Raw genomic sequence first — 57,671 nt, 5'->3', positions numbered from 1 at the left:
GAGAATAAAACCATGCAATCAAACCTTACTTCAGAACAACAAAAAGAAACAACTCCTGGTAAAATTAAAGACCGAATTAACGGAAATTCATCCATTCGTTTAGCTTTTGAAATCATGCAGGAAAATCGCTCTTGGTCAAATAATACTCTTTCGTCCTATAGCAATAACATTTCAAGCTTGGAAGCCTTTATGCTGAAAAATCAGATTGAACCGATTATCGAAAACATTGACTTTGAAATGGTTCAACAGTGGGTCAAATATTTACGAGAGGAAAAAAAGGAAAAATCCAAAACCATTAAGCAGCGAATTGCTTGTATGTCTTCATTTTTACATTCTTTAAATCTATGGGTGTATTCGGAGCGAACCCCTTTCTAGCCATCCATGTGCCCGCAACAGATGTTGGGCATCATTCTCGAGTGTTAAGCTTAGTAGAAGTATTTGAAATTTATTCAGCATTGAAGACAGTACCAGAACTGAAGCAACTGAAAATACCCCTTCTTCTAAATATGATGTCGGGCTTTAGAAATGTCACATTGTCTAAGCTAACCGTTGATTCCATTTCAGAGGTGGAGAAAGGCATTAAATACGGGGAGATACTAGATGAAGAGGGAGAAGCGGATGGTAATGAGTTAAATACCTCCAAATACAAAACAGGATTTATTCCCTTACCCCCAGTTCTTTTTAACAGTATCAAACGATACATAGAAATGATGCATTTAAAAGGGAACGATAGTTTGTTATATGGGGCTCAAGGAAAACCACTGGCGAATAAACAGTTAAATCATTTGGTAAAGAAATTATGCGATACGCTGCGTTGGGAGGGGGAAAAGCAAATTACTCCTTATGCATTTCGATACACCCTTTCAACGATTTTTGGAATCATCGGTGTTTCTGATGATGCCATTCGGTTTATGCTGGGTCATAATCCTGTTATGACAAAAGGGAATCTTCCAAGATATGTGTGGATGGAGGAGGAATACAAAGAGGAACTTCGAATTGCCCAGCTCCTCTTGGAAGAAGTGTTAGAAACGCTCTTAATGCTTCAAGAACATCACCTCATGAATGTTGACATTGAAAAGATTTTTAAAGAATTAAAATATATATTTCCACAAGCTCTGCGATTTGAACATACGATTACACAGTTTAAACATACTCTTATTCAAACCGCTAATCATAACAAGCAAATGGAGTTAATGAATCTGAATGGACAACCAACCATGCAGCAGGGGGCACCACAGCCTATGCAACCTTTTCATGCCTATCAACAAGCGAACCCCTATATGATTCCACCAGGGGGGCATACGGCGAATCTGTATCCACATCCATCCGATCCGAATATGAATGGAATGATGATGCAGCAACCCTATCAAATGATGCCGATGAATACGGGAATGCAACCACCACAACAACCTGTTTTCCATTCAAGTGGAGCCTATACCCAGCAGCCTGTAAGTTATCCCTATATGCATGCGTATGGAATGTATCCTCTTGGTTCTTAAGGAAGGAAACGAAGTAAGCTCCCTGTATGGGAGCTTACGTTTATTCTTCTAATTTAAAGCTGTGGATGGCCTTACGCTTTTGCTCAAAGTCCACATGAGTATAAACAGAGGTGGTGGCCATACTTTCGTGTCCTAATAGCTCTTGTAGCGTGCGAATGTCCACGTTTTCCTTGTTTTCTTGAAGCAGCAGGGTAGCAAACGTATGCCTCATATGATGGAGGGAAAACCTTTTTGGCGGAAGTCCTGCTTTTAGCAGGGTTTCCTTAAAAATCTTATGAAGGCCGCGAGCATTTAATTGTACACCGTTTTTATTCCGAAAGATTGGCTCTTCAGGATGAATTTGATAAGAAAGCAGACTGTCATGGTACTCCTTAAACAGCTCATGAACCATCGGGTGGAGGGGGAGGAGGCGTTCTTTTTTTCCTTTCCCAAACACCTTTAGTGTCATATTATCAAAATTGACCTGCTGCCAGGTAAGATCCACCAGCTCTTGCCGTCTCATTCCCGTACTCGGAAGCAATTTAAACATCAAATGATTACGCAGAGCAAAACGTCCTTGATTTTGTTCCAAAAAACGGAAGAGCTTTTGTACCTCAGATAAGGACATATAGACGGGAAGTTTACTATCATGCTTAGGGGTTTCAATTCCAGCCATGAAATCAACACTGATAAAGCGCTCTTTTAGACAGTATTGGGACAATGATTTTAAACAGGAAATTTTCCTCGCCATGGTCCGTGGTTTTAATTTATATTTTAGCACCATTTCTTGAATGTATCGGCGGATGGTGGAAGGTATTAAATCTTCCAGTTCTAACGACCGCTTATGACGTACTAAAAAGTCATGCAGTGTCTGTAGATCATATTCGTAACTATCTAACGTATTTTGAGAGTAGTTTCGTTCAATTTGTAAATACAGCAAAAATTCATCCATTGCTTGTGACAGCAGCATTTTCATTCCTCCAAGAATAATAAAATGAACAAAGCAGAATTATGGTTCAATTTCCATGTATAATCGTTCAAACCATGGAACCAAAATCACCCGAAAGGAGCCAACCATTATGAGGAACTTAGGGGAACGAAGTTCCATATATCAATTATTATGGGGACTTAAGGGGATAACACGAGGAAACTCCATAATTATTTCGAAGTTTACATAATATATATTCTCGGAAGTTGTATTTTGAAGAAGATAAATCGTCTCATTACCTAAGTATACTTAAGTTAATGAGACAAAATAAAAAATAACCAACAATTAATTAGTTAACTTAAATAATGTTGCATCTTGCTGCATTAAAACCTTACAAGTTTCTGTTTATTAAACTAAATTCAAAATTAATAAATTCGAGTCAATTGCATATAGTATCTTCAAGATCTATTAGTTCTCGGATTGCTTCTAAGTTTACATAACATTATTACATAGATTATTTCAGTGCCTCTTTTATTCCTTAATAAACAAACACACAGGATTTCCTGTGTGTTATGAGACCGGCTCTTTGATTGCTGAGTGTAAAAAGTATCTAGGTGTTCCATAATAAAACAATTGATTAAACTGTGGGTACACTGACTCAAACTGGATGTAAATCGGTGCATCCAATAGCCATGGAAAATTGCTGTAAAAGGCTTGATCTCCGTATACAATCGCTTTTAATGCGAGATCCAACTCTTTCTGAAAAATCATATATCTGACCCTAGCGTAATTCTCATCAAATTCCCCGCCACTAACATACACTCGGCCAATCAGTGCAAATTCCCCCATTTGTGGTACCCATTCTGCTAAGACTTCATCACGTGATTGAGGATTAATTGCCAGATAGTCATAATGAACACCTATTGTTAAAAACAACTGTCCTGTCGTATCAGAATGAGTCAGGGTATATTTCCTTCCCTCTAAGGGACGGAATTGGGTTGCTGGGGCAGAATATTTGGTTGTTAATTTGGAGGGATTGAACATACTCATCAAAATGACAACTCCTTTAACCATGATAATCCTGAGATTATTACCATAGTATATGGGCGGAGAGAACATATTGTGACAAACGCCTACCATTTCCTACTTTTTATCATCGGCCGTTCGGACTATTGTATCAACTAAGGTCCAGTTCCCGTCCCGATAACTCCAGGAAGACACAACATATGCAATGGTATCCCCATTTGCTATACCAGTTATTTTTTGAATGCCCTTTAATCCCATTAATCCAGTAGAAGTCCGAGTGGGCTTTAGTGTGCTAAAAGAGTTAACCTTCAACTCAGTAGGTTCATTTAATTTTCCATTATAGTAAAGTCCGAGCTTTTTATAATATTTCTTTCGTTCTCTTAAATCGAATGAATACGTTTTTCCTGTAGGTTTTATTGTTAACTTCGCCTTATAACCATTTTCAAAATGACTCTCCATCTCAATTGGGTCTGGAATCGTTAATTCTGTCTGAACTCCGTCCTTTAATGAATACAGATAGCTGTTAATTGTTCCGTTATTCCCCTCTATATAGACATTTGTTAACACTTCTTTAATTCCATCACCATTAATGTCAATGAGCTTTAACGCGGCCTTATTTCCACTTTCTAATGGAATATGTATTTTGTTTCCTTCCTTGGTTTCTATATCCATATAAATACTCCTTAAAAAGTTTTCATCGTCTTTATATGGAACCCCTTTTAAATAAAGGGACTCTATATTGCCGTCACCTGTAAGATCAGTTTCTATTTTAGATATAGTAATTCCCTTTTTACCATCATCATTTTCAATGGCATACACACCTGTAATCAATGTGACTGACATTAGAAAAAAAGAAGCAGCAACTAACAAGAATTCTTTTTTCATCATTTTCCCTCCAAAGTGTGATATAGGTAGTATGCCCATTTTTAGGAAAAAAACAATGAAACTTCCATCTATCCCCCATAACCTTCTTTGATTCTTCTAAGTTTAGAAGTGGGGCTCCTTAATGCGGGATGAAAAAACCTCCCTAATAATAAGGGAGGTTTTTAGTTAATAAATTTATAGAGAAGATTTTTCAGTTGATTCAATTTTCCAAATGGAGGTTACTTTTCCGCCTTCTGACTCATCAATGACAAAAGACCCGTTAGAGTACCGATCACTAAAATGAATTTCACCCGTTACTAGAGTTTCTGAATTCCCTTTTTCAGTTTCAATGACTACGACATCTGGTTCATTGACAAGAACAAATCCGATGACACGGTGCGGATTGGCTTTAAGTTCTCTTAAAATGACCACACCACGTTTAGCTCGTGTTGCCTTTTCAAATTCCTTAAGCTTCATTCTTTTTACAGCTCCGCGCTGAGTAGTAATCACAATTGATTCTTTGTGATCTTGGCTAATAACCTTACCACCAACTACAACATCGCCGTCTTTCAGGTTAATGCCCTTGACCCCTGATGCACGTGCACCAACAATACTAACTTCTTCTTCATGGAACCATAGGGCAAAGCCTAAATAAGTGATCAAGAAAATTTCTCTCGAACCATCTGTTAGATGAACATCAATTACCTGATCATCATCCTTTAAATTAACCCCAACTAACGGTTTAGAATATCGCTGTGCCTTATAATGTTTCAGCTCTGTTTTCTTAACCATTCCATTTTTCGTTACAAAAACCAGGTAAGAATCTTGTTCAAAATCTTTGACCGGTATGGCCTGAATGATCTCTTCGTCACGGTCGATTGGAATAATATTTGCCACATGCTGTCCAAGGTCCTTCCAGCGAATATCTGGCAGTTCATGGACAGGACAGAACAAGTAGTTCCCTTTATTAGTGAAAAGAAGTAAGACATCTTGTGTATTCATGTCAAGCCGTGCGAGCAAGCGGTCAGAATCCTTGATAGCAAAATCCTGGCCATTTGAGGCAGCAAAAGATCGTTGGCTTGTCCGCTTTACATATCCCTCTTTCGTTACAGTGACGATGACATCTTCGCTAGGAACTGTAACTTCAAGGTTAATTTTTAGCTCCTCGATTTCAGCTTCAATTTTTGAACGACGTTCATCAGCAAAGCGTTTTTTTACATCTTTTAGTTCCTTTTTTATCGTAGCTAAAAGATTTTTCTCACTTTCTAAGATCGCTGTCCATTCAGCAATTCTCTTAGCAAGCTCTTCCGCTTCAGTTCTCAATGCAGTTATGTCTGTATTGGTCAATCGGTAAAGTTGTAAGGAGACAATCGCTTCTGCTTGTGCTTCAGTAAACGCGAATTTTGCGATTAAATTATCCTTTGCATCTCGTTTATCCTTTGAAGCACGAATGGTTGCAATCACTTCATCGAGTATGGATAATGCCTTCATCAACCCTTCAACGATATGCTGGCGTTCCTTTGCTTTGTTTAATTCAAATTTTGTCCTTCTCGTAACAACTTCTTTTTGGTGGCCAATATAAGCGTCCAATAATTCACGAACTCCTAATAATTTTGGACGCTTTTCAGAAATGGCAACCATATTAAAATTGTAGGTAACTTGTAAATCACTATTTTTATACAGGTAGTTTAGCACACCAGGTGCATCAACATCTTTTTTTAACTCAATGACGATCCTTAGTCCGGTTCTGTCTGTTTCATCCCGAACCTCTGATATTCCTTCTATTTTGCGGTCTAGGCGGAATTCATCGATTTTTTTGACAAGATTCGCTTTATTCACTTCAAAAGGGATTTCAGTCACGACGATCTGTAGTTTGCCGCCGCGGACCTCTTCAATTTCCGCTTTACTGCGAACAATGATTTTCCCTTTACCAGTTTCATAGGCTTTTTTAATCCCATCAATTCCTTGGATAATGCCTCCTGTAGGAAAATCTGGTCCTTTAATAACGGTCATTAATTCATCAACCGTTGATTCTGGTTGGTCCATCCTCATGATAACACCATCAATGACCTCGCCAAGGTGGTGGGGGGGAATATCTGTTGCGTATCCTGCTGAAATACCAGTTGAGCCGTTAACCAGTAAGTTAGGGAACATTGCTGGTAACACGGTTGGTTCGTTTGATGTATCATCAAAATTAGGAATAAAGTCTACCGTTTGCTTTTCAATATCTCGAAGCAATTCAGCCGAGATAGCGGATAACCGTGCTTCGGTATAACGCATAGCTGCCGGTGGATCCCCGTCCATGCTACCGTTATTTCCATGCATTTGCACAAGCACATTTCTAACCTTCCAGTCTTGACTCATCCGCACCATCGCTTCATAAACAGAGGAATCACCGTGTGGATGATAGTTACCTATAACATTACCAACCGTTTTTGCTGCTTTTCTAAAGCCTTTATCAAAGGTATTACCCTCAACATGCATAGCAAAGAGTATTCTTCGTTGTACTGGTTTTAAGCCGTCCCTAGCATCTGGAAGGGCCCGTTCTTGAATAATATACTTACTATAACGGCCAAAACGATCGCCAATTACATCCTCTAGAGGGAGGTCACGGAATTTTTCATTTGTGCTCATATCTCAGATTCCTCCTCTATGACCGTTATATTTTCATTTTCAAGAATGGTGTCATCTTCCTCCAGACCAAAGGCAACATTACCTTCGATCCATTTCCGGCGCGGTTCCACTTTATCACCCATTAAGGTAGTGATCCTGCGCTCGGCTCTCGCTGCGTCATCTATTCTTACACGAATTAAAGTTCGTGTATCGGGGTTCATGGTTGTATCCCAAAGCTGATCTGCATTCATTTCTCCAAGACCTTTATACCGTTGAATAATGTAGCCTCTACCGACCTTTTTAATCGCTCCCTGAAGTTCATCTTCATTCCAGGCGTATTCAATTATTTCCTTTTTACCAGAGCCCTTGCTCACTTTATACAAAGGTGGCAGAGCAATAAACACTTTACCAGCCTCAATTAGAGGCTTCATATAGCGGTAGAAAAAGGTTAACAATAATACTTGAATATGTGCTCCATCTGTATCCGCATCTGTCATGATAATTACTTTATCGTAGTTTGTATCTTCTACGTTAAAATCTGAACCGACACCGGCACCGACAGCATGAATAATCGTATTGATTTCTTCATTCTTAAAAATATCGGACAGCTTAGCTTTTTCAGTGTTGATAACTTTACCACGGAGAGGAAGTACTGCCTGGAAGCGTCTATCACGTCCTTGTTTAGCAGAACCACCGGCAGAGTCACCCTCAACCAAGTAAATTTCATTTCTTTGTGGGTTCCTAGATTGAGCAGGTGTAAGCTTCCCAGATAGCACTGCATCTGAGCGCTTTCGCTTTTTGCCACTTCTAGCATCCTCACGTGCTTTCCGTGCTGCTTCACGTGCTTGAAACGCTTTAATTGATTTTTTAATCAGTAGTGAGCTAATATCGGGATTTTCTTCTAGGAAGTATGAAAGATGTTCAGAAACAACCGCATCTACAGATGATCTTGCTTCACTTGTTCCTAATTTTCCTTTTGTTTGTCCCTCGAATTGTAAGAGATCCTCTGGAATGCGAACAGAAATAATTGCGGATAAACCTTCACGAATATCTGCACCATCAAGGTTTTTTTCTTTATCTTTTAAAAGTGAGACCTTCCGTGCGTAGTCATTAAAAACACGTGTCATTGCAGTTTTGGAACCAGCCTCATGTGTACCGCCGTCTCTTGTGCGGACATTATTTACAAATGAAAGAATGTTTTCTGAATAGCCATCGTTAAATTGAAAAGCAAATTCTACTTCTATCCCGTTTTGGCTTCCTTCAAAGCTTACTACTGGATGGAGAACATCTTTTTCCTCATTTAAATAAGCGACAAAAGCCTCAATTCCATTTTCATAATGAAAAACCTCATGTAAATCATTACGGTCATCCATGATTTCAATCTTTAATCCTTTTAAAAGAAAGGCTGATTCTCTTAACCTCTCACATAATGTTTCAAAGTTATAGGTGGTGCTAGAAAAAATGGTTGGATCCGGTTTAAAGTGAATCGTCGTTCCGGTTTGATTGGTTTTACCGATTTTCTCTAATGTCGTAACCGGCTTACCCCCGTTTTCAAATCGTTGTTCATAAGTAAATCCATCTCTTTTGATGGTAACCGTTAACGATTCAGACAAGGCATTCACAACTGAAGCACCGACACCATGTAGACCGCCACTTGTTTTATAGCCGCCTTGACCGAATTTTCCTCCAGCATGAAGTACGGTTAAAATGACTTCAGGTGTTGGCTTCCCCATTTTGTGCATCCCTGTCGGCATTCCCCGGCCTTTATCAATAACACTAATGGAATTATCCTTGTGTATTTTTACAATTATATGGTCCCCATATCCTCCTAGAGCCTCATCGACGGAGTTATCAACTATCTCATATACAAGATGGTGCAGTCCCCTTGAATCAGTACTGCCGATATACATCCCTGGTCGTTTCCTAACGGCCTCCAGTCCCTCTAGTACCTGTATGGCATCATCATTATAGTCAAAAGCTTGCTGATTTTTTGCCACTAAAATACCCCTTTCATTCCCTCAAAAGAAAAACACATTCTGATTCTTATATTTATATTACCTTCATCATCCRCGTAACAAAGCATAAAAAACTCTTTAGAACGAATGTTTGCCGCCTTTATTGTACCACATGTTTCTCGGGCGTCTATGCTTTATTTTAGCGATTTATTTCGATTTGGCAAATGACTTCTTAGAAACAACTTATAATTGTAATATTAATATTAGCAATTACTAAGTAAAAAACTGCTAAAATTTAGCAGTCTTTTACTTAGTAATTGCGTGAGCAACTTTTATGCAAAGGTCCATGATTACCGTGTACCCTTTTTCTTTTAATAAATGATACGCTTCTTCATTCACAAGTCCTTGTTGAGCCCAAAAGACGTCTGCATCAATCTCATCAAAATCTTTAGCAACTTCTAACAGCTGCTCTGAACGGCGGAATACATTAACGATGTCGATATGTCCTTCTATATCTTTTAGCGTTCGCACAGACTTAACGCCAAGTACCTCATCAATGGTCGGATTGACAGGTATGATTTCATAACCCGCCTTCTGCATGACCTTTGAGACCATATAAGAGGTTTTCTCTGGGTTATTACTTAAACCAACAACAGCAATCCTTTTTGCCTTTTTTAAGATCGCTCCAATTTCTTCAATACTAGGGTTTTGAACAGACATCAATTACACTCCTTCGTGAATGTTTTACATCTATTCTAACTATAACATAAGCAAGTCTTTTCCCCAAAAACAAAACTTCTTGGATGCTAGGTTGCTTAAACACGTACGAGTGTTGGAATAGTTTCAGCAGTTACTTTTGGGACAATAAGAGCGAACTCCKCACCAAAGCCTGTATTAACCACTTTAACATCACCGTTCATATTCTCAAGAATCATTTTGGTCATATAAAGGCCTAAGCCTGTGCCATGGTTTCGGGTTGTAAAATAGGGATCAAAAACCTTTGTCAACAAGGCGGGTTCAATACCTCCAGCATTATCTGTAATATAGGCTGTTAAGAATTGATCATCCTCCTCAATTCGTATGATCATTTTTCGGCTAGTAAGATCATTGTATACAAAAGCATCCCTTGCATTCGTTAATATATTTAAGACCACCTGGCTATACTCATTTTGAAATCCATAAGCCATGTGCCGCCCTYTATATTCAAATTCAACTTGAATATCATGGTACTTTAAACTTGAAGAAAAGATAGATAACGCATCTTCAATTGAGTCAGCGATTGAAAAGGGACCCCTCTCCTTGTTTGGACGATAAAATTTACGAAAATCATTTATAGTTTGAGACATATGTTTAATCTGCATCATACTCTCTTTTGTAAAACGATCAATATATTGATCGTTGATTTCACCGAACTCTAGGGCTTCCCTCACATCCTGTATTAATAAAGAAAGACTATTTAGAGGCTGTCGCCACTGATGTCCAATGCTTGCAATCATTTCACCCATTGCAGCAAGTCTTGATTGTTGGATCAATATATGGTCCTTTTGTCTATTCTTAGCTACTTCTTCCTTTATTCGTCTTTCAAGATTCTGATTCAATGACTCTACATATTGCTTTCCTGCTCTTATTAAATATTCCTGCTGTTTCCGCTCTGTCACATCGTTTATGGATCCTGTATAACCAGCCAATTCCCCATCATGTGTTAATAATGGATTAAAAGAATATTCAATCATCTTTGGTTTCAATTCTTTCGTTACAATATATAGCTCACCGCTAAGGACCTTAGCCGGTATCTGACTATTAAGACCCTTGACTTCCTCATCAATCAAAAATTCAAAAATACTCTTTCCCATCGAGTCTGCTAGGCTGTAACCAGTTAGTTTTTCCCAGGAATTATTGACAAATAGAATAGCACCATCTGAATCTAGCTGAATGATCACCTCTCTAATATTACTTACTACAGCCTCATATTTTTTGACCAAATCCATATAAGACTCTTCACTTTCCTTAAGTTTTGTCATAAGTGAATATTCTGTAGACAATTCCATCACCTCCGTAGTATTTCTTCTGTAATAATAGAAACACAGTTTTTACCTTGGTTTTTAGAATGATAGAGTGCTCGGTCTACTTCTGAAAAGAGCTCTCTCTTGCTTTTTCCAGTATTAAATTCTGCTACTCCGAAGCTGCATGTTAAATGGTTGATCTTCTGGAAAGAGAAACTATTTATTAATAATCGGATCGATTCAGCAAGCTCTATGGCCCCTTCCAAGGTTGTTTCAGGAGCAAGAATGATAAATTCTTCTCCACCCCATCGCGCAAAAATATCACTTTCACGAATCCTTTGCTGAACAATCGTTGAGATGGTACAAAGAACTTCATCTCCTATTTGATGTCCAAAACAATCATTTACTTTCTTGAAGTGGTCAATGTCCATCATAATTAGAGAAAAAGGATGGTGATATCGTTCTGAGCGCCTTATTTCACTTGTTAAAATTTCATCAAACTTTAGACGGTTGTAGCTGTTTGTTAAAGAATCCATCATCGCCAAATGTTTATTCCGCTTACTTTCTTCCTCTAGTTCTGTTATATCGGTACAGACAAACAAAAATTGGCTCTCAAATTGATTTATGTTTGTAACCTTCATAAAAAAAATAAAGGTATTTCCATCTATACGCCTTAACCTAATTTTCGTTTGTTTTTCGGGTCTTGCTAGTATTTCAGCGATCCAATTTGTTTGGTCTTCTGGCTTGAAATAGTTGATATCATCTACGATTAGTTGTGAGAGCTCATTACCTTTATGTAGGGGTACACCTTTTTCCATCCCTGTAAACTTAGAAAAGGCAGAGTTAAATTCAACAATTTGGTCGTTTTCAACAACAAAGATTAAATGATCCTGGAAGTCCAAAATAGCTCTTGTAAATTTCTTTTGTTTGTTTAGTTCCAACTCCAGTTGAATTTGTTGGGCTGATTTTTGGAGGGCAATTAAGAAGCGGTCTAATTCAATCGGTTTTAATATAAAGTGATTTACGTTATATTCGATTGAGTGGATGAAGAATTCGCTGTCATCATGAGCTGTGGTCACAATAACCTGAACTTGGTCATTGATCTCTCTTATTTTTTCAATCATATCTAAACCGCTCATTTGGTTCATTTTAATGTCTGCAATAATTAATTCTGGCTTATGCTTTTTAAAAAGCTCAAATCCCTCTTCACCATCTGCTGCTGTATATATATAGGGAAAACGCCGTTGTAAAATCCTTACTAATTTTTCACGTGAAAAAAGATCATCCTCTACATATAAGACTTTTACATCTTTGAATGCATGAGTATTTGGGTTTGTAAATACCATTACTTTCACCTCGTACTATGAGTGACTAATATATAAGAAAACTGACCACAGTTATGTTAAAGATAGGCCGGCTCGAAACTCTATATCTATTGAAGAATTTACCTAGATTATATTTCGTAATACCAAATGATTTCAATCTGTTTCTAAATACTTTGAAAAATCTCCATATTTTCGTAATAAAAATGACTCTAATTGTACTAAAATTAGACAAGAAAAACAGATTAAGCCTTTGTATAAAAAAATGGACCGAGGAGTCCCGGTCCACTACTACGTTATTTTCTGGTTACAGCACGATCTATATTTAAATCTAATGCAGCCCACGCCGTTTCATCACCGAAGAATCTTGACCAAGTGCCAATGCCAGCCAGTTGATAAGTTAACGCCAATTCGGCGCGCTTATTCAAGGAATGTTCATCTTCAATCCAAATTTTGTAGGTTACATTTTCTGCTGTATCAAAGTATTCTGCATAATTTTGGCCGCTTTCTGGGTCATATGTTGCCACCAAGCCCTTTTCATTCAGCCAATTTTTCACTTGATTCATGGAAAGGGCTTTTGCGCTAACATCTATTGTGCCATCTTCTTTTATTTGCTCTTTCCAAAGCCGTGTATATAGTGGAACACCTAAGATTAATTTCTCCTTAGGTACTTCTGTTAACAGATTTTTCAGGTTCCTCTCGACCCAAGGCAGACTTGATACACTTCCTGATCCAGAAGCAGATCCGGTATGTTCATCATACGCCATGACGACAAGATAATCGACAATCTCAGCAAGCTTTGGCCGCTCATAAAACGAAGACCAATTATTGTTTTCACCCGCATAGAAGGTAATGTCCATTGATACAACTAAACCAGCTTCATGTAGATAAGGAGTAGCCTCGCGCATGAATTGGGTAACGAGCGGTCCATCCTTTTGATACACGTTTTCGATATCAAAGTTGATCCCCTGTAATTCGTACATTTGGCTAAAATGAAGGAGCTGTCGGATTATGGTCTGTCGTGTTTCAAAATCCTTTAATGCTTCATGTGTTAGGTCTGGGTCAAACGAATTTGAAAATAACCCCCATACCTGGTACCCTTTTGATTGTGCCCATTTACTATAGTCTAAAGAGGCAAGATTTTTGATTGTTCCATCCTGATCGGTTAGGGAGAACCATGTCGGGGATACGACATTCACACCTGTCATATCCAAAATTTTAGTATGATCAGGGTTCTTCGTATACACCGCTTCCCAAGTTAAATGAATGGGTCCATCAAGCATTGGAATAGGATTAGTGGCGGCTTGATGAGTTATTGTTATGGCTACCTCTTCTTCCTTGGTTACATAGGCTTTTTTCAAATAGCCGCTTACCCCATTTTCCTTCCTAACCAGGTAATAGTCCTCTTTCTCACCTTCAATGATAAGCGGTTCTTGTTTTGCCATTCCATCTGTATAGGGCGATTTTATTGTAGAATCTGTACGTAGCCTTAGCTTTTCCTCGTGAACATCCTTCGCAATTACTTTCCCTTTGCTATATTGCTCACCATCCATTTGAATCCATATCGCTTCCGTATCCTTCAGTTTCCTATATTGGATAGGATAATAAGGAAGAATAGAATCAAGTGCAATGAAGGTCTCTCCCTCCTTCGTAATGGTTGGAGATATTTCTAGATTTACAGGCTCCTCATTTACGAATAAGGTTAGTGAATCTGTAGGCATTTGAATGACTTTACCGGCTGTTGTAATAATCACAGACTGAGATTTCTCGTCAAAGATAATATTCTCGTCAATGTATTGCTTCATGAACGAAAGGCTTACAAATATAGTATCTCCTTCAATGAGTCCATTCCCCTGTTGTGCACCTTGAAAAAGGATTGGATTTTCACCTTCGAAATAAACTGCTTTTTCTTTAGATGCAAACGGATATAATAATAGGAAAATTGAAGAAACAATCAATATGACTGCGAACAATAAACCTCCATAAATTACTTTTGGTGATAATGCGCTTTTCTTTTGATATTCTACTCGAGCCATCTTTCTTTCCCCCTTGCTTCTATCGTAAGGTAACATCTAGTAAATGAGAAGATATTTTTTTAATAACTTACTATATTGATTTATCAACATAGATGGTGTTTTTTTTGAAAACCATGGTAAAATAAAAGAACTTCATTAATTATAGAAGGAGAATTAAATCGATGGTTGAAATTTTTTTCATTTTGGTACTAGCCTATTTGCTTGGTTCCATACCGTCTGGGTTGATAATCGGTAAAGTGTTTTATAAAACCGATATTCGAGAACACGGAAGCGGAAATTTAGGTGGAACAAATACCTTCCGTACACTAGGTGTTAAAGCTGGCATCGCTGTTACACTCGCTGACATTTTAAAAGGAACACTTGCAGCATCCCTTCCTGCTTTATTTCAAATGAGTGATTTTAATCCGCTAGTTGCTGGTGTTTTTGCAGTTATTGGTCACACCTACCCGATTTTTGCAGGCTTTAGAGGCGGGAAAGCAGTTGCTACCTCTGGCGGTGTTTTATTGTTTTGTGCTCCGTTTATGTTTTTAACTATTTTTGTGGTCTTTTTTATTAGCTTATACATAACAAAATATGTTTCGTTATCCTCTATGCTCGCTGGGATTGTTGCGGTTATTTATGCGATAATTGATGGAGATATTCCTTTGTTAATAGCTGTAAGCCTATTAGCAGCATTTGTGATTTACCGTCACCGTACAAATATTAAACGCATCATCAATAAGACTGAACCAAAAATCAAATGGCTTTAAATATAAAAAAACGAGAGATATTCCTCTCGTTTTTTTATATTAGGTTATAGTGAGCGGCGAGCAGTTACGTAATTTTGAAGTGCCCATGTTGAGGATAAGCTTTCTTTAATTACCCCGCTCATTGTTAGATGGATGAACACATTATTACCAATGTAAATGCCTGCATGTTTTATAGTTGCAGCTTTGCCGTCTAGCGAGAAGTAAATGACATCACCTTTTTGCAGTTGATTCTTTGCAACTGGTGTACCAATTTTGGCTTGTCTATCCGCTGTTTTTTCTTTTAAATCAATGCCATTCTGTTTATATATATAATAAGTAAAACCAGCACCTGTAAAGATTAAAGACGATTCGTTATAAGTGTAACCGTAAAGAGCCTTTCCCGTTAACCCTTCAGCTGTTTGTACAATTTTGTTAACAGGTTCAACAACAGGAGCTTTAGGCTCTTCTGGTGTAATTGGTTCTTGAGGTACAGTTGGCGCTGCTGGCGTTACGGGTGTTTCTGGTAATACGCGTCTGGCTGTAACATAATTGTATTGATAAAAAGGTACGAACATAACACGAGAAAAGATCCCTTTTGATGTGTTTGAGACTAACACTTTATGATTACCGGCATAAATCCCGACTATTTCGGGAAGTCCTGTTCCGGCAGTCCAGGAGAAAAACACGAGGTCACCCTTTTTTAAATTTTCTTTTGATACGTACGTTCCTAATTTTGCTTGTCCTGCTGCTGTATTTGTTCCTAAATTCACACCATTTTGTCCATAAAGATAGTTAACAAAACCAGCGCTTGTAAAAGTCAAAGCGGCAGCATTATTTGACCATCCATCAATCTTTACCTTTTCCATCAAGCCATAGGCTCCATCAACTATTTTATCGGCCTGTGTAGCAGGGTTAGAAGGCATGTAGCTTGGAATAACACGTCTTGCTCCTACATAATTGGTCGTATAATATGGTTTAGACGACATATCCGTTATAACGATGTTTTGTTTTGAGTCTGCCATATGAAGAACCTTATTATTACCGTAATAAATAGCTACATGATCAGATGGACTAGCGTCTGTACGATTAGCATCAAAGAAAACTAAATCCCCTTTTTTAAGCTGATCTCGGCTAACAGGCTCTCCTAGCTTAAGCATATAGTCTTCATTATAAGTGGCAAGGTCAACACCTGCTTGTTTATATACATAATCCACAAATGTTGCACATGAAAATTTATAAGGATAGGTTGTTTTATACTCTAAGGTGCTATAGGTTGCTTGTCCAATTAGTCCAGCCCCTATATTCACGATTTGATTTGCGATTTGTTCTGCAGTTTGGTTGGTACCAATAACCGGTGCAGCCGCTGCCTTCTTGTCTAGTGTAGGTACAGTGAAATTTCCTGCTGTTAGTAACATGGCTCCCGTTATAGTGGTAACAATTAGTTTTTTCATTTGATTTATCCTCCCATTCCCTTAATCTATAGCATCTGTTTGGGACAAGGAGATTGTATCACAGAAAAACAATCATTCTATTTTGTAAAATATTCCAGTAAAGCGATTAAGAATGATTTCCCCTAGCAATGACAAGGGGTTCAGAGCTTTATTACTGGAACGTTACACTTTTATTGCAACAAAATACAAATAAAAAACCCTGTATCTACAGAGTTTTTCAAAATCAATCCTGTTGTTTTTTTAAGCCATTTGCTAGATTAACCATTGCACGACTTGACATAGGACCTTTAATTAATAAAAGGGTGTTATGGTCAAGGATCTCTTCTAATAAGTCTTTTAATTGTAAGGCATGATCCATGTGATAGACTTTCCCTTTAAAACGGTCCCTTATTGCTTGATGGCCAATTTCTCTAGCCCTTTTACCAATCGTAAACAATGTGTCAATATTCTTGCTAGCAACTAAGGTACCGATTTTCTGATGGTATTCCACCTCATATTCTCCTAAGCGGTTGATATCTCCTAAAATGACGATTACCTTTTTCCCTTTCGCAATCGATTCAACCACTTTCAATGCCGACTCTACAGATGTAGGATTGTTGGTCCATGTATCATCAATCACGGTACAGCCATTATGACCTGTTGTCACTTCTAAATGCCGGTCAAGGGGTTTAAATGATGCCATCCTTTTAGAGATCTCTTCCATACTTAAGCGGCCAACTTGCCAAATAGCCGCAAGTGCAGCTAGCGCATTATATACCTGATGCTCTCCGTAACCAGGAATAGATAATGGGTAGCTCTTATGATTAAATTTCACATTAAAGAACATCCGATTATTTCCAAATCTGATGTCTGTTGCTTGGAAATCGCAAGGCGAGTCTTTACCAAAATAGATTGTTTTCCCTTTAAACCCATCTAATGAAACTTTTTTTGTATTTTCATCATCCGCATTTAGGATGAGAATTCCATTTTCACGTATTCCATTAACAATTTCCGCTTTAGCCTGGATATATCCTTCGAGACTTCCAGTGCCATCAAGATGATGTACACCTATATTAGTTATAATCCCTATGGTAGGTTGATAAATCATACATTGGTGGGTAATATTCCCTGTATTTCCTAAACCCAGTTCAAAAATTGCGGCTTCTGTTGTCTCGTCAATTCCCATTAAATATGGAAGAGAACGGCGCGGTTCATTCATACTGCTAATTGAGGCTTGAACTACTAACTTTTCTCCTAATATGTGTTTAATGATTTCCTTAGTGGTAGTCTTTCCGCATGTCCCCGTTATACTAATCACGGGAATAGAAAACAGGTTTCGATAAAACGTCATAAACTTCCAATAGGCTTGGATGACACTCGCCACTCTCAAAACGGTGACCTTATCAGAATTTCGTTGTAAGTCTACTACTGATTTATCACTGATTACTAAACAAGGCCCCAACTGTTCGAGTTCACTCCAGTTAATTTCATCCCGTCGGCTAACAAACAGCATGGAATTTTTTGTGTTAAGAATATGCCGGTTGTAATAAATAACATTTTCGATATACCAATCTTCACTGCCACAAAGTAAGTCACCCTGGAGTAATTGGCGGATTTCTTTTACTTGGATAGGCTTCATTATGACATCTCCTTTCTCCACATTGTATGAGAAAAAGAGATACATGGTATGGACATTCTGACCTATGAGAATACCCCGGACCCTCTAATGTTTCATGAAATATTCAAATTCCACATAATAAAAACAACCTTACTTCAGTAAAATAAAAGTAGAATCAATTACTGGGGGGTGTAATGATGCAAGAATTAGAATATCAGTACAGATTTACAACTCATGTAACAGACAATTCAGAAAAGGATGAATTTATTTTAGAGTTTTTTTCTAACATTGACGGGCCCCTAGGTATACCTGCTAAAATTACAAAAAGTTTTGATGAATTAATTAACTTTTTCGAGCAATTGGATACGGAAGAATAATATATGAGGAGTTTCCTGTGTACAGGAAGCTCCTTTATTTGTCTTGTAAATCATTTGACACAGAAAATTTGCTGATTATGGTAATAAATGCGGAAAATAGTCGAAAAATAACAATTGGATATTATATTATTAGAAGAGAAAGAAAAATTCAGCTCAGATAAGGAGGGAATATGAAAAAGAAAGCGGTTATTTCATCTGTACTTATCATTTCAGTTTGCGTGGCGGTAGCCTCATTCCTTCTCATCCAGCAGCAGAATAAAATGGGAGATCAATCAATGGTCTATCCTGCAAAAGTACATACGATAAGGGAACAGGAAACGATTAACAGGAACATAACAGAAAAAATCACCATTGGAGCAATTGGTGATATCCTAATCCATGACACGGTATACAAAGATGCTTTTAGTGGGAGCCAGTATAATTTTAATCCTATCTTTGAGAAGGTAAAGAGTATTCTTGAAACACCGGATATTCTAACAGCTAACCAAGAAAGTATGTTAGGCGGGGTTGAAATAGGTGTTTCTAGTTACCCAATGTTTAACAGCCCTCATGAAGTAGCTGATGCTCTTGTGAATACGGGTGTAGATATTGTTTCTTTAGCCAACAATCATACCTTGGACAAAGGTGAAAGAGGTATTCTCTCGGCTACGGATTATCTAAATAGTATTGGTTTACCTCATGTAGGGAGCTTTTTAAATGAAGAAGATCGGAAAAAACTAAGAATCCTAAAGAAAAATGGGATTAATCTAGCTTTTCTATCCTATACGTATGGGACGAATGGGATACCCATACCAAATGGAAAAGACTTCCTTGTGAATTTGATTAATCGTGATCAGATGAAGGAAGAAATACACCGAGCTAAGCAAGAAGCAGATGTAGTGGTCATGAGTATCCACTGGGGCAATGAATATCAACGAATTCCAACGAGTGAGCAAAAGGAACTGGCAAATTTCCTTGCTAATGAAGGGGTAGATATCATCTTTGGATCTCATCCCCATGTCCTCCAGCCCATGGAATGGATTGAAACAGCGGATGGTCGAAAGTCATTTGTCATTTACTCTTTAGGAAATTTCATCTCCGGTCAAATTTGGGATTATAAAGACATTGGTGGGATGGCAACTGTAGAAATAACAAAACAGATTACGGAGAGTGGAAAGAAAATTGAATTATCCAACCCCATTTTTTATCCTACCTTCGTATCAAGCAAGAACTTTAGAAATTATCAAGTGGTTCCTCTCGATCAGGCAGGCTCACATGGTTTAGACAATGCGGCAGCTAAAAATCAAGAAATTCTCGAACATATGAACCAATGGCTCCGTTAATTCGGAGTTTTTTATCTTTTTTAAAGACATGCTAAAACAATGAAGTTTCAGACTCGAATTACAATACTCGAAATACGGCTACTTGTTTATTATAATAAAGGAGGACATGTAGAAAGGAGCATCAAATGAAAATACAAATTAGCAGCAATGCAGCAGCATGGTATAAGCAAGAACTTGGATTGAATACAGGCGATTTTATTCGTTTCTATGCACGGTACGGTGGTTACAGCACAGTTCAAAGCGGGTTTTCTCTCGGAATTACTGTCGATGAACCAATGGAACTTGCTGTTAAAACAGTTGAAGACGGTATTACCTTCTATATAGAAGAAAAGGATTTATGGTATTTTGATGACCATGATTTAATAATAGAGCTAGACTCAAAGAGACAAGAACCTGCTATACAATATCAGAAAAATAATTAAACAAAAAGCACACCGGAAAAATTCCTTCGGTGTGCTTTCTACTATAGATTCTCAAGCTGGTTCACAACTGCTTCACAAAGCTCATGTGTTTTTAAAGCATCTCTTGCTGTAATCGAAGGTGCAGTGCCGGCTGTAATTGCCAGGATAAATTCATTAACAATTTGCTCAAACCCCCTTTTATAAAGGGTTGAGTCCCAATTATTAAAAAATACTTTTGTTTCTTTATTGTTACTTTGAATCACCATTTCTGCTAAATCAGTAACCATTCTTTTCTCCATTGGCCCCATCACTTCAAGTCTTTCCTCCACAGCACCATTATCCCGGTTCATAATCGCGATCCCGGTCATTTCCTTTGAAATGAGCTGTACAACAACATGATGTAATAAGCCATTATCTTTTTTGCCTGTCACCAGCATATGATCAATCTCTGAGTGAAAAAGGTAACGAACAGTGTCTAAACAATGAATGAAGTCATCGTAGACAAAGGTACGAATATCACCTGGAAGTGCATGACGGTTTTTTTGTAAGATCACCATGTTAGGGTCAGTAATCTCCTTCATGGATTGATAAAATGGGGAAAATCTTCTATTAAAGCCTGTCATTAAAATAAGTTGTCTTGCTTCCGCTAGTTCTACTAATTCCTTGGAAGTTTCATAATGATACGTAATCGGTTTATCCACATATACATGGATGTTATGAAGCAGTAGCTCTTTCACCATTTCATAATGTGACTCTGTAGACGAATGGACAAAAGCCGCTTGGACTCCTGCAGTCATAAGTGATGAAAGGTCATGATGAATATGTGGAAACCGGTATTTACTGCTAATCATCTTTAGCTTTTCTTTGTTTCGCGTTACTAGATGAACCTCTATGTTAGCTATCTGACTGATAACAGGAAGATAAGCTTTTTGTGCTATATCGCCTAAACCAATTACCGCAATTTTGATCATGGGTTCTCCACTCCTTTATTCATCCAGGTTTTTGTCCCATATATGATGGTTTAATCCTTCTATTTGCAGAATTTCCTTTTGTCTATAACCAATTAAATCAAAATGTGAGTAGCCATCAGGTCGATGATGAATCCACTCTTTTTTCAATCCATGTTTTCTTCCCCATACGGCAAGTCTCTCGAGGTCATTGCAGCCTACTTTTGTAACGGTATTGGAATTTGGGAAACGCTCGTCTAACCAATAATGCGTTAAGAAGGCAATCTCCCCTTGATCAATCTTTTGTTTCCATTCTTTTAATTCATTCCTTTTAATACCAAATGCCAACGGTACCATCACCTCACAGGAAAGTTATGTGTATTTATCTTTTCTTTATATCCTCATATTTTAAGAACCATTCTGGAAAGGCCTTTTTAAATGAAGTGGGCCGAAAGCTATCTTTTCTCACAATGATATGGGTGGATGTACCCTCTGCACAGATTTCCTCATCGCCATTTACGATGGAGTAACCATAGATCGTTTTTATTCCATCATTCTTCTCCACCCATGTTTTTACAAACCCTTTATCCCCGTAACGCAACGGCTTTTTATATGTAATCTGGATATCATAAACAGGTGCGTAATAGCCAGCATTCTCCATCTCAAGATAGCTAAATTCAAGGTCTTCTATAAGGCCGCTTCTTCCCAGCTCAAAATACTTTAAATAATTGGCATGATAAATGACCCCCATCATATCAGTATCAGCATATAAAAGCTGAATTTCTCTAGTAGATATAAAAAGATTTTCCACAACCATCCATCTCCTTGTCCCATCGCTTAAAATTGCTTCATTTTAGTCAGTGCCTGTTCTACATCTGACACTTCAATTAACAGTGCCTGTTCGTAGAGGTTCTTCTCATTCTCAACCTTCATCAATCGCAGTGCTTGAGCCTGAATCATTTCATCAACAAAGTTTGTAGCAAAACGCCCATTCCCTTGAATCTCTTGTCCTTCTAATATCTCCTTTAACATCGCTTTTGCAGGTTCAGTGAGAGTATATTGGTACCCTTTTGCATAGGCATCAATTATGGCAATCAATTCCTCGATTGAATAGTCGGGAAAAAGAAAGAACTTCTTAAAACGAGATCGTAACCCTGGATTACTTTCTAGCAGCTGGTCCATTTCCTTTGGGTATCCCGCTAAAATCACAACCAGATTCTCATTATGCTTTGTCATCTCATCAACAAGGGTATCAATTACTTCCTTTCCAAAATCACCTGAAGTCTGACTAAGAAGTGAGTAGGCTTCATCAATAAAAAGCACACCGCCAAGTGCTTCCTTGATTTTTTTCTTCGTTTTACCAGCAGTTTGTCCCACATAGCCCGCAACAAAATCCGCTCTGCTGGCAACGATTAGATGACCTCTTTTCAACATTCCCACTTCGCGAAGTAACTCCGAATAAATTTTGGCAACTGTTGTCTTCCCTGTCCCAGGGTTACCTGAAAAAACGGAATGTAATTGAATGGGAACCGTGGGCAATTCTCGCTTTCTTCTATATTGCTGCATTTTTACAAAGGACACAAATGATTTAATCTCATCCTTAATTTCAGCTAGTCCGATTAACTTCTCAAGCTTTTCAAATGGTGCTTCCTGCTTTTGAGCTTGATGAATTACAAAATCATCCTGAGATAAGATCGTATAATCAATGATATCGTGATGAAGTTGATTTTTTGCACCTTTTTTAAAAATTGCCTCAAGAACAATATTATGAACAGTTCTTGCGTTGCCAAATGTGTCATCTACCCTTTCTTTATCTAAGCGATAATCAATTTCTCTTTTAGCTTCATCGGTAAGTAGATAATCATTTTCACTGGCAATATTTTCTGCAATTAACAGTAATTCGTCGTTAGAGTAATTTGGCAGCTGAATCATATTTGATTGTGGAAATCTACTCCGCAGACCTGGATTGGAATCTAAAAATGTACGCATTTCCTCCGGATATCCGGCTAAAATCACCGCGAATTTTCCCCCATATTCTTTTCCTGTCATAAGGGAAACAAGCGTATCGATTGCCGTTTGTCCATAATCATTACCCGTTTGGCCTTCGCGTTTTAAACTATAGGCTTCATCAATAAACAATACACCTCCGACAGCCTTCTCGACTAAAGAACGGACGTTTTCCTCTGTTTGTCCAACAAAGGAACCTACCATCTTAGAGCGGTCCGCTTCAATGACCTCTGCTCGAGGCAGAACATCAAGCTCATGATAAATTCTTGCTAATAATCGAGCCAGTGTTGTTTTTCCTGTTCCCGGATTTCCAGTTAACACCATATTAAGACTAAGGACATCCTTCATTTGAAAGCCAATCGCTTCCCGGTGTTTTTGATATTTTAAGTATTGATAAAAGTCATTGATTCGACTCTTTACCATATCCATTCCAATCATTTGATTTAATTGGTCTAATGCTTTCTCTTCTTGTGTTTCTTGATTTTCGTTAATTACAAAACATTGATACCAATCATGCTTTAGTTGCTCTAAATAAGACAGTTGCGTTTTTAATTGATCAAAATAGGTTGAGGTATGGAACACGCCTATTATGGACTCTTCATATTCCTCAGCCGCTTTTAGTAAATTTACTACTACTTCTACTATAGAGGATAATTGTTCTGATAAGATTTCGTATTGATGAAGGAGCTGTTGATTACTAAGAGTAGCCGCTAAGTCCATATTTTCTTGTAGATATTCTATATGGTCATCCGCATCGGTTAAGAAGGTCTGACATATATGTATGTATTGTTCGGCAATCTTTTTCTTTGCCGTCCGATTATCAGTTTCTCTAATAGGTGGAAATGAAAGGATAGCTGCTATATCTTTATACTTTCTCCATTCAAATTCCATAAAATATCCTTTAGCCCGTTCATTGCCGGGATATAATTCTAGTGCTTGTTTAAGCCAGGCAGTGGCCAGAGTGTCCTGACTATTTCTCCAGATACGAGAAAGTGCCCCTGCTGTCAGAAGTCTAGAGAGGATAACGGGATCATTCTCAGTTCGTAAGAAATAAATAAGCAGGCTTTCATTTGTAATAAATCCTTTGTTTTCTAGTTCTGCTTCCCAATGGTTTAATTGATCATGTATATTAGCAAATCTTTGTTGCTTCATTATTATCACTTCTTCATTAAAAATTTCATTTTTATCTTACCATATCAAAGACCTGCATACTAAAAAAAGGACCTGCTTTGGTTGAACAGGCCCTCTTATCCCTCTTACTTATTCCTGATTATGCGCCTCATCTTTTATTTCAGAACGAAATGCATCAATGCTCTCGCGGCGACGCTCATTCTTCGACTCAATCTGTTGACGTTGTGTCTCACTATCGGTGAATTGGAGTGACTCTTCTGCTGCTTCCATGTTTTCAATTGTATGATGGATCATCGATTGAAGCTTTTCAACATTATCACTGCGATCATCTGGTTTAGGCTTATTATTATATGCCATTTTTAAAACCTCCCTAAAATGATGTTCATGTTACAGATATAGTTTGTATCCAAGCCAACAAAATATCACAAGAAATTAATAATATAAATGCAAAAAAAGACTCGTAACAGCCGTAGGCTTGCCGAGTCTTTTGTACGTTATTCGCCTTTTGTTTGTATTACTTGGGCATGCTTCCCGGATGTGTCACCCATTTGCTTGCCTTTATTGCCACTGTATCCTTTACCTTGAGTACCGAGGTGGCTTGGTCTAAATCCTTGACTATGTTTTTTTGGATTGCTCATTGTTGATCCCTCCTCTTTAAATATTTTGTCCATTAAAGGAGGAGTCATGATTGGAAATGTATGTGATTTTATTCGGCCTTGCCAAGACGCTTTTCTTCTAAACGCTGTTCGATTTTTTCCATCGCAGCTCTATCTTTCAAAAGTTGACTTTTATTTTCAGATACAAGTTCTGCAAAGGAACGCTTTCTAGGTTTTCTCATCTGTATCACCTTCCTTATTTCCTATTGTAACAGTTATTATGCCCGGAAACCCTTTCAATTATTACAACTTTTTGAAAATTTAAAAGAAATATGTAGTTTCAATAGTCATATAAAAATAAAAGACGCTGGCTTCGGCGACCAGCGTCTTTTTGGAGTATTATTTCAAATCACTAACATACTGCTTCATTGCTTCGAGTTCCATTGCACCTATATATTTACTTCCGATATTACCATTCGTATCGATAAAATAAGTGGTTGGAATGGAAAGAATTTGATAGACCTCATTTACTTTATCTTCTTCATCTAACGGAATCGAGAAAGTAATACCATTTTCATCTACGAATTTCTTCACATTTAAATGTGGGTCAATATTTACTGCAAGGATGACAACCTCATCTCCAGCTTCCTTATGGAATTGCTCCATTGCTGGCATTTCAGCCTTACATGGCGGGCACCAGGTTGCCCAGAAGTTTAGCATGACCTTTTTTCCTTTTAACTCAGAGAGTTTAACGGTTTCTCCAGTTAAGGTTTTTAACTCGAAGTCAGGTGCTTTCGATCCCACTTTTAGCCCTTCCATCGCAACTGTTTCTTGGCTGATGATTTCGGGTTCTGCCTGCTTATTCATTGCCTGCACAATCGCTACTGTTAAGAATGCAATTAAAACGACGGCCGCAATCACTTTTTTCATCATACCCCGAACCCCCTTCATACAATTATGTGCTATTCCGATTTTACACTATAAAGTAGGTTGAAATAAAGTTTGTCTATGCCAAATCTGTGACAATTACAGTATTACCTGTAAAAAAAGAAAAAGCAAGCAACATCGGCTTGCTGTTCTAACTAACTATTAAAGGCTTTTATTATTCCGCTTGTAACCTTTTCCGCAATTTGTTCTAAGTCGTGATCGGTTAAAGACATTTGGATCGCTGGTGTTACCTTTCTCGCATGAATTCCTTCAGGAGTATCAACCCCACGTGGTGACTCCCCTTTAATACCCATGCTTGTTTTTATCTCGAGTAGCCGCTCTACATTTTGCTTGGAGAGCTCTCGGTCCCCGTTAATCTGCTTAGCAATCCAATTGATCTTAGCGGTGAATTCTAGAGATTCCATTAAATAGAAAGCGTGATCGAGATCCTTTCCCCAAGTTAACGCTCCATGATTTTCTAATAATACTCCTTGGTGATGATGAACATGTTTTTTCACAGCTTCAGGTATTTCATTTGTTGATGGTGTACCATATTCTGCAATGGGTATCGAACCTAAGTACACAATAGCTTCTGGCATAATGGCCTGATCTAAAGGGATACCAGCAATCGCAAAAGCGGTGGCATATGGCGGGTGCACATGGACAACCGCTTGAACGTCAGGCCGCTCCTTATATACAAGCAGATGCATTTTCATTTCTGAAGTCGGTTTATAGTCCCCTTCCAGTACATTGCCATCTCCATCTACTTTCAAAATCATATCGGTATTTAGGTAGCCTTTGCTGACGCCTGTAGGAGTTATCAGAAATTCATTATCACTGATCCGAACAGAAATATTACCATCATTAGCCGCAACAAAGCCTTTTTCATAGACCCTTCTACCGATTTCACATATTTGTTTTTTATATTTAATCTCGATAATCATAGATACCCTGCTTTCTCTTCAACATCATTGAAAAAGTTTTGGAAGCTCTTCCTGATAATTTCCTGATAGTATACCCTTTTCGGTAATAATGGCGGTAACAAATTCATGCGGGGTGACGTCAAATGCTGGATTAAATACCTTAACCCCAACAGGTGCGGTTCTTGTTCCAAATCCCTCAGTAATTTCTGAAGCATCTCTTTCTTCAATAGGAATATCTGTGCCAGTCTTTGTTTCTAAATCAATCGTTGAGATCGGAGCTGCTACATAAAAAGGTATGTTGTGAGCTTTAGCTAATAAGGCGACACCGTATGTTCCAATTTTATTGGCCACATCCCCATTAGCCGCAACACGATCACACCCAACAATGACTGCCTGTACCCATCCTTTTTGCATAACCATTGCCGCCATGCTATCTGTGATAAGTGTTACATCAATGCCTGCCTGCATAAGCTCCCAGGCAGTTAAACGTGCACCTTGTAATAGTGGTCTGGTTTCATCAGCAAAAACCTTAATATCCCATCCTTTTTCATTTGCTAAATATAGTGGAGCAAGTGCTGTTCCATATCTAGCGGTTGCAATTCCTCCAGCATTACAATGAGTAAGAATTCCCATTCCATCATACAGTAAGGTTAAGGCGTTCTCACCAATCGTCCGGCACACCTCCTCATCTTCTTGGCGGATCAAATGTGCTTCTTCAAGTAAAGCTTTCTTAATAAGGGTAACTGGTTTGCCTTGTTCTTTTACTACTCGATCATTCATTCGTTTCAGTGCCCAAAATAAATTCACCGCTGTTGGGCGTGATGTTGCTAAATAATCTGAATGTTTTTTAAAAATAGCATAGAAATTATCGAAGCTACCTTCTGGTGCTTCCTTTATACCTAATAGCAAACCATAAGCAGCTGCAATACCGATAGCAGGTGCACCACGGACTTTTAATTGCTTGATGGCATCCCAAGCATCTTCTATTTTTGTTATTTCAATAAATTCAGTAATACCGGGAATTTTAGTTTGGTCTAAAATGTTTAGGACACCGTCTTTAAAATAAACGGATTGTAAAAATGTATCTGGCAATTAGGTCATCTCCTCTTCTGTATGTACAAGTATGTGCATGATGTTAATTCGTCTATTCATAGTTCTACCACTGTTATTTTAACAATATTAGTGGCATATGCAATACTTTTCATTTTTTGATAGTAATATATCCCACCGGTCAAAACCTACATTCATAAAATAGTCATAATAAGCCATCCTAAAATAGCTGAACTGAAAAAGGTATTTTTAGGGGGGATAAAATGGATGTTTCAACAAACGATCTTGCGATTATTGAACAAGCGTTAAAGGCAGCGGTCGCAAACAGCACAGATTATTCCGAAATTGAGCAGTTTGAATCTGTCCTTAAGAAGCTTAAAAGTACATCATCAGAAGCACAGATGGATGGTTTTCGTTACGATTATGATGATTAGATTTTACAAAAAAGTTCCGGAACCCGATTGGGCCGGAACTTTTTTTTTCATAAATCAATCATTTTTAATGTAGGACTCTTTTTGTTCTTAACCGATTAATTTTCTTTTTTTCTTTAAAAGTAGATTGAATTCAAGGTCCAATTCCTGATATTTAGGGTGTTTTTGATCGATTAAGGATAATTCTCCTAAAATGATTGCAATCCTATTTTCAATAATCAACAAGGTTTCGTTATCATTGGATATAGTATCAGGATTTTTATTAAAGTATTCCTCCGGTTTAATCTCTAACCGTTTTATATTCCCATCCTCAAACACCAGTAATTTATCACATAGTTTATTTAAAAAGTAATAATCATGGGATACCGTTAGGATGGTTCCTGTAAATTCATCTAAGGTTTTTTCTAGCTGTTCTCGGCTTGGAAGATCTAAATGGTTAGTGGGTTCATCCAGAATGAGGACATCGTACTCACCCATTAAAATATCCACGAGCTTCACTCTTGTACGTTCCCCTAAGCTTAACGTACCCATTGGTTTAGTAATAAGTGCCTCTTTCATTCCAAGATTGGCAAACATCGTCCGTGCTCGGAAAATAGATTCCCTGTCAGTAAACCCTAGAGCTTCTAAGGCTGTTTGATTCGGTGACAGATCATCTACATCCTGGCTGAGATAGGCGATTTTTAACGATTCACTTTTCCACAGCTCGCCAGATGTGAGAGGTTCTTGACCTATTATCATTTTTATGAAGGTCGTTTTCCCACAGCCGTTTTCACCGATTAAGCCTATTCGTTCTCCTTGTGAAATATAGAATTGAGAATCATGGAAAAGTGGTTCGTAACCGAACACTTTCGTTAACTTTTTAGCTTCAATAATCCGTTTTCCGCGTTTTCCTTTACTTTCGAATTGAAAGCGGACTCCTGCCTCATCCGTTGGCTTCTCTATCTTATTCTTTTCTAGTTCTTGCTGGAGTCGTTTCATTTTTGATTTGATTTGTTTGTCACGATTTTTTGCCTTTGCACGGTGATATTCTTTGTATCCCCGATCTCGATCCTGTTTCGTTGAGTTGCGGTGAGCCTTTTCAGACCAGGATGTTAAAAGGTCCATTTGCAGCTCGATTTCCTCTTTTTTCTTTTGTTGAATTGAATATTGGTGTTGCTGTGATTCTACTCTACGCTTTTTTTCTAGCTGATAATCACTGTAATTCGCTTTGTAAAAATGCATTTTTCCGTCTTCTATTTCAAAAATCTGCGAGACGGCTTTATCTAAAAAGTGTCGGTCATGCGAAATAATCAACACTGCACTATTAAAGCTTTTCAGTTCAGAGATTAACCATTCAATCCCTTTAAAATCTAAGTGGTTTGTTGGTTCATCTAAAATCAACAGTCCCGGCTTTGAAGCCCAAACCTTAGATAGTGCAAGCTTTAGCTTCTCTCCGCCGCTGAGATGTTGAAGCCGGTCTTCCTGCCATTCATTTGCCTTTTTCAAGCCTAATTCAGAGGCCAAATGATACATTTCACCTTGCAAAGTCGAATCAGCTTGATAAAAATCATTTACTTCATAATCAATAGACTGGGATAGGTAGCCGATTCTCAGTCCTTTTAATTTTTCTATAGTCCCTTTATCTGGAGAAAGCTTTCCTGAGAGGATATATGCTAATGTCGTTTTCCCTGTACCGTTGTATCCAACTAGGCCAATTCTGTCTCCATTTTTGATCTCGAACGAAATATTTGTTAATACTTTCCTTAAGTTAAAACTTTTTTCGATCTCTCTTACTTTCATTAATTTCTGATTGGTCATAAAAAAACCCCTTCCATTGAAACCTGAAGAGGTGTTTGTGTTTATATCATGAAAGCAGCCGAAAAAATAGTATGCACGAAAGAAACCTATAGCAGGCTCTAAAACATACAAACATCGGTTATGTACGATCAGGATATAAAAAAGGGCAGACTAATCCCATTCTTCAGGTTCAACATTTTTCGTTTATTCGAATCATGTACTGAAAAATAAGATTATAACTTCATGCCTCTTTACCATTCCTTTTCGTTGATTGATTTTATTTTATTCAAGGCTGGAAAGATTGTCAATTGTTTCCTGCTTTAGTGAATGAAAAAACACCATGCATCGAAATGCATGGTGTCTTAACATTATGCTTCTTGTAATTTTTCGCGAAGTACCATTGGAAGGATCCCGCCATGACGGTAGTAATCAATTTCAACTTCAGAATCGAAACGTACAAGAACTTCGAATTCTTTCTTGTTACCTGCTTCGTCTGTAGCTGTAACTTTTAAAAGATCACGTGGGCGAACCTTTTCGTCCACTTGAACCTCGAAGGTTTCTTTACCAGTTAAACCTAATGTTTCAGCACTGTCGCCATCTTTAAATTGAAGCGGAAGAACGCCCATTAACACTAGGTTTGAACGGTGGATACGTTCAAAGCTTTCTGCAAGAACCGTTTTAATACCTAAAAGGTTAGTACCCTTTGCAGCCCAGTCACGTGAAGATCCCATACCGTAGTCTTTACCAGCAAGAACCATTAAGCCAGTGCCGTTTTCTTTGTACTTCATGCAAGCATCGTAAATGCTACTAACTTCACCAGTTGGCCAGTAAGTAGTGACTCCACCTTCTGTGCCTGGTGCGATTTGGTTACGAATACGGATGTTTGCGAACGTTCCACGCATCATGACTTCGTGGTTACCACGACGAGAACCGTATGAGTTGAAGTCACGAGGTTGTACGCCTTTTTCTAATAAATACTTTCCAGCTGGAGTATTTTTGCCAATAGCACCTGCAGGAGAAATATGGTCAGTTGTTACCGAATCACCGAACTTACCTACAACACGAAGTCCTGATAATGGTTCAACAGTACCTGGTTCTGGTGATAAGCCTTCGAAGAATGGAGGATTCGCAATATAAGTAGAATCTTCATCCCAAGTATACAATGGCTCATTGCTAGTCTTAATTTCGTTCCAACGTTCGTTGTCACCGAAAACATTCGCATATTCACTGCGGAATAGTTCAGGCGTAACAGTACGTTGTACCACTTCATTCACCTCAGCAGTTGTTGGCCAAATATCCTTGAAGAATACATCATTACCATCTTTGTCTTTACCAAGTGCTTCAGAAGCGAAATCAATGTTCACAGTTCCAGCAAGTGCATATGCCACAACAAGCGGTGGTGAAGCTAGGTAGTTACCTTTTACAAGCGGATGAATACGGCCTTCGAAGTTACGGTTACCTGAAAGAACAGATGTAACTAATAGGTCATTTTCAGCAATTGTCTTCTCAATTTCTTCTTTTAATGGACCAGAGTTACCGATACATGTTGTACAGCCGTAACCCACAAGGTTGAAGCCAATTTGCTCAAGGTAAGGAAGTAATCCAGAATCACGAAGATATCCTGTCACAACCTTTGAACCAGGTGCTAAAGAAGTCTTAACGAATTTCGGAACTTCCATGCCTAATTCCACTGCCTTCTTCGCAACAAGGCCTGCACCAACTAATACATATGGGTTAGAAGTATTGGTACAGCTAGTGATGGATGCAATCGCAACTGCACCCGTTTTAATGGTTGTTTCTTCGCCGTTATTAAACTTCACAACAGCTTCTTTTTCAAGCTCATCAGCCTGTAAACCGAAACCTTGGTTTCCTTGTGGTGCCGAAACTGCCTTTACGAATTCTTCTTTCATTTTTGAAAGCGGAAGCAAATCTTGAGGACGCTTAGGACCAGAAAGGTTAGCTTCAATGACAGATAGGTCAATTTCAACTACATCTGTATAAACTGGCTCTAAAGTCGGATCAAAGTATAAGCCGTTTGCTTTGCAGTATTGTTCTACTACATTGATTTGGTCTTCTTCACGGCCAGTTAAACGTAAATATGCTAATGATTCGTCATCAATAGGGAAGAACCCACAAGTTGCACCATATTCAGGAGCCATGTTAGCAATCGTTGCACGGTCTGCTAGTGGAAGTACAGATACACCTGGGCCGAAGAATTCAACGAATTTACCAACTACACCGTGACTGCGAAGAACTTGAGTTACTTTTAACGCAAGGTCTGTTGCCGTTGCACCATCTGGAAGTTCTCCAGTTAATTTAACTCCGACTACTTCTGGAACTGGGAAGTATGAAGGCTGACCAAGCATTCCTGCTTCTGCTTCAATACCACCTACACCCCATCCAAGTACACCAATACCATTGATCATGGTAGTATGTGAGTCTGTACCAACTAATGTATCTGGATACGCTTCAAGTTCTCCGTCAGTATTTTCAGAAACATGAACAACGTCTGCTAAATATTCAAGGTTAACTTGGTGTACGATACCAGTTGCTGGTGGTACAGCACGATAGTTATTGAATGATTTTTGTGCCCAGCTTAAGAACTGATAACGCTCTGCGTTACGTTCAAATTCCAAATCCATGTTAACCCGTAAAGAGTCTGCTGAACCGTATGCATCAACCTGAACAGAGTGGTCAATAACAAGGTCAACTGTTTTTTCTGGATTGATTTTGTCTGGGTCCCCGCCGAGGTCTGCCATTGCTTTTCTTAGAGAAGCAAGGTCAACGACTGCTGGTACACCAGTAAAATCTTGTAGGATGACACGAGATGGCTTGAATGGAACATCTACTTCCTTAAGCTCATCTGTACCCCATTTTGCTAGGTTTTCAACATGTTCCTTTGCGATTACGCGACCGTCATATTGACGTAGAACAGATTCAAGTAATACTTTTACGGAATATGGCAATTTAGAAACGTTGCCAATGCCTGCCTCTTCAAGTGCACTTAATCGGTAATAGTGATAACGTTTACCGTTGGCTTCAAAGGAAGCGCGTGCGTTAAAAACATCATTTTTCACCATGTGTAAATCCCCCTCATTCGTCATAATATACCAAAATTAACGAAAAGTCGAAAAGTTTGAATACTCCCATCAACCCTTACTTTTCTCACAATTCTTATATTAATACAACCTGTAACATAAGTAAATAACAAGAAAGTTATTGAGTTTGATAAGTTTTTCTTATATTTAGTATGTAAAAAGTTMAAAATATTATGAAAAATCGTGCTGTGCCGTGTAAATATTTTATGATGGGAAATTATTCAATCTCCATTTCATTATCGCAAAAAACCTTTTCTTTGTCATTATTTTTGACTTAAAGGAGATAGTATTTATAGGGGGTGAAAAGGATGCAACGTCGAAAAGCGAACCACGTGATTCCTGGAATGAATGCAGCTAAAGGTCAAGGTCAGGGTGCCGGTTTCAACGAGGAAATGGCAAACGAGCCTTTAACAATAAAAGAGAAAATGAACAACAAAAAGCGCAAAAAAAACCAATAAGAAGCTCATTTGTTTACCCTAATGGGTATCATGATTCAGTCGAACTATTTAGAAAAGCAGGAGTTTCCCCCTGCTTTTTGTTTTTATTCGGGTAAGTTTACTTCGGCAACGATACTTTGCAAATCTTGTTGAAAACGTTCTAGCTGTGCTCTTTGGTGTTCAGATGCGACTTCTAATGCATTTTCGATTTGCTGATAGGCTTCGTTTACTTCTTCCTTTAAATGCTTTAACTGATGTCCATAGCTTGCACTATCGCTTACTATTGTTTCAAAAAGCCCTTGGGCTTCTTCATATCCCTGTTGGGCAGCTTGGAAAGCCTGTTGTTTGTCCTTATTATATGGATATTTCTGCATCATTCGTTTCACTCCCCTCTAGTTTCTATACCGTTAAATTGCACAGGCCTATTCAAAATTATTCAGCATAAAAACTAGAGCAGATTTACATCCTAAGATTATAGGAGGGATGGAATATGGTAAACAAAAACGATGGAAAAGACATGCGAAAAAATGCTCCTAAACAATCTGGGCAGCCGGAACCATTGAGCGGTTCGAAAAAAGTAAAAAACCGCAACCATACACGCCAAAAACATAATTCACATCATGATATGTAAATAAAGCACCCCCCTCTGCATCAAGAGGGGGGGTTATTATATTTTACTTAGTACCTCAATAAGATAACGTTCTTCCTCAGTCGTAACCGTTCTTAGGTCGATTATATATTCTTCTTTTTGAATGCGGCCGACAATCGCAGGTTTGTATTCAGTCCTAAGCTTTCTAGACAGTTGTTCTGCTGATAGGGTATGATGCTTTAAACTAATTACCTTTGTTGGCAGTTCAACATCGGGCATCGTCCCGCCCCCAACTTGACTTGTGGAAGAATAAATTTTAGTTTCGAACAAACTTGTCCGCTCTAACAAGTTTGTAACAAAATGATTTGCCCTTACGTCTATTTCATGATGAGATGTTAATAAGTCACGGATTGTTGGTATGTTATGTACCGCTTTTTCACCCCGTGCATAATCAATCAACGTTCCCTCTAGGGCTGCTAATGTCATTTTATCAACCCGTAAGACCCTAGCTAGTTGATGCTTTTTTAACCGGTCTATAATTTCTTTTTTTCCTGCAATGATGCCTGCTTGTGGACCCCCTAACAGTTTATCGCCGCTAAACGTAACAATGTCTGCACCCATTTCAATTACTTCTTTTACAACTGGCTCATCCCCAATGCCATGTTTTCTAAAATCAAACAATGCACCACTGCCTAAGTCCTCATAAAAGATTACTTCTTCCTGTTCTTTGGTTAATTGAATTAGGTTTTCAGTATCAACAGATTTAGTAAAACCGACTACCTTAAAATTACTAGTATGAACTTTCATGATAATCGCCGTTTCAGGATTGATAGCACCTTCATAATCATATATATGAGTCTTATTGGTTGTACCTACTTCAACAAGTTTTGCACCGCTTTCTTCCATAATAGAAGAAATTCGGAAGGAACCACCGATCTCTACTAATTGACCTCGTGAAACAATCACTTCTTTATTTTCTGCCATAGCTCTTAAAACGAGGTAAACAGCTGCCGCATTATTATTCACGACCATCGCAGCCTCTGCACCTGTGATCTTTTTGATCAGCGTTTCTGCGTGAGTATGTCTAGACCCTCGCTCACCCTCAGGTAATTTGTACTCAAGATTTGAGTAATTTCTTGCTGTCTCTACAACATGCTGAATCGCATTTTCGCTTAATCTCGCTCTTCCGAGGTTTGTATGTAAAATGGTCCCAGTCGCATTGATAACCTGCTCCAGTGTATAAGAATACTGGGTACTGACTTTCTGTTTGAGGAATACGAAGATTTCGTCCACAAACTCATTTGTGCCTGGCAGTGCACGCTGCCATTCCCCATTTAAAATATTTGCCCTAACTTGATCGATGACTTCTTTTAATTGATTGGTTAATTGTGTTTGATCCAATTGATTCCCTTCAAGCAATGTTACAAACTTCCCATGACTTTGAAGTTCATGGATAGCGGGAATGGATCGCAGCCATTCTTTCACTATATAAAAACTCCTTCACTCTTCCGAATTTAATATCATTATACCATCACACGTTTTTATTCTGTATGAATAATATAAACCAAGCAAGGGGGGTTGTGAAAGTGTCATACAAAGATGAAAAAGCCATAGATTTCGATCTAATGGAAAAGTGGCTTAAAAACTATTGTCTCGACCCACTTACATCACTTGAGGACATGTCTCAATTTCGTATAGATCTTTATGAAACAGAAAAAGAATGGATTTTAGAGGCGCTGTTAACGGACTTTGACAGCTCTGATATAAAGGTATTTATTGAGGAAAGGAAGCTTGTTATCACTGCTTCAAAGACAGTCAGTACCACTGTGTTAGATAGARAAGTCAGGAGTATTACCTTCCCCTTTCAAGTCATTAATCAGAAAGTAAGCGCTAACTTTTTAAATGGCATTTTAGAGGTGGCCATTTCAAAATCAGATAAAGGACTCGGAAAGTCATGTTTTATAACACTGCCTTAAAGTTAACTTTAGGCTTTATTTTTTTTGTTTGAAAGTTTACATAATAATATTATAAAAAACTCTCGGGTAAGAGAGTTTTTTATTAGTTGGAAGTGATGTTATTAATGATTTCCTGTGCGTCAGGAAATACTCCTGTTTCGAGTTTTGAATAGATTTTTTTCCCATTTACCGTTACTTCAAATGCCCCGCCGGAACTAGGTACTAGTTCTAATTTCTCAATATCTCGACGAAAATGCTCAAATAGTTCTTCCGCGAAACTCGCGGCTTTTGGTGCATAATTTCACTGCATACAAAATTCGATTTTTACAGAATGGTTACTCACTTTTTTACCCCCTAAAACTATTTGTTTTTTATTATTTCTATAGTAAAAATTATTTTAACCTATTGATAAAATTTCCGCAAATGATTAACCTGCGTTATGTAGTGCGCTTTTTGTATGAAACAGTTATACTAATAAAATGGAGGTGTACATAATGAGTGAAAATGAAAAAGTTCGCCTAACCTCTTTATCGACTAAAGCTGGTTGAGGCTGCAAAATTGGTCCTGAGGACCTGGCGCAAGTTTTGCGCCTTTTACCGAAACAAGACCCTATACCTGAACTTTTGGTAGGACATGAAACTTCAGATGACGCAGGAGTTTACCGTCTAACCGATTCAATCGCTCTCATACAGACTGTTGATTATTTTACTCCCATCGTCGACGATCCTTATATGTTTGGGCAGATAACAGCAGCTAATGCACTTAGTGATGTTTATGCAATGGGCGGGGAACCGAAAACGGTATTAAATATTGTCGGTTTTCCGATTAAGAAGCTTGGTGCGAAGACATTATCAGATATCCTTCGCGGTGCAGCAGATAAAGTAAAGGAAGCTGGTGCCGTAACGGTTGGTGGACATTCGATTGATGACCAGGAACCTAAGTTTGGTTTATCTGTAACCGGTATTGTCCACCCAGATAAGGTTTGGAAGAACGTTGGGGCAAAACCTGGTGATGTGTTGGTCTTAACCAAACCGCTTGGTGTTGGTATTATTACTACAGGGATAAAAAGAAATGTAGTCACACCTGAACAGGAACAAATCGTTACAGAAACCATGGCTGCCCTAAATAAAACAGCTGCCGAAACGTTAACAGATTTTCATCCACATGCAGTTACGGATGTGACTGGGTTTGGGTTACTTGGCCATGCTAGTGAAATTGCACGAGGAAGCGGTGTAAGCTTTGAAATATCCTTGGCCAAAGTGCCCGTCCTAGAGGGTGCACTAGCACTTGCTAAGGATGGTATCGTCCCTGGTGGTTCCAAGTCGAATCATAAATGGTTGGCTCATGATGTCCATTACGATGAAGACATTATCCATGAAGAACAGCTTGTTCTATGTGATGCGATTACCTCTGGCGGACTTCTTATTTCAATCAATGAAGAAGAGGCCGATCAGTACATTGCTCAATTACATGTAAGAGGATTAACGGATGCAGCCATAATTGGTCGTGTTATAGAGAAAACAGATAATCTCATCCATGTCAAAAAGTCATAACTAGAGGTTTATTGTTAAAAATGAAGAAGAAGACGTAATAATACGTCTTCTTTCTTTTTTGACCCGTTATCAAAACATCCTGTGTGCTTTGGCATTTCCTCTTGCTCTTATGGTGTTTTGTGTCACCTGTGTTTCACCATTTACCTGGGAGTTCAAATGCTTCCGTCGAGTATGATTCTTGTGAAATAGTTTAGATTGGTCATCTAATTGATCTCTGTAACTCATCAAATCACCTCGTGTGTAGGATAGTTGATACGGGTTGATACCCATATGGAATATCAATAATATAGTTAGCTTATTAGGAGTATTTTATCCTGTTTCTTTGTTGTTTGATGATAATGGATTATCTGAAAAAAGCTCGAACCTTCTAGGCTCGAGCTTCATTAATGTTTAATTTCCTTGATAATTTCTCAATCATATCACTGGTCATTTTGGCCAGGTCGTATTCAGTTTTAAACCCCCACTCAGTACTAGCTGCTTTTGCATCAATTGAATTTGGCCAGCTGTCTGCAATTTTCTGGCGAACAGGGTCTACGTTATAAGTTATTTTAAAACCTGGAATGTGTTTTGTAATTTCTTTAGCGATCTCTTCAGGTGCGAAACTCATCGCTGTCACATTAAAGGAATTTCGATGGATTAGCTTTGATGAATCTGCCTCCATTAAGTCGATAATAGCATTCAAGGCATCTGGCATATACATCATATCCATATACGTCCCTTGATCGATATAAGAGGTATACTTTCCTCTGCTCAGTGCTTCATAATATATTTCTACTGCGTAATCAGTTGTACCTCCACCTGGCAGGGTTACATAAGAAATTAATCCTGGGAAACGCAAGCCGCGTGTGTCTAAACCGAATTTATGGTAATAGTAATCCGAAAGAAGCTCTCCGGCTACTTTATTTACCCCATACATTGTGGTTGGTCGCATAATCGTATCCTGCGGTGTACTGTCTTTAGGTGTTGTTGGCCCAAATGCACCGATTGAGCTTGGTGTGAAAAATTGTGCATTCACTCCCCTCGCTGTTTCAAGTGCGTTCATCAATCCGCCCATATTTAAATTCCATGCCATGACAGGGTTTGCCTCTGCTGTCGCTGATAATAGCGCAGCTAAATGCATGACTGTATCAACCTTGTATTTCTTTGCAACTTCGACCATTCTATTTAGGTCTGTAACATCAACTCGCTCAAATGGTCCACTCTGGGCTGCTTCACTATCATTTTTTTTTAGATCAGTGGCGATTACATTATTTGTGCCATAAATTTGGCGTAACCTCATCGTTAGCTCAGAACCAATTTGACCAAGGGCACCTGTAATTAAAATACGTTTCATTCTTCCCCGCCTCTTCGAATGTGACTTAATCTATTGAATGACTCCGATTTCCTTACCAACTTTTTCATATATGTTGATTGCTTCATCGAGCATTTCTTTCGTATGGGCAGCTGTAGGCATGTTTCGAACACGGCCTGTGCCTTGTGGAACAGTTGGGAATACAATCGCTTTCGCGTATACCCCTTCTTCATTTAACCGCTTGCTGAATTGTTGCGTTAAGGTTTCATCCCCGATAATACATGGTGTGATTGGAGTTTCACTTCTTCCAATATTGAAGCCCAATCTCTTTAGACCATTCTTAAGGTAATCCCCATTTTCCCACAATCTCTTGTTTAGCTCCGTGCTTTCCATGAGGATCTCAATTGATTTTTTGCTGGCTGCCACATCAGCAGGTGTTAAGGATGTAGAAAATAAGAAAGGTCTGCTACGAACCTTTAACCAGTCAATTAAGTTTTTCTTACCAGCGACATAGCCACCGACAACTCCGATTGCCTTAGAAAGAGTTCCGATTTGAAAATCAATTTTGTCGGACAATCCAAAATGCTTCACTGTACCTGCACCAGCACCTAAGACACCAGAACCGTGAGCATCATCCACATATGTAATGAGGTCAAACTCTTCGGCGATTTTTACAATCTCTGGAAGAAGTGCGATGTCCCCATCCATGGAAAATACTCCGTCGGTAATCACCATAATTTTGTTATACTGACCAGATTCCTTCGCTTCTTTCGCTTTTAAACGTAAGTCATTCATATTTGAGTGATTGAAACGGATAATTTTAGCTCGTGAAAGACGGCAGCCATCAATGATTGAGGCGTGATTCAATTCGTCTGATAAAATGGCATCATTCTTATCCATAACAGCTGATATCGCAGCCATATTACAATTGAACCCAGATTGATAAGCAATCGCTGCCTCTGTATGTTTAAACTCGGCAAGCTTTTCTTCTAATTCAACATGGAGCTTTAACGTACCATTTATGGTCCTTACTGCCCCTGCTCCAACTCCGTACTTTTCAATTGCCTCTTGTGCAACTTGTTTTAAGCGTTCATCAGTCGCTAGCCCGAGGTAATTATTAGATGATAGGTTAATTAATTCTTTTCCATTTATGGTAATTAAGGGTCCGTTAGGGCTTTCTAATGGATCAATGATGTTATACAAACCCTTACTCTTCAAATCCTCGAGATTTTCATTTAAAAACTGCTCTAAAGTATGACTGGACACTAATAATCCCCCTTATTTGTCGCTATTGAAAAAACATTTGTCCGTTTCAGGCGTACAGTTAAAATCACCTAAAACGTTGTTTTAAAAGGTTTTCTTACATATATTTTATCATACTTTCTAAAGCGTGTTCACCCCAAATGGACAATCAAAGCAAAATTATTTTCAGTTTAGAGTGTCCAATAATATACAGGTATATTTTTCTACCGGTCTTCCCAGTTGGTTATTTCGCTTTTTTGTTCAAACAAGCTTTATAATAGTTACATTAAGTAATATTCATCATATGTGTTGTACAGAAAGGATGTCATTCATGTCACTTATTTCATCGCTTATTTATACCCTGCTTGTCGGTGGGTTGTTTATATGGATTTTTAAAGTTATTTATGATTATTTCTATGGTGAAAATCAAGAAAAACAAATTCGAAAGATCCATAAGGCATATAAAAAAGAAAGCATTGAGAAAGTAGAATTGTTAGACCACCAACCAAAAAAATACTCTATATATCAGATTAAAACAGTAAATAAAACAAATAGAATTAAAATGAAACCTGGTTATAAGATTGTTAAATTAGTAAAGAAAAAAGGACCTTCTCGGTGAAAATGTACGGTGTTGATTGGAGCGAAAGGCACTTCGCTTTCCGCAGGCGGTTCGGGGAGCCTCCTCGGCGCAATGCGCCTGCGGGGTCTCCCCTGCCACGTCCTCCTGCAGGAGTCTACGTGCCTTTCGCTCCAATCAATAATTGAATTTCTTAATTTTATCTTGGTTAACCGTTTTCAATATACGAATAATATTAACCTTTATTTTTTTTTTGTTCGTGTTTATCAAAAAAAAGAATTGATTTCCCTTTTGTACGTGTTATAATGCTATTAAATTCATATGTTTCACTCATATAATCGCGGGGATATGGCCTGCAAGTTTCTACCGGATTGCCGTTAACAATCTGACTATGAGTGGGTAATGCAATTGGAACGATTCTTTTAGCGTCCAATTAATTTGGTTTTTAAGCCCAAACGTCATTGCCTCACTCAAAAATTTGATGTGAGCGATTATGTTTGGGCTTTTTTATTTTTTATATAGGGGGATATTCATGAAGTTACTAGAAGAAAAAATCATTCAGGAAGGCCGGGCTCTTTCTGAGCATGTCTTAAAAGTGGACTCTTTCCTGAATCATCAAATTGATCCTACTTTAATGAATGAAATCGGGTTGGAATTTTCTGAGCGTTTTAAAAATCAGGGTATTACTAAAATCGTAACAATTGAATCATCTGGTATTGCTCCAGCTGTTTTCACCGGACTGCATTTGGATGCTCCTGTTATATTCGCAAGAAAAAGAAAATCAATTACTTTAGTGGATGACCTAGTAACGGTGAGCATACACTCCTTTACAAAAAATGAAACAAATGAAATTTCACTTTCTAGAAAATTTTTAAACGAACATGATCGAGTGTTAATCATTGATGATTTCCTTGCTAACGGTGAGGTTGCACTTGGCTTAGTAGAAATGGTGAACCAGACGGGTGCAAGCATTGCAGGCATCGGAATTGTTATTGAAAAATCCTTTCAGCCGGGGGCACAAAAATTAAAGGAATCTGGTTTAAGGGTAGAATCATTGGCAAGAATTGCCTCTCTCTCAAAAGGTAAAGTAACGTTTTTTAATGGAAAAGTGGAGGAATTCATCTCATGAAGACAAATGCATTAAAAATAACCTCTTTAGGTATTCAACACGTGCTAGCGATGTATGCTGGAGCTGTAATTGTCCCGTTAATCGTTGGAGGTGCCCTCGGTCTTACAGGCGAACAATTAACCTACTTAGTTTCAATTGATATTTTAATGTGTGGGATTGCAACTATCTTACAGGTTTGGCAGAATCGGTTCTTCGGTATCGGATTACCAGTCGTCCTCGGTTGCACCTTTACAGCTGTTGGCCCGATGATTGCCATAGGCGGACAATATGGAATTTCTGCTATTTATGGCTCTATACTTATTTCAGGTCTTATCGTAGTCTTAATTGCAGGCTTCTTTGGTAAATTGATTAAGTTTTTTCCGCCGGTCGTAACTGGCTCTGTTGTTACCATTATCGGAATTACGCTTATACCGGTAGCAATGAATAATATTGCTGGTGGTCAGGGAAGTGCAGATTTTGGCAGTTTATCGAATATCAGCCTTGCTTTCGGAACTTTATTATTTATTATCCTACTCTATCGTTTTACAAAAGGCTTTATCCGTTCGGTGTCAATCCTTTTAGGATTAGCAGCTGGAACGATTGCTGCGGCTTTAATGGGTAAAGTCAATTTTGCTGCTGTTGGTGAAGCGTCATGGTTCCATATAGTTAAGCCATTTTATTTCGGAATGCCTACCTTTGAATGGACACCGATTATTACGATGACCATTGTGGCAATTGTAAGTCTCGTTGAATCTACCGGCGTTTATTTTGCCTTAGGAGATATAACTGGAAGGAAACTGTCTGAAAAGGATTTATCAAAAGGGTATCGTGCTGAGGGTCTTGCAATCATCGTTGGTGGGTTATTTAATGCATTTCCTTATACCACCTATTCCCAAAACGTCGGGCTTGTGCAGCTCTCTGGGGTAAAAGGAAAAAATGTGATCTATACAATGGCTGTTATGTTAATCATTCTAGGATTTGTTCCTAAAATAGGCGCGCTGACAACTGTTATCCCAACATCAGTACTAGGCGGTGCGATGGTAGCCATGTTTGGAATGGTGATTGCATATGGAATTAAAATGTTAAGTAAGGTTAACTTTGCTTCTCAAGAGAATCTATTAATCATTGCCTGCTCTGTCGGTATCGGTCTTGGGGTTACAGCAGTCCCTGAATTATTTGCACAGCTGCCTGAAAGTATAAAGCTTCTTACTAATAATGGAATTGTTGCAGGAAGCTTTACTGCCATTTTATTGAATATCGTCTTTAATATTAGTAGGCCTGTTAAGCAAAGCAGCGAATTTCAAGAAAGTAACCAAAGTGTAGCCTAAGGGTACGAAAAAGACGACATTCAGCTGAGTGTCGTCTTTAATAATTTCTTTGGACATTGCTCATTTGAGCATCGCCCTAATCAGGTTTAATAGTTCTGGTATATTAGCTTGATCCCTTTGTTCAGAACCCTCTGAAGGTACTAAATCAGTGTTGTTCTCACCTGAACCTGAGTTCGTTTTGGTAACGGATATTGGTGAAATATAGATGGCTCCGCCAAAGTTAACGATTCCTCCTGAAATGGTACCGATTGTTACACCCTCATGCTGAATGGACAAACCTGCACCTCCTTATAATGTTTTTACTATAATATGTACAAGGAAGATGCTTGGTCACCTTATTTAGCCACTAATATTATTCATGCCTGTTAATAATAGAAGAAACGATATGTAAGGAGTTAAATTCTCCTTCAGAAATACTGACCAGCATATGTTTAACGGGGAATAATTTCTTGTCTATTTCATCAATCGAAAGTCCTTGTTTGTGTAAATCTAGTACCTCACCAGTGATGCTTTCTAAATAGTCCAGCTTTCGTCTAAGCATCTTTCGTCCATTTTCTACGTACCCTGCATGTGAGCAAAATAGCGTGCCAAAATCATAGGAAAGCAACCTTCGTAAGGAGTCCATTATGACTGGAATTGATTCGAATGATAGTAACACCTTTGGATTTGGATTGAGAAATAAATCACCTGAAAATAAGATCCCAGTATCCTTTTGATAAAGAGCAAGATGATCATCTGCATGTCCTGGTGTGTAGATAGCCTTCCATTCCACTGTTCTAGAATGAAAGCTTTCATTTTCCAGTGGCAAGGGCTTAAATACCTTCCGTACACCCCATGCAAATTGACGGTACTTTGGATATTGACCTGGTTGTCTACAGACTTCTATTCCTTTTGGATGAATGTATATTGGAACCTCTCGATTTTCTTGTATCCATGCAGCGGTACCTACATGATCCTCGTGACTATGTGTTAGCAACACAAAGTCAAATTCATATTCCTTATAAAAAGAGATTAAATCAGCTTCATCACGTGCAGCCCCTGTGTCAATTAGCATACCGTCAACAAGGAAGTTATACACTAGTCCCTCTTTTCGTCCCGAACGTAAATAACCAGCTTCTACACATGTTACCCCTTCTTTTTCAAATACATTAATCATAGATTGTCCCACTCCCCCTTCACCTTTGGATTTCTTTAAGCTAACGAATGATGAAGCTTCCTGCTTTTTCTATGTCTAACAGTGCGGTTTTCATTTCTAACCCTCCGCGATACCCGGTTAGTTTTCCATTCTTACCGATTACCCGGTGACAAGGAACAGTAATTAAGATGGGATTCGCTCCAATTGCTGTACCAACTGCACGAACAGATGCCGGTTTTTGGATGATGGTAGCTATATCTGAATAGGTGCATGTTGAACCATATGGAATTTCACAAAGTGCCCTCCATACTGCTTCCTGAAAGGATGTTCCCTTGTAATCAGATGGCAAAGTAAATGATTGGCGGGCACCCTGAAGATACTCGATGATTTCTTCAGTATACGATTTCAAATAAGCATCATCTTGAATTAGCTGGCTATTGGGATAGCGTTTACCTGCCCAGTCTGACATTTCTTTAAATGACTCTTTTTGAGAGCCGACAAAACATAGTCCTTTTGGTGTTGCGGCTATATAGATGGACCAATTTTCATGAGTTAATAAAGTCCAGTAAATTATAGTAGATGGTTTCATCCTTCATTCTCCTTTTCATAAATGATTAGCAACCAAATAGCTGGCAAGTTTCTCTCCCCACGGTGCCATGCCTTTAGGTTGGAATCCCGAACTTATGTACATCTTCTCTGCTCCAATGTTCTCTGGATGATAACCGAGAATGATTTCCTTACAATCAGGTTTATCTTTTAAACGCTGGATAATTTCCTTTAATGCCATTTTTCCATGGCCCTGCCCCTGATATTTTTCATCAATCATGATTCGATAAATCCAATAATTGCGATCATCTTCATCAAGCCCAAACAACGTAAACCCGACCATACTGTCGTTGTGATAAATCGCTAAAGCCTCGAAATTCTCTAAAAATTGTACTTGAGCAATCGAATATAGGTTAGAAGCAATAAATTTTCTTTGTTCTTCTCTTACCTGTAAATTGATGCATTCTTGCCAATTTTCTTTAGTAACTTTACGTAGTTTAATAGTCATCCATTCTCCTCCAGCTCTAGCAAGCTGTGCTAAATTATTTGTGTAATTCCATAATATCAAATTACTTATAAACACAAGTAGACTTATTTATGAGTAGATATTTTATGGTTACTTAGATCTGCACACGGTACTGACGCCTGGAAGAACCATGCGTGATGTATTACATGATGCCTTCCTCCCTCTTTTTGAAAAAGAAAGAGAATTAAATGAGGTAATTGCTCAAATGGCAGTGGCATCTCCGGAAGAATTGGAAGTTCTTTTAGAGAAAATGGGTGAAATCCAGGATGCATTAGATGCAGTTGACGAGCCAACAAACCACCTTGGTGTTACAGCTAAGGAAGAATTAAAACGTGCTCTCAGAGAATATAAAGGTACTGTTGTCCTAGTTTGCCACGAACCTGATTTTTATGAAGATTGGGTCACAAAAGTATGGAATGTCGAAGAATGGTCACAAAATGCAAACTCCTAAATTAAAAACCCAGTAGGAATTACTGGGGATTTTCCTATTCTCTCAATGCTTATGTTACATTTTGTAAATTATGGATATTGGTTTTTTCCATAAGTACCTATTCAATGAATAGATAAATTGAATTTATAAAGAGCACCTCTTTCTTTATAATCAAGAGCGAAGATATAGTTAGAAAGAAAAACTATAAATGTTTATGAGGAGAATGGAATGATGAAAAAAGGGTTAATTGGTATTATATTATTTATGTTTGTTTTTTCTTTAGCTGCCTGTGGGCAAACTGAAGATACACCCAATGAAGAAACGAAAGAAGCATCAAATGAAGTTTTAAAAATAGGAGCAATTCCTGACCAAAATGCATCTGATTTGCAAAAAGGAATGGATGCTGTAGCGAAATATCTAAATGAACAAACGGGGCTGAAAGTTGAATTTGTTCCCTCTGTTGACTATGCAGCGTTAKTGACAGGCTTCCAACGCGGCGAAATTCATTTGGCCTGGTTTGGCGGATTAACAAGTGTTCAAGCCCGTAACCTTGTTCCTGAGGCTGAATCGATTGTCCAAAGACCACGGGATGCAGAATTTCAATCTGTTTTTATCACCCAAGAAGGGTCAGGAATTAATTCGCTTGAGGATCTAAAAGGAAAGTCTTTTACATTTGGAAGTGAAAGTTCTACTTCTGGTCATTTAATGCCGCGTTATTTTATCAATGAAGCGGGCATCGACCCTAACACAGATTTTAACGGCAAACCTAATTTCTCCGGTTCTCATGACACCACTTACAAGCTAGTGGAATCAGGCTCCTTCCAAGCTGGAGCCCTTAATATCTCTGTGTGGGAAGCAGCGGTGAAAGATGGAAAGGTTGATACCTCAAAGGTAAAAGTCTTCTATACAACTCCTGATTATTATGACTATAACTGGACGGTTAATAGCAATCTTGAAGAAGTATTTGGTAAAGGTACGAAGCAAAAAGTGAAAGATGCACTTCTTTCTTTTACAGGTGATCCAAAGGAAATGGCTGATTTGTTCCAAACGGATAAATTCATTGAAACGAAAAACGATAATTATCAAAAGATTGAGCAAGTAGCAAAAGAATTAGAGATTATAAAATAATAGGTGTGATTCAAATGACATCAAAAACGATGATTGAAACAAAAAACTTAACAAAAAAGTTTGAGCGGAAGATAGCTTTATCTTCCCTTTCTTTTTCTATTAAACAAGGTGAAATGGTTGCCTTAATTGGCCCAAGTGGAGCAGGGAAAACTACCTTGTTAAACAATATAGCCGGTTTAGTTACGGCTGATAGTGGAGAGCTCTTGATTGATGACCAGCCCCTTTCTACTTATAAAAAAGGGAAGATTTTCGCCAAGAAAGTAGGTGTGATTCGTCAGCAATTCGATTTAATTGGTTCACTTGCGGTTATTCATAATGTTTTAGCAGGCAGATTATCAGATTGGGGATTTTTCAAATCATTACTCTCGTTGTTAATCCCTCAAGAAAGAGAGCTTGCTTTAAGGGCACTAGATCGCGTTGGGTTGTCTGAAAAGGTCAATGAGATAACTTCTAATCTGTCAGGAGGAGAGCAGCAAAGAGTAGCAATGGCAAGGCTATTAGTACAAAAGCCTGAAATCATCCTGGCTGATGAACCAGTTGCCTCCCTAGATCCTGCACGAGCTGATGATGTGTTAGCGGTATTGACCAAGATTGTAAAGGAAGAAAATCAAACATTAATAGCTAGCTTGCATTCTGTTGATTATGCACGTAAGTATTTCAATCGAATCATTAGCTTAAAGGATGGAGAAATCTTTTTTGATTTACCTACTGATCAAGTAACGGACAGCCTGCTTACAGAGCTTTATCAATTGAAGGAGCAAAGGATCGATGACAAGACTAATCCCCTCCCTTCGTTCGCATAACCGCTTCTATCTCACATTACTATTAACTGCTATTTTTATTTGGAGTCTTTTTGCAATTAATTGGGACGGCGATCTAGTCCATGCTGGCGGAATTCCTACGATGCTGCAAATTTTTGAAGGGCTAATCCAACCTGATTTATCGTTAGACATTTTAATGGTTGGTTTTTCTTCTTCATGGATTACCTTAGCCTATGCGGTTGCAGGTATGTCATTAGCGATTATTTATGCTTTTATCGTTGGGACGCTAGCTTCTGGTATACTCACTGATGGAAAAGCTGGACGATTATGGTCAAAAGTTTTCTTTAGAGGAATACTAGGATTTACACGTTCCATTCATGAATTAATCTGGGCTTGGCTCTTTGTTGCTGCGATTGGTCTCTCCCCTTATGCAGCTATTTTTGCACTTGCTATTCCATACGGGGGAATACTCGGCCGTATCTTTGCAGATATGTTAACAGATGTACCAGRACAGCCAATAAAGGCATTAAAATCAGCGGGTGCTTCTAAACTCCAAATCTTATTTTATGGCTATCTACCGCTCATATGGGCTGACATGATCAGCTATACGATGTATCGATTCGAATGTGCCATAAGGTCTTCTGCAATTATGAGTTTTGTCGGCCTTGGCGGCCTGGGTTTCCAAATACAATTATCCTTATCTGACCTAAAATACAATCAAGTGTGGACTTATGTGTTTTTCTTAATTGCGATAGTACTATTAGTGGATGTTTGGAGTAATTTAGTCCGCAGAAATTTGTCAGAGAAAAGTCAAAAGAAAAGACTAAAAAAGGGCATGCTATCACTCCTTTTGACTTTCATACTAGTTCTTGGGTCTTGGTTTTATATTACTTTAGCTGAAAATGCCAATTTTTTTGAATTAGTATCAGATAAAAATCTTCAATATGCGAAGACGTTTTTCGGCGGTCTTATTGGAATTAACCAAGATCACCCTGCTTTCCTTGACTTAGACAGTTGGCACTCTGCTTTAGGTCTTACCTATGAGACGCTGCAAATGAGCATTTTAGCTATTGGGTTTTCAACGATCGCTGCCTTTCTTACTGTCCTTCCAGCGGCACGTAACATTGCTAATGGTGGTTTGACTTTATCAAAACGTTGGTATAATTGGGTTTTATATGGGATGGTTCGCATCCTTTATATCTTTTCACGCTCGGTACCAGAATTAGTTTGGGCAATGATGATTATCTTTATTTTCAAGCCTGGCCTTCTTCCAGGAGCCATTGCTTTAGCCCTGCATAACTTTGGGATACTTGGCAAGCTTTGGGCGGAGGCAATTGAGGATATGGATCCGAGACCAATAAGGAATTTGGCATCCACTGGTGCTTCTAAACTGCAAATCTTTTTTTATGGCATTCTGCCTTCAGTCCTGCCCCGATTCCTAACATATATTCTTTATCGTTGGGAAGTAATCATGAGAACAACGATTGTGGTCGGATTTGTAGGTGCCGGCGGTCTGGGGATGGAGTTTAAACTTGCCATGAGTTACTTCCACTACACAGAAATTACCTTACTGCTCCTTTGTTACATGATCCTAGTAATCATCGCTGACTTTGCATCGGAAACAACAAGAAAAGCAGTAAAATAGAAAAAGAACACATTCAATCTAGGGTGTGTTCTTTTTAATTTAGTCGAATTTATTTTTAAATGCTTGTATTGGAAATACATTTTCTATTATCCTAATCATAGAGCTAAAAATCCTCTAATATACAATAGGAGATTTGAAAGTACTTTGATTCACCTAGGGAGTGAGAACAACTTTTGGAAACAAAAAGAGCTTTACCGATTTTATTCTTAGTTATGTTTTTAGTAATGGTTGGTTTTGGAATCATTATACCTGTATTGCCCTTTTATGCAGAAGAAATTGGTGCGACCCCAACCCAGCTGGGCTTGTTAATGGCTGTTTATTCACTTATGCAGTTGATATTCGCACCCCTCTGGGGCGGATTATCAGACAAAATTGGCAGGAAACCTGTCATGATGATTGGGATCACAGGGTTAGCCCTCTCCTTCTTTATCCAGGCCTTGGCTACCGAGCTTTGGATGCTATTTGCCGCACGGATTATAGGTGGAATTCTTTCCTCGGCTAATATGCCCACTGCTATGGCCTATGTCGCAGATATTACTACGCCGGAAAATCGTGGTAAAGGGATGGGCATCATTGGTGCCGCAGTAGGACTAGGGTTTGTATTTGGCCCAGCGATTGGCGGAATTTTCTCTGGGACAAGCATGAGTTTGCCCTTTTATCTGGCAGGGTCAACCTCCTTATTAACGGTCTTTCTTGTTTTCTTTTTTGTAAAGGAAACCTTACCGAAAAAGGGAAAAAACGAGGTTCCTGCAAAGAAGCCTTCTTTATGGAAAGCATTTAGTGGTCCTTCATCTGTATTATTCTTATTACAGTTGTTGATTTCATTATCACTTTCAGGCTTAGAAGCAACCTTTGCCTACTTTGCTGCAAAGAAGGCTGGTCTTGATTCCACGCACCTTGGATACATATTTATGATCATGGGTTTTGCGGGTGCGATTGTACAAGGTGGATTAGTTGGGAAATTAACGAAGAGATTTGGTGAAGGGATGGTCATCCAAGGCGGGATTATTGTTTCCGCTATAGGATTCGGGTTAATCCTGCTAGTTGATAGTTTTATTACAGCAGCTATTTTCCTATCGATTTTCGGCATCGGTAATGGAGTGATTCGCCCAAGTGTATCATCCTTGCTGACAAAGACATCTACCGCTGGTCATGGCAGTGCAACGGGGCTTTTGTCTTCATTCGATTCATTAGGCAGGATTATTGGTCCCCCGCTAGGTGGTTGGCTATTTTCCATGGCTATCGGCTTACCGTACATCTCTGGTGCGATTATTTCCTTTTTAGCTTTCATTTTATATCAACTATATCGTACAAAGTCTACAGCTGCTTTAAAAACAAATTAGCATAAACAAAAAGGACATGCATAAGATAGGTTACGAGGATTCTGATAAAAAGGAGACAAATAGTATGAAGACACGATCTCGTTTTTCAGCGTTTTTAGTACTTTGTTTCTTGGTTGCCCTTATAGCTTATCTTGATTCGCCCTTTTCTTTTATTCATAAAGACCATTCCTACATGACCAGTGAACCAGCTGTTGCACAACCTGTTGATACAGAGCCTCCAAGCGATGTTCCTGTGTTGGAACAGCGTCTAGAAGATGTCAAAAAAATCGATGGCTATTATATTGAAATCTATCAAGAATATGAGGTCTATTATGATGATAAGGGTAATGTTATTAAGCGGGAACCAACATCTAAAACTGAATCAATAAAATATTGGGATAAGAATCAGTAACAAAAAAGAGCTGCTTATGATAAGCGGCTCTAACTATTTTAAAGTAATTTTATTCTGTTATGATGATTGGACCGTTTTTTGTAAGGATTACGGTATGCTCATATTGAGCGACAAAGCTATTTTCGGTGACAAATGTCCAATCATCACCTTCGTTTTGAAAGACCTCTTCCTCTCGGGTTGAGATAAACGGTTCGAATGCAATAACCATCCCGTCCTTAAGTAATTCATCTTCCCAAGTTTCATTATAGTTAAAGATATGATCGGGCGCTTCGTGTATCGTCCGGCCAATCCCATGTCCCGTAAGGTTCATGATCACAGTCAATCCGTGCTTTTTAGCTGTTTGATGAACAGCCCTTCCTAACCCGCTTTTTTTACTGCCAGGTTTTGCCTTCTTAAGACCGGCCTCAAAAGCTTCTTTTGCAACCTCGCAAATCTTCGTTAAGATTTCATCGCCGTTGCCTACTACAAAAGATATACCGGTATCTGCGAAATACCCATTCTTAGAGCCTGATACATCAATATTGACGATGTCCCCTTCTTGGATCACACGTGTACTAGGAATACCATGTGCTACTTCCTCATTCACACTGATACAGGTGAAGCCTGGAAAATTATATTCACCCTTAGGAGCAGAAATGGCACCCGCCTTCTCGAATAACTCTCCTGCTACATCATCGAGTTCCTTCGTCGTCACTCCTGGTTTTGTTCTTTTTACTAATTCGTCTCGAATATCAGCACAAATCTTACCGATTTCTTTTAAACCATTAAAATCCTCTTCTGTTTTTGCAATCATTTTTTTCCCACCTATTATTTGCTCTTTTTCATATACTTATAAAATCCAAGGATAGCAAATTATTCTTTTATAATCAATCCGAAAAGACTTGCAAAGCCAATTGCCTGTTCGGCTGAAACCTCGCATCCCTTTAATTCCTCTATAGATATGTTTAACCGATTGAATGTACAGGTGCTTAAATCGACTCCCTTTAACGGAGTCCTAGCGAAACTGACATCATTTAAATCACAGTTTCGAAAATCAATTTTACTAAAAATTGACTCATAAAAATCTGCATTACGAATTGAGCATGTGTGAAAACTAACTTGTTTTAACCTGGCATAACCAAAAGCGGTTAAATTAGCGTTACAATTCTGGAAAAATACATTCCCGAGTGTTGCATCCGTAAGGTTCAGTCCTAGTAATTTGGAGTCTTTGAACTCAACCCTGTGTATAATTCCACCGCTAAAATCTGTATTTGATAAATCACAATGGTCAAAGATTACATCAGTTAATTGAATATTTCTGAACGAAACATCTTGAAAAGTAACATTTTTAAATACAGTTTGTTCACAGCGGATTCTGTCCATTTCTTCATCGTTTATAGAAGTGTCACTTATGATACACAGTTCAATATGATTTTCATCCATTTCGTTGAAAGTAATAGGGTTTAAACTTTGTGGTATTTTTGGTTTTTGTATTTTGAATGTACCAGACATCCCTTTCCCTCCTCTCGACCTTTAAAAACTCTATGTATTAACATAACATAAAATACACTATATATGACTACCGAAAATAAAATAGCCCTTTTAAAAGGGCCTTAAGCTATGGTCTATCTTAATAATAGGAGTATCCCCCGCCATATGGATAGTATGGTGCCGGATAGGGTGCGGGCGCTGGATATGGATAACCGCCGTAGCCAACTCCTGGTGAGGCTAACGCTCCAAGAGTCAAACCTCCTAATAAACCGGTAGTTAACGGTACACCAAAACCACCTCCATATCCACCACCGTAGTGCCCGTGATGCCCATGTCCATGATGTCCATGGTGCCCGTGATGTCCGTGGTGCCCGTGATGTCCATGGTGCCCATGATGTCCAGGATGTCCATGACCATGGCGGACGTCGATTGTTGATCTAATGCTCATAATGTCATCTCTCCTCCACTGTACAATATGAAGGGGAGGTGTCCAATGAATGGGCAGTGTCACTTTTTTATTTAGGTTATTTAGTACAACCTACTCGCCCTTAATCAATTTTTTGCGATCATCAGCCTGTGGGGGTTCCTCAAGCCAGCCATGCTTAATCATTATGTTAGCCCCATCTTCTGCATATAACGAGATTTCCGGAACTAAGGATGCATATTTTAACGCGATATCTCTTCTTGGACTAGCTGCCATCGCCATTCCGTAATTACCTACTCCCGCTGCAATCATTGCTGATATATGGAACATTAACAGCTTGTCGGAAAAAACAGGTGTAGTGGAATCTGAGACAGCTGTATCCCAGCTCATTGGAGCAGGTAAATCTTCCTTCTTTAATATACCGCTAAAAATATCTACATGCTTTTGAGCAATCTTCTTCCCCCTTTGAAGAAATTTTTTTACCTCTTCAAGCTTTGCTGTTTGTGCAAGACCTGATATAAGTGCTTTACCAATCGCATTTGTCTGGACGTTTAGAAACAAGTGGGTAATTTCAATGGCTGTAACGGGTCGTGAATGTCCTAGGATGCCTGCTAAAAAATCTTGATTCTTCACAAAGTCAACCCGATCAGGGGTAGATATATAGGGAGGCCTGATATATGTACCTTGTTTCAACATTAAATCTCGGGTTAAATCCTGAAGAAGCACGGCCGATTTTAAGACGTTTTTATGAAATTGCACAACATCTGGCCGAGTAACAATTCCTAATGCAGTACCGCTTGCTGCCATGGCTAATATCGACATATTTCTTAAATACATCAACACAAATGTATCAGAAAATAGTTTAGGAGCATGAGGATTAACATCTTTTTCACCAAAGCCATTAGGTACAGGGAAGTTATCTTTAATAAATATAGCCTTTAATGTTTCGATATTACTCTTAGATGTATTGAGTACAAATTCAATAATTGGCTTAACTTCTTCATCTTCGACACTCATTAAGAAATGACTGTTCACACAATTGGTTAAAGTATCATTAATATATTGTGTCCATAACCCAGCCATTTCCCCTGCTGTTAAACGAATGTTTGTTTTATCTTCCATCTTATAACCCCAATCAGTTACAAAGTATATTTTCCTATTGTATATTGTGTTAGTAGTATCTGAAAATGATGGGTAAATATGTACTTTCATAAAGTAAAACATAGTCCAACTAACTATTGGGTATATAGAGTAATATAGTAATCAATGGCTTTAAATCTAAAGGAGTGATATTTATGCGGTTTCAATGGAATTTTCTTTTAGGATTGTTCTTTTCGCTAATAGTGGCAATTTTTGCAGTTGTGAATGTGGAGTCTGTCAGCGTGAATTATTTAATTGGTTATGCCAATATCCCGCTGATTCTCATTATCCTTGGCTCTGCCTTAGTTGGAGGCTTAGTTGTAGGGCTGTTTGGGGTACTAAGACAGTACCGACTTCAACGCATGGTTAAAACGCTTGAAAAAGAATTGGAAGGAGTTAAGTCAACGTCAGTAGGTGAAAATGTTAGTGACTCCTAGGAGGAAAGTGAAGGAGGAGCAAAATTATATTGAGTGTGCTCCTCTTTACTTTAAAAAGGGGACTACTGCAAATGCTGCGGCGGTGATGAAGGATGTGACTTGGTATCTACTTCTTTAAATAGGTTTGCTTCCTCAGTTTGCTGGGTTTGCTGTATGTTCTGATTTGATAGTAATGGATTTAATAATTGTTTAATCGACTGGATATCTTGTTGGAGCATCTCAAATTGCTTATTCGTTACGGGCTGTGCTTCAGGCATTAACATATAACCCAGCATCCCATTGGGCTCAAGTGTAGCCCATCGGACATCACTTATTTTTGATACGTTATTCTGTCTTAATTTCATCTCGAGCTGGTCAACAGTCAGCCTCATTTTACGCATGTTTTTTTCAACCAAAACTCCATTCTCGATTACAACTTTTGCTTTTCCTGTGATGAATTTCTCAACCGTATCCGATTTCAATTGAGCGAATTCTAGGACAACCAAAGTTGCGACCAGGACGGCACCTACACCCAGTGTTACCCATATGTTTTTGCCAGCGACGGGTTGTACTAGTAATGATCCAATACCAATCATGATGACTGTTTGTGCTAAGGTCATTTGCGAGATGGATTTCCTGCCAGCAAACCTCAGTAATAAGGTGCCACCAAGAATGATAATGACGGCTTTCCAAATCCAATCAAATTCCATTGTTATTCCTCTCTTCCAAAATTTCGATTTTCCTTCAATCCTTCTCTAAATTACTCCTATTATTGCCTAGTAGATACAAATTATCATTACTTGAACAAATAGCATTCCGGACACTAACATTGATGTTAGTTATTTAATTCCCCAAAATATCCAATTTAGGTAAAGAACAAATAATTTAAATAGTTATGCATACATATTTAATGATTACCATTAATAAGACCAGGAGGATCTACATGGATATCTTTGTTAGGCAAGGTGATTCTTTATGGTACTATAGTCAATTATTCAATATAAGTCTTCCGCTCATCGAGGATTCAAATCAGGACATACAGCCAAATCAGCTGGCTGTTGGACAGAGAATTCGCATCCCTGGATTTGTTACCCAAAATTATCAGGTGAAAGCCGGTGACACATTTTGGGGTATTGCACAAAGTCGGAATCTTTCCTTAGAAGCCTTATTGCGGGTAAATCCAAACGTTAACCCTAACCAGCTTCGGGTGGGACAAACGATCAATCTTCCATTACGTATTACCTGGCGGATTGTGCAAGGAAAGCAACCCTATGACTATAGTCAGGTGATGAGTGATAGTAGAAGATTGCAATCAGTCTATCCCTTCTTACGTATGTTTATGATTGGCAACTCTGTTCTTGGTAAAGAAATACCAGAATTACTGATAGGCAGGGGTTCCAAAAGGATTCATTATAATGGGTCGTTTCATGCCAATGAATGGATTACGACGGCAGTATTAATGACTTTACTAAATGATTACTGTTTATCGTTAACCAATCAAAACCCAATTCGCGGTCTCCTAACCCTTCCGTTGTACCAGCAAACTACCTTATCGTTGGTTCCAATGGTCAATCCAGATGGAGTGGATCTGGTATTAAACGGCCCTCCAGAAAATGAAACATGGGCAAATAGAGTGATTGAATTAAACGATGGCAGTACAGATTTTTCAGGCTGGAAGGCTAATATTAGAGGGGTAGATTTGAATGATCAGTTCCCCGCTAAATGGGAATTAGAAAAAGCCCGTAACCCAACACAGCCAGGACCAAGAGATTATGTAGGAGAACGGCCCCTATCAGAGCCAGAAGCCATTGCTATGGCAGATTTAACAAGGAGAAGGGATTTTGCAAGAGTATTAGCCTTTCATACGCAGGGAGAAGTCATTTATTGGGGCTTTGAAAATCTTGAGCCACCAGAATCTGAAACCATAGTAAATGAATTTGGCAGGGTCAGCGGCTATCAGCCAGTCAAAACCATCGAAAGCTACGCTGGATATAAAGACTGGTTCATCCAAGATTGGCGGAGACCAGGCTTCACCGTCGAACTCGGCAGCGGCATCAACCCCCTTCCACTCACCCAATTTGACGAAATCTACCAAGAAACATTAGGAATCTTCCTGGCAGGATTATATATGTAAATTGGTGAAATAAAATGGTGACAGGCACCACCCGTGGACATTTTGCCCCTTTTGTCCACCTGAGGCGTACAGTGATGAGGAAAATGAAAAAAAGCACCGTTGAGTGCTTTTTTGTTTGGGTATTCTAGGATGATTACAGAAAAGTTTTTTCTAGTTTAATCGTTAATCTCACATCCATCGTTATTAACATGCTGATGTTTTAAATATTTAAAAGTTTATTACCTTTATGGTAAGCTAAATGCACATGGGGTGAATACGTAAAGTTGGTGAATCATGGAACGAATCATACTATTTGATGGTGTTTGTAACCTTTGCAATAGCAGTGTTCAATTTATCATTAACAGAGATCCTAACGCATATTTCAAGTTTGCTTCTCTCCAAAGTGAAATGGGACAAAAGTTACTAAAAGAATGCGGTTATCAAACGGAAATGAAGAGTTTTGTTTTGATTGAAGATCATAAAGTTTACATTAAATCTACAGCTGCCTTACGCGTTTGTCTGAAATTAAGCGGTGCGTGGAGCATCTTCTCCGTTTTTCGCGTGATCCCTCCTGTAATAAGAGACAAGATTTATGACTTATTTGCAAAAAATCGTTATCAATGGTTTGGAAAGAAAGATAGCTGTATGCTGCCTACGCCAGAAATGAAACAAAGATTCTTAGAATAAGGAGATGGCACATGGGGAAAAAGATCGTTTTAGCAGGCGGTTCTGGCTTTTTAGGAAAAGCATTAGCCGACTTCCTGGTTACAAGGGGTTATGAGATGATTATTTTAACAAGGGGTAAACCATTTAATGATGGTGAAATTAAATACATCCAATGGGATGGATTTAGCTTAGACGATTGGGCAGCAGAACTAAATGGTTCTTATGCTCTTGTCAATTTTACAGGGAAAAGTGTGAATTGTATTTATACCAAAGCTAACAAGGAAGAAATTATCAAATCGAGAATCGATTCGGTCAGAGTATTAAAAGAAGCCATATTAAACTGTTCCGAACCTCCACAAGCCTTTGTTCAAGCAGGGTCTTTGGCTATATTCGGGGATACCCATGAGATTTGCGATGAAGATTCACAGCATGGTTCCGGTTTCTCAGTAAAGGTTTGTGAACTATGGGAG

Annotated in this window: 61 protein-coding genes, 1 pseudogene and 1 riboswitch (1 of these 63 only partly in view); of the genes and pseudogenes, 24 read left to right on the top strand and 38 right to left on the bottom strand. The window is 38.5% G+C overall.

The features are described from left to right. The first annotated feature begins 12 nt into the window (after positions 1 to 12). Both BTR25_RS14295 and BTR25_RS14290 read left to right on the top strand, forming a co-directional pair. Positions 13 to 375: a site-specific integrase gene (locus BTR25_RS14295; protein ID WP_075688722.1), complete on the top strand. Its 363-nt coding sequence runs from the start codon at positions 13 to 15 to the stop codon at positions 373 to 375. Further along, positions 312 to 1,499, top strand: coding sequence for a site-specific integrase (locus tag BTR25_RS14290; RefSeq protein WP_139311243.1), 1,188 nt, complete (start codon positions 312 to 314; stop codon positions 1,497 to 1,499). Before BTR25_RS14295 ends, BTR25_RS14290 begins: the two co-directional genes overlap by 64 nt. A gap of 40 nt (positions 1,500 to 1,539) precedes the next feature. Here the strand turns inward: BTR25_RS14290 and BTR25_RS14285 are convergent, their stop codons facing one another. From BTR25_RS14285 to BTR25_RS14245, 9 genes are all read right to left on the bottom strand, one after another. Then, positions 1,540 to 2,448: a tyrosine-type recombinase/integrase gene (locus tag BTR25_RS14285; RefSeq protein WP_075688720.1), complete on the bottom strand. Its 909-nt coding sequence runs from the start codon at positions 2,446 to 2,448 to the stop codon at positions 1,540 to 1,542. A 528-nt stretch (positions 2,449 to 2,976) separates the two neighbouring features. Next, positions 2,977 to 3,456: a staygreen family protein gene (locus BTR25_RS14280; RefSeq protein WP_075688719.1), complete on the bottom strand. Its 480-nt coding sequence runs from the start codon at positions 3,454 to 3,456 to the stop codon at positions 2,977 to 2,979. Between the two features lie 93 nt (positions 3,457 to 3,549). After that, entirely contained in the window at positions 3,550 to 4,320 is a 771-nt protein-coding gene (locus BTR25_RS14275; RefSeq protein ID WP_254842717.1) for a hypothetical protein, read from the bottom strand. A gap of 171 nt (positions 4,321 to 4,491) precedes the next feature. Next, positions 4,492 to 6,930, bottom strand: a complete 2,439-nt coding sequence (gene parC / locus BTR25_RS14270; protein WP_075688717.1) for a DNA topoisomerase IV subunit A — start codon at positions 6,928 to 6,930, stop codon at positions 4,492 to 4,494. Then, positions 6,927 to 8,906, bottom strand: coding sequence for a DNA topoisomerase IV subunit B (gene parE / locus BTR25_RS14265; protein WP_075688716.1), 1,980 nt, complete (start codon positions 8,904 to 8,906; stop codon positions 6,927 to 6,929). Before parE ends, parC begins: the two co-directional genes overlap by 4 nt. Before the next feature lie 264 nt (positions 8,907 to 9,170). Then, on the bottom strand, positions 9,171 to 9,584 hold the full coding sequence (locus BTR25_RS14260; protein ID WP_075688715.1) for a CoA-binding protein: 414 nt from the start codon (positions 9,582 to 9,584) through the stop codon (positions 9,171 to 9,173). A gap of 95 nt (positions 9,585 to 9,679) precedes the next feature. Beyond that, a complete protein-coding gene (locus tag BTR25_RS14255; RefSeq protein ID WP_175596790.1) occupies positions 9,680 to 10,906 on the bottom strand; it encodes a PAS domain-containing sensor histidine kinase in 1,227 nt (408 codons plus the stop codon). A gap of 5 nt (positions 10,907 to 10,911) precedes the next feature. Continuing rightward, on the bottom strand, positions 10,912 to 12,213 hold the full coding sequence (locus BTR25_RS14250; RefSeq protein ID WP_075688713.1) for a GGDEF domain-containing response regulator: 1,302 nt from the start codon (positions 12,211 to 12,213) through the stop codon (positions 10,912 to 10,914). A 272-nt stretch (positions 12,214 to 12,485) separates the two neighbouring features. Next, entirely contained in the window at positions 12,486 to 14,225 is a 1,740-nt protein-coding gene (locus BTR25_RS14245) for a glycosyl hydrolase family 18 protein (RefSeq protein WP_075688712.1), read from the bottom strand. 161 nt (positions 14,226 to 14,386) lie between these two features. On the opposite strand from BTR25_RS14245, the gene plsY reads away from it, so the two are divergent. After that, entirely contained in the window at positions 14,387 to 14,974 is a 588-nt protein-coding gene (plsY, locus tag BTR25_RS14240) for a glycerol-3-phosphate 1-O-acyltransferase PlsY (protein WP_075688711.1), read from the top strand. Positions 14,975 to 15,018: 44 nt separating this feature from the next. Here plsY and BTR25_RS14235 read toward each other — a convergent pair whose 3' ends face one another. Continuing rightward, complete coding sequence (locus BTR25_RS14235; RefSeq protein WP_075688710.1) at positions 15,019 to 16,404, bottom strand: C40 family peptidase; 1,386 nt, start codon at positions 16,402 to 16,404, stop codon at positions 15,019 to 15,021. A gap of 223 nt (positions 16,405 to 16,627) precedes the next feature. Further along, complete coding sequence (locus BTR25_RS14230; protein WP_075688709.1) at positions 16,628 to 18,022, bottom strand: UDP-N-acetylmuramoyl-tripeptide--D-alanyl-D-alanine ligase; 1,395 nt, start codon at positions 18,020 to 18,022, stop codon at positions 16,628 to 16,630. Between the two features lie 173 nt (positions 18,023 to 18,195). On the opposite strand from BTR25_RS14230, the gene BTR25_RS14225 reads away from it, so the two are divergent. From BTR25_RS14225 to BTR25_RS14215, 3 genes are all read left to right on the top strand, one after another. Next, positions 18,196 to 18,378, top strand: a complete 183-nt coding sequence (locus BTR25_RS14225) for a hypothetical protein (RefSeq protein ID WP_139311242.1) — start codon at positions 18,196 to 18,198, stop codon at positions 18,376 to 18,378. Positions 18,379 to 18,548: 170 nt separating this feature from the next. Then, positions 18,549 to 19,700: a CapA family protein gene (locus BTR25_RS14220; protein WP_075688707.1), complete on the top strand. Its 1,152-nt coding sequence runs from the start codon at positions 18,549 to 18,551 to the stop codon at positions 19,698 to 19,700. A 125-nt stretch (positions 19,701 to 19,825) separates the two neighbouring features. Beyond that, on the top strand, positions 19,826 to 20,122 hold the full coding sequence (locus BTR25_RS14215) for a HesB/YadR/YfhF family protein (RefSeq protein WP_075688706.1): 297 nt from the start codon (positions 19,826 to 19,828) through the stop codon (positions 20,120 to 20,122). A gap of 41 nt (positions 20,123 to 20,163) precedes the next feature. Here the strand turns inward: BTR25_RS14215 and BTR25_RS14210 are convergent, their stop codons facing one another. From BTR25_RS14210 to mtnA, 10 genes are all read right to left on the bottom strand, one after another. Further along, positions 20,164 to 21,072 carry a Gfo/Idh/MocA family protein gene (locus BTR25_RS14210; RefSeq protein ID WP_083652386.1) on the bottom strand — a complete coding sequence of 303 codons (909 nt, stop codon included), beginning with the start codon at positions 21,070 to 21,072 and terminating at the stop codon, positions 20,164 to 20,166. A gap of 15 nt (positions 21,073 to 21,087) precedes the next feature. Next, positions 21,088 to 21,396, bottom strand: coding sequence for a hypothetical protein (locus BTR25_RS14205; RefSeq protein WP_075688705.1), 309 nt, complete (start codon positions 21,394 to 21,396; stop codon positions 21,088 to 21,090). Positions 21,397 to 21,430: 34 nt separating this feature from the next. Continuing rightward, positions 21,431 to 21,865, bottom strand: a complete 435-nt coding sequence (locus tag BTR25_RS14200) for an acyl-CoA thioesterase (protein WP_217696972.1) — start codon at positions 21,863 to 21,865, stop codon at positions 21,431 to 21,433. A gap of 20 nt (positions 21,866 to 21,885) precedes the next feature. After that, positions 21,886 to 24,207 (bottom strand): AAA family ATPase, encoded by a 2,322-nt coding sequence (locus BTR25_RS14195; protein WP_139311241.1) that lies wholly within the window; start codon positions 24,205 to 24,207, stop codon positions 21,886 to 21,888. A gap of 108 nt (positions 24,208 to 24,315) precedes the next feature. Beyond that, positions 24,316 to 24,543, bottom strand: a complete 228-nt coding sequence (gene tlp / locus BTR25_RS14190) for a small acid-soluble spore protein Tlp (protein WP_075688704.1) — start codon at positions 24,541 to 24,543, stop codon at positions 24,316 to 24,318. Between the two features lie 137 nt (positions 24,544 to 24,680). Beyond that, a complete protein-coding gene (locus tag BTR25_RS14185; RefSeq protein WP_075688703.1) occupies positions 24,681 to 24,824 on the bottom strand; it encodes an acid-soluble spore protein N in 144 nt (47 codons plus the stop codon). 68 nt (positions 24,825 to 24,892) lie between these two features. Continuing rightward, positions 24,893 to 25,024 carry an FbpB family small basic protein gene (locus BTR25_RS14180; protein WP_007087036.1) on the bottom strand — a complete coding sequence of 44 codons (132 nt, stop codon included), beginning with the start codon at positions 25,022 to 25,024 and terminating at the stop codon, positions 24,893 to 24,895. A gap of 157 nt (positions 25,025 to 25,181) precedes the next feature. Further along, the gene (locus tag BTR25_RS14175) at positions 25,182 to 25,715 is read right to left on the bottom strand and encodes a redoxin domain-containing protein (RefSeq protein ID WP_075688702.1); all 534 of its coding nucleotides are present in this window, start codon (positions 25,713 to 25,715) and stop codon (positions 25,182 to 25,184) included. 149 nt (positions 25,716 to 25,864) lie between these two features. Continuing rightward, positions 25,865 to 26,653, bottom strand: a complete 789-nt coding sequence (locus BTR25_RS14170; RefSeq protein ID WP_075688701.1) for a class II aldolase/adducin family protein — start codon at positions 26,651 to 26,653, stop codon at positions 25,865 to 25,867. Positions 26,654 to 26,677: 24 nt separating this feature from the next. Then, complete coding sequence (gene mtnA / locus BTR25_RS14165; protein ID WP_075688700.1) at positions 26,678 to 27,724, bottom strand: S-methyl-5-thioribose-1-phosphate isomerase; 1,047 nt, start codon at positions 27,722 to 27,724, stop codon at positions 26,678 to 26,680. 221 nt (positions 27,725 to 27,945) lie between these two features. Here mtnA and BTR25_RS27665 point away from each other — a divergent pair, with 221 nt between their 5' ends. After that, entirely contained in the window at positions 27,946 to 28,116 is a 171-nt protein-coding gene (locus BTR25_RS27665) for a hypothetical protein (RefSeq protein WP_175596789.1), read from the top strand. 87 nt (positions 28,117 to 28,203) lie between these two features. Here BTR25_RS27665 and abc-f read toward each other — a convergent pair whose 3' ends face one another. Together abc-f and acnA are read right to left on the bottom strand one after the other, a co-directional pair. Next, on the bottom strand, positions 28,204 to 29,910 hold the full coding sequence (gene abc-f / locus BTR25_RS14160; RefSeq protein ID WP_075688699.1) for a ribosomal protection-like ABC-F family protein: 1,707 nt from the start codon (positions 29,908 to 29,910) through the stop codon (positions 28,204 to 28,206). Positions 29,911 to 30,257: 347 nt separating this feature from the next. After that, on the bottom strand, positions 30,258 to 32,969 hold the full coding sequence (acnA, locus tag BTR25_RS14155; RefSeq protein ID WP_075688698.1) for an aconitate hydratase AcnA: 2,712 nt from the start codon (positions 32,967 to 32,969) through the stop codon (positions 30,258 to 30,260). Between the two features lie 326 nt (positions 32,970 to 33,295). Between acnA and sspO the strand changes: the two genes are divergently transcribed. After that, positions 33,296 to 33,445 (top strand): small acid-soluble spore protein O, encoded by a 150-nt coding sequence (gene sspO, locus BTR25_RS14150; RefSeq protein WP_075688697.1) that lies wholly within the window; start codon positions 33,296 to 33,298, stop codon positions 33,443 to 33,445. Between the two features lie 83 nt (positions 33,446 to 33,528). On the opposite strand, the gene BTR25_RS14145 is transcribed toward sspO, so the two are convergent. Then, positions 33,529 to 33,798: a hypothetical protein gene (locus tag BTR25_RS14145; RefSeq protein ID WP_075688741.1), complete on the bottom strand. Its 270-nt coding sequence runs from the start codon at positions 33,796 to 33,798 to the stop codon at positions 33,529 to 33,531. A gap of 116 nt (positions 33,799 to 33,914) precedes the next feature. Between BTR25_RS14145 and BTR25_RS14140 the strand changes: the two genes are divergently transcribed. Continuing rightward, a complete protein-coding gene (locus BTR25_RS14140) occupies positions 33,915 to 34,055 on the top strand; it encodes a small acid-soluble spore protein P (protein ID WP_075688696.1) in 141 nt (46 codons plus the stop codon). Between the two features lie 36 nt (positions 34,056 to 34,091). On the opposite strand, the gene selA is transcribed toward BTR25_RS14140, so the two are convergent. Next, positions 34,092 to 35,498: an L-seryl-tRNA(Sec) selenium transferase gene (selA, locus tag BTR25_RS14135; protein ID WP_075688695.1), complete on the bottom strand. Its 1,407-nt coding sequence runs from the start codon at positions 35,496 to 35,498 to the stop codon at positions 34,092 to 34,094. 101 nt (positions 35,499 to 35,599) lie between these two features. Between selA and BTR25_RS14130 the strand changes: the two genes are divergently transcribed. Continuing rightward, positions 35,600 to 35,989, top strand: coding sequence for an Hsp20/alpha crystallin family protein (locus tag BTR25_RS14130; RefSeq protein ID WP_254842716.1), 390 nt, complete (start codon positions 35,600 to 35,602; stop codon positions 35,987 to 35,989). Between the two features lie 82 nt (positions 35,990 to 36,071). Here BTR25_RS14130 and BTR25_RS28475 read toward each other — a convergent pair whose 3' ends face one another. Further along, positions 36,072 to 36,278: an Rdx family protein gene (locus BTR25_RS28475; protein ID WP_368482995.1), complete on the bottom strand. Its 207-nt coding sequence runs from the start codon at positions 36,276 to 36,278 to the stop codon at positions 36,072 to 36,074. 184 nt (positions 36,279 to 36,462) lie between these two features. Here BTR25_RS28475 and selD point away from each other — a divergent pair, with 184 nt between their 5' ends. After that, positions 36,463 to 37,521 (top strand): selenide, water dikinase SelD, encoded by a 1,059-nt coding sequence (gene selD / locus BTR25_RS14120; protein ID WP_083652384.1) that lies wholly within the window; start codon positions 36,463 to 36,465, stop codon positions 37,519 to 37,521. Positions 37,522 to 37,590: 69 nt separating this feature from the next. On the opposite strand, the gene BTR25_RS14115 is transcribed toward selD, so the two are convergent. The 3 genes from BTR25_RS14115 to BTR25_RS14105 all read right to left on the bottom strand — a co-directional run bounded on the left by BTR25_RS14115 (position 37,591) and on the right by BTR25_RS14105 (position 40,078). Continuing rightward, the gene (locus BTR25_RS14115) at positions 37,591 to 37,746 is read right to left on the bottom strand and encodes a YpzG family protein (RefSeq protein WP_075688693.1); all 156 of its coding nucleotides are present in this window, start codon (positions 37,744 to 37,746) and stop codon (positions 37,591 to 37,593) included. A gap of 142 nt (positions 37,747 to 37,888) precedes the next feature. Further along, entirely contained in the window at positions 37,889 to 38,854 is a 966-nt protein-coding gene (locus BTR25_RS14110; protein WP_075688692.1) for an L-threonine 3-dehydrogenase, read from the bottom strand. 30 nt (positions 38,855 to 38,884) lie between these two features. Next, positions 38,885 to 40,078, bottom strand: coding sequence for a glycine C-acetyltransferase (locus BTR25_RS14105; RefSeq protein WP_075688691.1), 1,194 nt, complete (start codon positions 40,076 to 40,078; stop codon positions 38,885 to 38,887). 307 nt (positions 40,079 to 40,385) lie between these two features. Between BTR25_RS14105 and BTR25_RS14100 the strand changes: the two genes are divergently transcribed. The 3 genes from BTR25_RS14100 (at position 40,386) to BTR25_RS14090 (ending at position 43,067) form a co-directional block, all read left to right on the top strand. After that, entirely contained in the window at positions 40,386 to 40,673 is a 288-nt protein-coding gene (locus BTR25_RS14100) for a hypothetical protein (RefSeq protein ID WP_075688690.1), read from the top strand. A gap of 268 nt (positions 40,674 to 40,941) precedes the next feature. Further along, a riboswitch (purine riboswitch) is annotated at positions 40,942 to 41,043 on the top strand. A 120-nt stretch (positions 41,044 to 41,163) separates the two neighbouring features. Then, positions 41,164 to 41,760, top strand: a complete 597-nt coding sequence (locus BTR25_RS14095; RefSeq protein WP_075688689.1) for a xanthine phosphoribosyltransferase — start codon at positions 41,164 to 41,166, stop codon at positions 41,758 to 41,760. After that, positions 41,757 to 43,067, top strand: coding sequence for a nucleobase:cation symporter-2 family protein (locus BTR25_RS14090; protein WP_075688688.1), 1,311 nt, complete (start codon positions 41,757 to 41,759; stop codon positions 43,065 to 43,067). The genes BTR25_RS14095 and BTR25_RS14090 overlap by 4 nt, the downstream gene beginning before the upstream one ends. A gap of 60 nt (positions 43,068 to 43,127) precedes the next feature. Here BTR25_RS14090 and BTR25_RS14085 read toward each other — a convergent pair whose 3' ends face one another. The 4 genes from BTR25_RS14085 to BTR25_RS14070 all read right to left on the bottom strand — a co-directional run bounded on the left by BTR25_RS14085 (position 43,128) and on the right by BTR25_RS14070 (position 45,256). Further along, positions 43,128 to 43,343 (bottom strand): spore germination protein, encoded by a 216-nt coding sequence (locus BTR25_RS14085; RefSeq protein WP_075688687.1) that lies wholly within the window; start codon positions 43,341 to 43,343, stop codon positions 43,128 to 43,130. Between the two features lie 76 nt (positions 43,344 to 43,419). Beyond that, positions 43,420 to 44,223 carry an MBL fold metallo-hydrolase gene (locus BTR25_RS14080; protein ID WP_075688686.1) on the bottom strand — a complete coding sequence of 268 codons (804 nt, stop codon included), beginning with the start codon at positions 44,221 to 44,223 and terminating at the stop codon, positions 43,420 to 43,422. A 40-nt stretch (positions 44,224 to 44,263) separates the two neighbouring features. Beyond that, positions 44,264 to 44,791 carry a methylated-DNA--[protein]-cysteine S-methyltransferase gene (locus tag BTR25_RS14075; protein WP_075688685.1) on the bottom strand — a complete coding sequence of 176 codons (528 nt, stop codon included), beginning with the start codon at positions 44,789 to 44,791 and terminating at the stop codon, positions 44,264 to 44,266. A gap of 15 nt (positions 44,792 to 44,806) precedes the next feature. After that, positions 44,807 to 45,256 (bottom strand): GNAT family N-acetyltransferase, encoded by a 450-nt coding sequence (locus BTR25_RS14070; protein ID WP_075688684.1) that lies wholly within the window; start codon positions 45,254 to 45,256, stop codon positions 44,807 to 44,809. A 256-nt stretch (positions 45,257 to 45,512) separates the two neighbouring features. Here BTR25_RS14070 and BTR25_RS27135 point away from each other — a divergent pair. The 6 genes and pseudogenes from BTR25_RS27135 to BTR25_RS14040 all read left to right on the top strand — a co-directional run. Continuing rightward, positions 45,513 to 45,725 (top strand): annotated as a pseudogene (locus BTR25_RS27135) (ABC transporter ATP-binding protein); the annotation flags it as partial. 207 nt (positions 45,726 to 45,932) lie between these two features. After that, positions 45,933 to 46,832 (top strand): putative selenate ABC transporter substrate-binding protein, encoded by a 900-nt coding sequence (locus BTR25_RS14060; protein ID WP_254842715.1) that lies wholly within the window; start codon positions 45,933 to 45,935, stop codon positions 46,830 to 46,832. 14 nt (positions 46,833 to 46,846) lie between these two features. Then, positions 46,847 to 47,635, top strand: a complete 789-nt coding sequence (locus BTR25_RS14055; RefSeq protein ID WP_075688681.1) for a phosphonate ABC transporter ATP-binding protein — start codon at positions 46,847 to 46,849, stop codon at positions 47,633 to 47,635. After that, positions 47,601 to 49,238, top strand: coding sequence for a PhnE/PtxC family ABC transporter permease (locus tag BTR25_RS14050; protein WP_075688680.1), 1,638 nt, complete (start codon positions 47,601 to 47,603; stop codon positions 49,236 to 49,238). Before BTR25_RS14055 ends, BTR25_RS14050 begins: the two co-directional genes overlap by 35 nt. 173 nt (positions 49,239 to 49,411) lie before the next feature. After that, positions 49,412 to 50,581: an MFS transporter gene (locus tag BTR25_RS14045; protein ID WP_075688679.1), complete on the top strand. Its 1,170-nt coding sequence runs from the start codon at positions 49,412 to 49,414 to the stop codon at positions 50,579 to 50,581. A 64-nt stretch (positions 50,582 to 50,645) separates the two neighbouring features. Continuing rightward, positions 50,646 to 50,972, top strand: a complete 327-nt coding sequence (locus tag BTR25_RS14040) for a PepSY-like domain-containing protein (protein ID WP_075688678.1) — start codon at positions 50,646 to 50,648, stop codon at positions 50,970 to 50,972. A 49-nt stretch (positions 50,973 to 51,021) separates the two neighbouring features. Here BTR25_RS14040 and map read toward each other — a convergent pair whose 3' ends face one another. The 4 genes from map to BTR25_RS14020 all read right to left on the bottom strand — a co-directional run bounded on the left by map (position 51,022) and on the right by BTR25_RS14020 (position 53,988). Beyond that, positions 51,022 to 51,765: a type I methionyl aminopeptidase gene (gene map, locus BTR25_RS14035; protein WP_075688677.1), complete on the bottom strand. Its 744-nt coding sequence runs from the start codon at positions 51,763 to 51,765 to the stop codon at positions 51,022 to 51,024. Between the two features lie 59 nt (positions 51,766 to 51,824). Then, entirely contained in the window at positions 51,825 to 52,463 is a 639-nt protein-coding gene (locus tag BTR25_RS14030) for a pentapeptide repeat-containing protein (RefSeq protein WP_075688676.1), read from the bottom strand. A gap of 118 nt (positions 52,464 to 52,581) precedes the next feature. Then, positions 52,582 to 52,890, bottom strand: coding sequence for a hypothetical protein (locus BTR25_RS14025; protein ID WP_075688675.1), 309 nt, complete (start codon positions 52,888 to 52,890; stop codon positions 52,582 to 52,584). 90 nt (positions 52,891 to 52,980) lie between these two features. After that, positions 52,981 to 53,988 (bottom strand): DUF3231 family protein, encoded by a 1,008-nt coding sequence (locus tag BTR25_RS14020; protein WP_075688674.1) that lies wholly within the window; start codon positions 53,986 to 53,988, stop codon positions 52,981 to 52,983. A gap of 173 nt (positions 53,989 to 54,161) precedes the next feature. Between BTR25_RS14020 and BTR25_RS14015 the strand changes: the two genes are divergently transcribed. After that, positions 54,162 to 54,443 (top strand): LapA family protein, encoded by a 282-nt coding sequence (locus BTR25_RS14015; protein ID WP_075688673.1) that lies wholly within the window; start codon positions 54,162 to 54,164, stop codon positions 54,441 to 54,443. 62 nt (positions 54,444 to 54,505) lie between these two features. Here the strand turns inward: BTR25_RS14015 and BTR25_RS14010 are convergent, their stop codons facing one another. After that, entirely contained in the window at positions 54,506 to 55,132 is a 627-nt protein-coding gene (locus BTR25_RS14010; RefSeq protein ID WP_075688672.1) for a DUF421 domain-containing protein, read from the bottom strand. A 233-nt stretch (positions 55,133 to 55,365) separates the two neighbouring features. Between BTR25_RS14010 and BTR25_RS14005 the strand changes: the two genes are divergently transcribed. The 3 genes from BTR25_RS14005 to BTR25_RS13995 all read left to right on the top strand — a co-directional run. After that, entirely contained in the window at positions 55,366 to 56,556 is a 1,191-nt protein-coding gene (locus BTR25_RS14005) for a M14 family metallopeptidase (RefSeq protein WP_075688671.1), read from the top strand. Between the two features lie 273 nt (positions 56,557 to 56,829). After that, positions 56,830 to 57,222, top strand: coding sequence for a thiol-disulfide oxidoreductase DCC family protein (locus BTR25_RS14000; RefSeq protein WP_075688670.1), 393 nt, complete (start codon positions 56,830 to 56,832; stop codon positions 57,220 to 57,222). Between the two features lie 11 nt (positions 57,223 to 57,233). Beyond that, on the top strand, positions 57,234 to 57,671 hold the start of the coding sequence (locus tag BTR25_RS13995) for a TIGR01777 family oxidoreductase (RefSeq protein ID WP_075688669.1). Its footprint extends 480 nt past the window's final position; 438 of the gene's 918 nt are visible here — the first part of the coding sequence; it begins with the start codon at positions 57,234 to 57,236; its stop codon lies beyond the right edge, outside the window.

The organism is Bacillus sp. MRMR6 (genome assembly GCF_001940785.1).
GTDB lineage: Bacteria > Bacillota > Bacilli > Bacillales > Cytobacillaceae > Neobacillus.
This window is presented reverse-complemented; position numbering and strand designations above follow the sequence as displayed.

Excerpts from the sequence above, each read along its gene's own strand:
- tlp (WP_075688704.1), bottom strand. The coding sequence starts at position 24,543 with ATGGCATATAATAATAAGCCTAAACCAGATGATCGCAGTGATAATGTT.
- BTR25_RS14030 (WP_075688676.1), bottom strand. The coding sequence starts at position 52,463 with ATGTCTGGTACATTCAAAATACAAAAACCAAAAATACCACAAAGTTTA.
- BTR25_RS14215 (WP_075688706.1), top strand. The coding sequence starts at position 19,826 with ATGAAAATACAAATTAGCAGCAATGCAGCAGCATGGTATAAGCAAGAA.
- sspO (WP_075688697.1), top strand. The coding sequence starts at position 33,296 with ATGCAACGTCGAAAAGCGAACCACGTGATTCCTGGAATGAATGCAGCT.
- BTR25_RS14200 (WP_217696972.1), bottom strand. The coding sequence starts at position 21,865 with ATGGTTGTGGAAAATCTTTTTATATCTACTAGAGAAATTCAGCTTTTA.
- BTR25_RS14090 (WP_075688688.1), top strand. The coding sequence starts at position 41,757 with ATGAAGACAAATGCATTAAAAATAACCTCTTTAGGTATTCAACACGTG.
- BTR25_RS14140 (WP_075688696.1), top strand. The coding sequence starts at position 33,915 with ATGGTAAACAAAAACGATGGAAAAGACATGCGAAAAAATGCTCCTAAA.
- BTR25_RS14020 (WP_075688674.1), bottom strand. The coding sequence starts at position 53,988 with ATGGAAGATAAAACAAACATTCGTTTAACAGCAGGGGAAATGGCTGGG.
- BTR25_RS14230 (WP_075688709.1), bottom strand. The coding sequence starts at position 18,022 with ATGAAGCCTATCCAAGTAAAAGAAATCCGCCAATTACTCCAGGGTGAC.
- BTR25_RS14005 (WP_075688671.1), top strand. The coding sequence starts at position 55,366 with ATGGATATCTTTGTTAGGCAAGGTGATTCTTTATGGTACTATAGTCAA.
- BTR25_RS14275 (WP_254842717.1), bottom strand. The coding sequence starts at position 4,320 with ATGATGAAAAAAGAATTCTTGTTAGTTGCTGCTTCTTTTTTTCTAATG.
- BTR25_RS14220 (WP_075688707.1), top strand. The coding sequence starts at position 18,549 with ATGAAAAAGAAAGCGGTTATTTCATCTGTACTTATCATTTCAGTTTGC.
- BTR25_RS14185 (WP_075688703.1), bottom strand. The coding sequence starts at position 24,824 with ATGAGCAATCCAAAAAAACATAGTCAAGGATTTAGACCAAGCCACCTC.
- acnA (WP_075688698.1), bottom strand. The coding sequence starts at position 32,969 with ATGGTGAAAAATGATGTTTTTAACGCACGCGCTTCCTTTGAAGCCAAC.
- BTR25_RS14295 (WP_075688722.1), top strand. The coding sequence starts at position 13 with ATGCAATCAAACCTTACTTCAGAACAACAAAAAGAAACAACTCCTGGT.
- BTR25_RS14080 (WP_075688686.1), bottom strand. The coding sequence starts at position 44,223 with ATGATTAATGTATTTGAAAAAGAAGGGGTAACATGTGTAGAAGCTGGT.
- BTR25_RS14040 (WP_075688678.1), top strand. The coding sequence starts at position 50,646 with ATGAAGACACGATCTCGTTTTTCAGCGTTTTTAGTACTTTGTTTCTTG.
- BTR25_RS14010 (WP_075688672.1), bottom strand. The coding sequence starts at position 55,132 with ATGGAATTTGATTGGATTTGGAAAGCCGTCATTATCATTCTTGGTGGC.
- BTR25_RS14110 (WP_075688692.1), bottom strand. The coding sequence starts at position 38,854 with ATGAAACGTATTTTAATTACAGGTGCCCTTGGTCAAATTGGTTCTGAG.
- BTR25_RS14250 (WP_075688713.1), bottom strand. The coding sequence starts at position 12,213 with ATGGTATTTACAAACCCAAATACTCATGCATTCAAAGATGTAAAAGTC.
- BTR25_RS14055 (WP_075688681.1), top strand. The coding sequence starts at position 46,847 with ATGACATCAAAAACGATGATTGAAACAAAAAACTTAACAAAAAAGTTT.
- BTR25_RS14100 (WP_075688690.1), top strand. The coding sequence starts at position 40,386 with ATGTCACTTATTTCATCGCTTATTTATACCCTGCTTGTCGGTGGGTTG.
- BTR25_RS14170 (WP_075688701.1), bottom strand. The coding sequence starts at position 26,653 with ATGATTATCGAGATTAAATATAAAAAACAAATATGTGAAATCGGTAGA.
- BTR25_RS14175 (WP_075688702.1), bottom strand. The coding sequence starts at position 25,715 with ATGATGAAAAAAGTGATTGCGGCCGTCGTTTTAATTGCATTCTTAACA.
- BTR25_RS14260 (WP_075688715.1), bottom strand. The coding sequence starts at position 9,584 with ATGTCTGTTCAAAACCCTAGTATTGAAGAAATTGGAGCGATCTTAAAA.
- BTR25_RS14075 (WP_075688685.1), bottom strand. The coding sequence starts at position 44,791 with ATGAAACCATCTACTATAATTTACTGGACTTTATTAACTCATGAAAAT.
- abc-f (WP_075688699.1), bottom strand. The coding sequence starts at position 29,910 with ATGACCAATCAGAAATTAATGAAAGTAAGAGAGATCGAAAAAAGTTTT.
- BTR25_RS27665 (WP_175596789.1), top strand. The coding sequence starts at position 27,946 with ATGGATGTTTCAACAAACGATCTTGCGATTATTGAACAAGCGTTAAAG.
- BTR25_RS14225 (WP_139311242.1), top strand. The coding sequence starts at position 18,196 with ATGATGCAAGAATTAGAATATCAGTACAGATTTACAACTCATGTAACA.
- BTR25_RS14280 (WP_075688719.1), bottom strand. The coding sequence starts at position 3,456 with ATGAGTATGTTCAATCCCTCCAAATTAACAACCAAATATTCTGCCCCA.
- BTR25_RS14115 (WP_075688693.1), bottom strand. The coding sequence starts at position 37,746 with ATGAGTTACAGAGATCAATTAGATGACCAATCTAAACTATTTCACAAG.
- BTR25_RS14235 (WP_075688710.1), bottom strand. The coding sequence starts at position 16,404 with ATGAAAAAACTAATTGTTACCACTATAACGGGAGCCATGTTACTAACA.
- BTR25_RS14000 (WP_075688670.1), top strand. The coding sequence starts at position 56,830 with ATGGAACGAATCATACTATTTGATGGTGTTTGTAACCTTTGCAATAGC.
- BTR25_RS14095 (WP_075688689.1), top strand. The coding sequence starts at position 41,164 with ATGAAGTTACTAGAAGAAAAAATCATTCAGGAAGGCCGGGCTCTTTCT.
- map (WP_075688677.1), bottom strand. The coding sequence starts at position 51,765 with ATGATTGCAAAAACAGAAGAGGATTTTAATGGTTTAAAAGAAATCGGT.
- BTR25_RS14210 (WP_083652386.1), bottom strand. The coding sequence starts at position 21,072 with ATGATCAAAATTGCGGTAATTGGTTTAGGCGATATAGCACAAAAAGCT.
- plsY (WP_075688711.1), top strand. The coding sequence starts at position 14,387 with ATGGTTGAAATTTTTTTCATTTTGGTACTAGCCTATTTGCTTGGTTCC.
- BTR25_RS14195 (WP_139311241.1), bottom strand. The coding sequence starts at position 24,207 with ATGAAGCAACAAAGATTTGCTAATATACATGATCAATTAAACCATTGG.
- BTR25_RS14245 (WP_075688712.1), bottom strand. The coding sequence starts at position 14,225 with ATGGCTCGAGTAGAATATCAAAAGAAAAGCGCATTATCACCAAAAGTA.
- BTR25_RS14015 (WP_075688673.1), top strand. The coding sequence starts at position 54,162 with ATGCGGTTTCAATGGAATTTTCTTTTAGGATTGTTCTTTTCGCTAATA.
- BTR25_RS14180 (WP_007087036.1), bottom strand. The coding sequence starts at position 25,024 with ATGAGAAAACCTAGAAAGCGTTCCTTTGCAGAACTTGTATCTGAAAAT.
- BTR25_RS14145 (WP_075688741.1), bottom strand. The coding sequence starts at position 33,798 with ATGCAGAAATATCCATATAATAAGGACAAACAACAGGCTTTCCAAGCT.
- BTR25_RS14285 (WP_075688720.1), bottom strand. The coding sequence starts at position 2,448 with ATGCTGCTGTCACAAGCAATGGATGAATTTTTGCTGTATTTACAAATT.
- BTR25_RS14025 (WP_075688675.1), bottom strand. The coding sequence starts at position 52,890 with ATGAGCATTAGATCAACAATCGACGTCCGCCATGGTCATGGACATCCT.
- BTR25_RS14070 (WP_075688684.1), bottom strand. The coding sequence starts at position 45,256 with ATGACTATTAAACTACGTAAAGTTACTAAAGAAAATTGGCAAGAATGC.
- parC (WP_075688717.1), bottom strand. The coding sequence starts at position 6,930 with ATGAGCACAAATGAAAAATTCCGTGACCTCCCTCTAGAGGATGTAATT.